General features: G+C 71.8%; 53 protein-coding genes and 1 riboswitch (2 of these 54 cut by a window edge). Of the genes, 27 read left to right on the top strand and 26 right to left on the bottom strand.

What is annotated here, in order from left to right:
* A protein-coding gene (locus AC3ETA_RS08455) for an NAD(P)/FAD-dependent oxidoreductase (protein WP_432192180.1) crosses the window boundary here: on the bottom strand, window positions 1–1,122 show its 5' portion. It extends 774 nt beyond the left edge of the window; 1,122 of the gene's 1,896 nt are visible here — the first part of the coding sequence; the start codon lies at window positions 1,120–1,122; its stop codon lies off the left edge, out of view.
* A gap of 244 nt (window positions 1,123–1,366) precedes the next feature.
* Between AC3ETA_RS08455 and AC3ETA_RS08460 the strand changes: the two genes are divergently transcribed.
* Window positions 1,367–2,458, top strand: coding sequence for an enolase C-terminal domain-like protein (locus tag AC3ETA_RS08460; RefSeq protein ID WP_432192181.1), 1,092 nt, complete (start codon window positions 1,367–1,369; stop codon window positions 2,456–2,458).
* 66 nt (window positions 2,459–2,524) lie between these two features.
* Here the strand turns inward: AC3ETA_RS08460 and AC3ETA_RS08465 are convergent, their stop codons facing one another.
* The gene (locus tag AC3ETA_RS08465) at window positions 2,525–3,025 is read right to left on the bottom strand and encodes a phage holin family protein (protein ID WP_432192182.1); all 501 of its coding nucleotides are present in this window, start codon (window positions 3,023–3,025) and stop codon (window positions 2,525–2,527) included.
* Window positions 3,026–3,122: 97 nt separating this feature from the next.
* Between AC3ETA_RS08465 and AC3ETA_RS08470 the strand changes: the two genes are divergently transcribed.
* Window positions 3,123–3,470, top strand: a complete 348-nt coding sequence (locus tag AC3ETA_RS08470; protein ID WP_030963221.1) for a VOC family protein — start codon at window positions 3,123–3,125, stop codon at window positions 3,468–3,470.
* 225 nt (window positions 3,471–3,695) lie between these two features.
* Here AC3ETA_RS08470 and AC3ETA_RS08475 read toward each other — a convergent pair whose 3' ends face one another.
* From AC3ETA_RS08475 to AC3ETA_RS08505, 7 genes are all read right to left on the bottom strand, one after another.
* Window positions 3,696–4,244 (bottom strand): GNAT family N-acetyltransferase, encoded by a 549-nt coding sequence (locus AC3ETA_RS08475; protein ID WP_432192183.1) that lies wholly within the window; start codon window positions 4,242–4,244, stop codon window positions 3,696–3,698.
* Window positions 4,245–4,263: 19 nt separating this feature from the next.
* Window positions 4,264–4,518 (bottom strand): LapA family protein, encoded by a 255-nt coding sequence (locus AC3ETA_RS08480; protein WP_432192184.1) that lies wholly within the window; start codon window positions 4,516–4,518, stop codon window positions 4,264–4,266.
* Between the two features lie 56 nt (window positions 4,519–4,574).
* The gene (locus AC3ETA_RS08485) at window positions 4,575–6,353 is read right to left on the bottom strand and encodes a CocE/NonD family hydrolase (RefSeq protein WP_432192185.1); all 1,779 of its coding nucleotides are present in this window, start codon (window positions 6,351–6,353) and stop codon (window positions 4,575–4,577) included.
* A 141-nt stretch (window positions 6,354–6,494) separates the two neighbouring features.
* The gene (locus AC3ETA_RS08490) at window positions 6,495–7,430 is read right to left on the bottom strand and encodes a S66 peptidase family protein (RefSeq protein WP_432192186.1); all 936 of its coding nucleotides are present in this window, start codon (window positions 7,428–7,430) and stop codon (window positions 6,495–6,497) included.
* Window positions 7,427–9,391, bottom strand: a complete 1,965-nt coding sequence (locus AC3ETA_RS08495; RefSeq protein WP_432192187.1) for a prolyl oligopeptidase family serine peptidase — start codon at window positions 9,389–9,391, stop codon at window positions 7,427–7,429. The genes AC3ETA_RS08490 and AC3ETA_RS08495 overlap by 4 nt, the downstream gene beginning before the upstream one ends.
* 5 nt (window positions 9,392–9,396) lie before the next feature.
* The gene (locus AC3ETA_RS08500) at window positions 9,397–10,701 is read right to left on the bottom strand and encodes a M20/M25/M40 family metallo-hydrolase (RefSeq protein WP_432192188.1); all 1,305 of its coding nucleotides are present in this window, start codon (window positions 10,699–10,701) and stop codon (window positions 9,397–9,399) included.
* Window positions 10,694–11,527: a M55 family metallopeptidase gene (locus AC3ETA_RS08505; RefSeq protein ID WP_432192189.1), complete on the bottom strand. Its 834-nt coding sequence runs from the start codon at window positions 11,525–11,527 to the stop codon at window positions 10,694–10,696. The genes AC3ETA_RS08500 and AC3ETA_RS08505 overlap by 8 nt, the downstream gene beginning before the upstream one ends.
* A gap of 78 nt (window positions 11,528–11,605) precedes the next feature.
* A riboswitch (cobalamin riboswitch) is annotated at window positions 11,606–11,733 on the top strand.
* Window positions 11,734–12,019: 286 nt separating this feature from the next.
* Between AC3ETA_RS08505 and AC3ETA_RS08510 the strand changes: the two genes are divergently transcribed.
* From AC3ETA_RS08510 to AC3ETA_RS08535, 6 genes are all read left to right on the top strand, one after another.
* Window positions 12,020–12,721 carry an energy-coupling factor ABC transporter permease gene (locus AC3ETA_RS08510; RefSeq protein WP_432192190.1) on the top strand — a complete coding sequence of 234 codons (702 nt, stop codon included), beginning with the start codon at window positions 12,020–12,022 and terminating at the stop codon, window positions 12,719–12,721.
* Window positions 12,718–13,086, top strand: a complete 369-nt coding sequence (locus tag AC3ETA_RS08515) for an energy-coupling factor ABC transporter substrate-binding protein (protein ID WP_432192191.1) — start codon at window positions 12,718–12,720, stop codon at window positions 13,084–13,086. The genes AC3ETA_RS08510 and AC3ETA_RS08515 overlap by 4 nt, the downstream gene beginning before the upstream one ends.
* Before the next feature lie 3 nt (window positions 13,087–13,089).
* Window positions 13,090–13,839, top strand: a complete 750-nt coding sequence (gene cbiQ, locus AC3ETA_RS08520) for a cobalt ECF transporter T component CbiQ (RefSeq protein WP_432192192.1) — start codon at window positions 13,090–13,092, stop codon at window positions 13,837–13,839.
* A 136-nt stretch (window positions 13,840–13,975) separates the two neighbouring features.
* On the top strand, window positions 13,976–14,839 hold the full coding sequence (locus AC3ETA_RS08525; protein ID WP_432192193.1) for an energy-coupling factor ABC transporter ATP-binding protein: 864 nt from the start codon (window positions 13,976–13,978) through the stop codon (window positions 14,837–14,839).
* Between the two features lie 113 nt (window positions 14,840–14,952).
* The gene (locus AC3ETA_RS08530) at window positions 14,953–16,449 is read left to right on the top strand and encodes an APC family permease (RefSeq protein WP_432192194.1); all 1,497 of its coding nucleotides are present in this window, start codon (window positions 14,953–14,955) and stop codon (window positions 16,447–16,449) included.
* A 1-nt stretch (window position 16,450) separates the two neighbouring features.
* Window positions 16,451–16,867, top strand: a complete 417-nt coding sequence (locus AC3ETA_RS08535; protein ID WP_432192195.1) for a universal stress protein — start codon at window positions 16,451–16,453, stop codon at window positions 16,865–16,867.
* Between the two features lie 116 nt (window positions 16,868–16,983).
* Here the strand turns inward: AC3ETA_RS08535 and AC3ETA_RS08540 are convergent, their stop codons facing one another.
* From AC3ETA_RS08540 to AC3ETA_RS08555, 4 genes are all read right to left on the bottom strand, one after another.
* Window positions 16,984–17,709, bottom strand: coding sequence for a class I SAM-dependent methyltransferase (locus AC3ETA_RS08540; RefSeq protein ID WP_432192196.1), 726 nt, complete (start codon window positions 17,707–17,709; stop codon window positions 16,984–16,986).
* A 183-nt stretch (window positions 17,710–17,892) separates the two neighbouring features.
* Window positions 17,893–20,376 carry an ATP-binding SpoIIE family protein phosphatase gene (locus AC3ETA_RS08545; protein WP_432192197.1) on the bottom strand — a complete coding sequence of 828 codons (2,484 nt, stop codon included), beginning with the start codon at window positions 20,374–20,376 and terminating at the stop codon, window positions 17,893–17,895.
* 187 nt (window positions 20,377–20,563) lie between these two features.
* Window positions 20,564–22,960, bottom strand: a complete 2,397-nt coding sequence (locus AC3ETA_RS08550; protein WP_432192198.1) for an MFS transporter — start codon at window positions 22,958–22,960, stop codon at window positions 20,564–20,566.
* Between the two features lie 145 nt (window positions 22,961–23,105).
* A complete protein-coding gene (locus tag AC3ETA_RS08555; RefSeq protein ID WP_432192199.1) occupies window positions 23,106–23,549 on the bottom strand; it encodes an SRPBCC family protein in 444 nt (147 codons plus the stop codon).
* Between the two features lie 192 nt (window positions 23,550–23,741).
* On the opposite strand from AC3ETA_RS08555, the gene AC3ETA_RS08560 reads away from it, so the two are divergent.
* The 4 genes from AC3ETA_RS08560 (at window position 23,742) to AC3ETA_RS08575 (ending at window position 27,531) form a co-directional block, all read left to right on the top strand.
* Window positions 23,742–24,782: an Rv2578c family radical SAM protein gene (locus AC3ETA_RS08560; protein ID WP_432192200.1), complete on the top strand. Its 1,041-nt coding sequence runs from the start codon at window positions 23,742–23,744 to the stop codon at window positions 24,780–24,782.
* 136 nt (window positions 24,783–24,918) lie between these two features.
* Window positions 24,919–26,469, top strand: coding sequence for an alpha/beta hydrolase (locus AC3ETA_RS08565; RefSeq protein ID WP_432192201.1), 1,551 nt, complete (start codon window positions 24,919–24,921; stop codon window positions 26,467–26,469).
* Window positions 26,470–26,522: 53 nt separating this feature from the next.
* A complete protein-coding gene (locus AC3ETA_RS08570; protein ID WP_432192202.1) occupies window positions 26,523–26,921 on the top strand; it encodes a RidA family protein in 399 nt (132 codons plus the stop codon).
* A 40-nt stretch (window positions 26,922–26,961) separates the two neighbouring features.
* Window positions 26,962–27,531, top strand: coding sequence for a GNAT family N-acetyltransferase (locus AC3ETA_RS08575; RefSeq protein WP_432192203.1), 570 nt, complete (start codon window positions 26,962–26,964; stop codon window positions 27,529–27,531).
* Here AC3ETA_RS08575 and AC3ETA_RS08580 read toward each other — a convergent pair.
* Complete coding sequence (locus tag AC3ETA_RS08580) at window positions 27,522–28,097, bottom strand: adenylosuccinate lyase (RefSeq protein WP_432192204.1); 576 nt, start codon at window positions 28,095–28,097, stop codon at window positions 27,522–27,524. The genes AC3ETA_RS08575 and AC3ETA_RS08580 overlap by 10 nt on opposite strands.
* 377 nt (window positions 28,098–28,474) lie before the next feature.
* Here AC3ETA_RS08580 and AC3ETA_RS08585 point away from each other — a divergent pair, with 377 nt between their 5' ends.
* From AC3ETA_RS08585 to pssA, 10 genes are all read left to right on the top strand, one after another.
* Window positions 28,475–30,280: a 3-hydroxyacyl-CoA dehydrogenase family protein gene (locus AC3ETA_RS08585; RefSeq protein ID WP_432192205.1), complete on the top strand. Its 1,806-nt coding sequence runs from the start codon at window positions 28,475–28,477 to the stop codon at window positions 30,278–30,280.
* 187 nt (window positions 30,281–30,467) lie between these two features.
* Entirely contained in the window at window positions 30,468–31,280 is an 813-nt protein-coding gene (locus AC3ETA_RS08590; RefSeq protein WP_432192206.1) for a TetR family transcriptional regulator, read from the top strand.
* Between the two features lie 131 nt (window positions 31,281–31,411).
* The gene (locus AC3ETA_RS08595; RefSeq protein ID WP_359091724.1) at window positions 31,412–31,630 is read left to right on the top strand and encodes a hypothetical protein; all 219 of its coding nucleotides are present in this window, start codon (window positions 31,412–31,414) and stop codon (window positions 31,628–31,630) included.
* A 457-nt stretch (window positions 31,631–32,087) separates the two neighbouring features.
* Window positions 32,088–33,431: a crotonyl-CoA carboxylase/reductase gene (gene ccrA, locus AC3ETA_RS08600; protein ID WP_432192207.1), complete on the top strand. Its 1,344-nt coding sequence runs from the start codon at window positions 32,088–32,090 to the stop codon at window positions 33,429–33,431.
* A gap of 17 nt (window positions 33,432–33,448) precedes the next feature.
* Window positions 33,449–35,497, top strand: coding sequence for a protein meaA (locus tag AC3ETA_RS08605; RefSeq protein WP_432192208.1), 2,049 nt, complete (start codon window positions 33,449–33,451; stop codon window positions 35,495–35,497).
* Window positions 35,494–36,510, top strand: a complete 1,017-nt coding sequence (locus AC3ETA_RS08610) for an HpcH/HpaI aldolase/citrate lyase family protein (protein ID WP_432192209.1) — start codon at window positions 35,494–35,496, stop codon at window positions 36,508–36,510. Before AC3ETA_RS08605 ends, AC3ETA_RS08610 begins: the two co-directional genes overlap by 4 nt.
* 5 nt (window positions 36,511–36,515) lie before the next feature.
* Entirely contained in the window at window positions 36,516–37,043 is a 528-nt protein-coding gene (locus AC3ETA_RS08615; protein WP_301995590.1) for a MaoC family dehydratase, read from the top strand.
* Between the two features lie 3 nt (window positions 37,044–37,046).
* Window positions 37,047–38,252: an acyl-CoA dehydrogenase family protein gene (locus tag AC3ETA_RS08620; RefSeq protein ID WP_107907975.1), complete on the top strand. Its 1,206-nt coding sequence runs from the start codon at window positions 37,047–37,049 to the stop codon at window positions 38,250–38,252.
* A gap of 170 nt (window positions 38,253–38,422) precedes the next feature.
* Window positions 38,423–39,082 carry a phosphatidylserine decarboxylase gene (locus tag AC3ETA_RS08625; protein ID WP_030948297.1) on the top strand — a complete coding sequence of 220 codons (660 nt, stop codon included), beginning with the start codon at window positions 38,423–38,425 and terminating at the stop codon, window positions 39,080–39,082.
* Window positions 39,083–39,104: 22 nt separating this feature from the next.
* Window positions 39,105–39,923, top strand: coding sequence for a CDP-diacylglycerol--serine O-phosphatidyltransferase (gene pssA / locus AC3ETA_RS08630; RefSeq protein WP_030948294.1), 819 nt, complete (start codon window positions 39,105–39,107; stop codon window positions 39,921–39,923).
* Between the two features lie 246 nt (window positions 39,924–40,169).
* Here the strand turns inward: pssA and AC3ETA_RS08635 are convergent, their stop codons facing one another.
* Window positions 40,170–41,288, bottom strand: a complete 1,119-nt coding sequence (locus AC3ETA_RS08635) for a glycerate kinase (protein WP_432192332.1) — start codon at window positions 41,286–41,288, stop codon at window positions 40,170–40,172.
* A gap of 192 nt (window positions 41,289–41,480) precedes the next feature.
* Here AC3ETA_RS08635 and AC3ETA_RS08640 point away from each other — a divergent pair, with 192 nt between their 5' ends.
* The 3 genes from AC3ETA_RS08640 (at window position 41,481) to AC3ETA_RS08650 (ending at window position 44,083) form a co-directional block, all read left to right on the top strand.
* Window positions 41,481–42,557, top strand: coding sequence for an ADP-ribosylglycohydrolase family protein (locus AC3ETA_RS08640; RefSeq protein ID WP_432192210.1), 1,077 nt, complete (start codon window positions 41,481–41,483; stop codon window positions 42,555–42,557).
* Window positions 42,558–42,713: 156 nt separating this feature from the next.
* A complete protein-coding gene (locus AC3ETA_RS08645; RefSeq protein ID WP_432192211.1) occupies window positions 42,714–43,220 on the top strand; it encodes an NUDIX domain-containing protein in 507 nt (168 codons plus the stop codon).
* A gap of 116 nt (window positions 43,221–43,336) precedes the next feature.
* Entirely contained in the window at window positions 43,337–44,083 is a 747-nt protein-coding gene (locus tag AC3ETA_RS08650) for an SIR2 family NAD-dependent protein deacylase (RefSeq protein WP_432192212.1), read from the top strand.
* 11 nt (window positions 44,084–44,094) lie between these two features.
* On the opposite strand, the gene AC3ETA_RS08655 is transcribed toward AC3ETA_RS08650, so the two are convergent.
* The 4 genes from AC3ETA_RS08655 to AC3ETA_RS08670 all read right to left on the bottom strand — a co-directional run bounded on the left by AC3ETA_RS08655 (window position 44,095) and on the right by AC3ETA_RS08670 (window position 47,712).
* Window positions 44,095–45,333 (bottom strand): cytochrome P450, encoded by a 1,239-nt coding sequence (locus AC3ETA_RS08655; RefSeq protein ID WP_432192213.1) that lies wholly within the window; start codon window positions 45,331–45,333, stop codon window positions 44,095–44,097.
* Between the two features lie 23 nt (window positions 45,334–45,356).
* Window positions 45,357–46,748 carry an NAD(P)/FAD-dependent oxidoreductase gene (locus AC3ETA_RS08660; protein ID WP_432192214.1) on the bottom strand — a complete coding sequence of 464 codons (1,392 nt, stop codon included), beginning with the start codon at window positions 46,746–46,748 and terminating at the stop codon, window positions 45,357–45,359.
* Entirely contained in the window at window positions 46,738–46,965 is a 228-nt protein-coding gene (locus tag AC3ETA_RS08665) for a ferredoxin (protein ID WP_432192215.1), read from the bottom strand. Before AC3ETA_RS08665 ends, AC3ETA_RS08660 begins: the two co-directional genes overlap by 11 nt.
* 105 nt (window positions 46,966–47,070) lie before the next feature.
* Window positions 47,071–47,712: a hypothetical protein gene (locus AC3ETA_RS08670; RefSeq protein ID WP_432192216.1), complete on the bottom strand. Its 642-nt coding sequence runs from the start codon at window positions 47,710–47,712 to the stop codon at window positions 47,071–47,073.
* A 151-nt stretch (window positions 47,713–47,863) separates the two neighbouring features.
* Between AC3ETA_RS08670 and AC3ETA_RS08675 the strand changes: the two genes are divergently transcribed.
* Complete coding sequence (locus tag AC3ETA_RS08675) at window positions 47,864–48,235, top strand: VOC family protein (RefSeq protein ID WP_432192333.1); 372 nt, start codon at window positions 47,864–47,866, stop codon at window positions 48,233–48,235.
* Window positions 48,236–48,245: 10 nt separating this feature from the next.
* On the opposite strand, the gene AC3ETA_RS08680 is transcribed toward AC3ETA_RS08675, so the two are convergent.
* Window positions 48,246–48,728, bottom strand: coding sequence for a methylated-DNA--[protein]-cysteine S-methyltransferase (locus tag AC3ETA_RS08680; RefSeq protein ID WP_432192217.1), 483 nt, complete (start codon window positions 48,726–48,728; stop codon window positions 48,246–48,248).
* A gap of 10 nt (window positions 48,729–48,738) precedes the next feature.
* Window positions 48,739–50,220: an AlkA N-terminal domain-containing protein gene (locus tag AC3ETA_RS08685; RefSeq protein ID WP_432192218.1), complete on the bottom strand. Its 1,482-nt coding sequence runs from the start codon at window positions 50,218–50,220 to the stop codon at window positions 48,739–48,741.
* A gap of 154 nt (window positions 50,221–50,374) precedes the next feature.
* Between AC3ETA_RS08685 and AC3ETA_RS08690 the strand changes: the two genes are divergently transcribed.
* A complete protein-coding gene (locus AC3ETA_RS08690) occupies window positions 50,375–50,737 on the top strand; it encodes an ArsR/SmtB family transcription factor (RefSeq protein WP_432192219.1) in 363 nt (120 codons plus the stop codon).
* Window positions 50,738–50,761: 24 nt separating this feature from the next.
* Here the strand turns inward: AC3ETA_RS08690 and AC3ETA_RS08695 are convergent, their stop codons facing one another.
* The 5 genes in view from AC3ETA_RS08695 to AC3ETA_RS08715 are tightly spaced (at most 44 nt apart) and all read right to left on the bottom strand, a layout consistent with a single transcriptional unit that may run on beyond the window.
* Window positions 50,762–51,253 carry a hypothetical protein gene (locus AC3ETA_RS08695; RefSeq protein ID WP_432192220.1) on the bottom strand — a complete coding sequence of 164 codons (492 nt, stop codon included), beginning with the start codon at window positions 51,251–51,253 and terminating at the stop codon, window positions 50,762–50,764.
* Between the two features lie 44 nt (window positions 51,254–51,297).
* Window positions 51,298–52,827: an FAD-dependent monooxygenase gene (locus tag AC3ETA_RS08700; RefSeq protein WP_432192221.1), complete on the bottom strand. Its 1,530-nt coding sequence runs from the start codon at window positions 52,825–52,827 to the stop codon at window positions 51,298–51,300.
* 36 nt (window positions 52,828–52,863) lie between these two features.
* Window positions 52,864–53,370, bottom strand: a complete 507-nt coding sequence (locus tag AC3ETA_RS08705; protein ID WP_432192222.1) for an O-acetyl-ADP-ribose deacetylase — start codon at window positions 53,368–53,370, stop codon at window positions 52,864–52,866.
* 38 nt (window positions 53,371–53,408) lie between these two features.
* On the bottom strand, window positions 53,409–54,596 hold the full coding sequence (locus AC3ETA_RS08710; RefSeq protein ID WP_432192223.1) for a cytochrome P450: 1,188 nt from the start codon (window positions 54,594–54,596) through the stop codon (window positions 53,409–53,411).
* A protein-coding gene (locus AC3ETA_RS08715) for an alkaline phosphatase family protein (RefSeq protein ID WP_432192224.1) crosses the window boundary here: on the bottom strand, window positions 54,596–55,499 show its 3' portion. 482 nt of this gene lie beyond the right edge of the window; only the last 904 of its 1,386 coding nucleotides appear in the window; its start codon lies beyond the right edge, outside the window — the gene reads right to left on this strand; the stop codon is at window positions 54,596–54,598. Before AC3ETA_RS08715 ends, AC3ETA_RS08710 begins: the two co-directional genes overlap by 1 nt.

A 55,499-nucleotide genomic window follows, 5' to 3' on the forward strand; every position in this document is an offset into this window, starting at 1 on the left:
CACTCCGGACAGGGGGATGCCCAGCGGGTTGGCGGCTGCCTTGACGCCGCCGAGGTCGACGACGAAGCCCAGGTCGCGGTGGCGGTAGGCGCGCCGCTCCCCCAGGCCCAGTGACGCGGCGACGTTGTGCGCCACGGCCTTGCCCTGCCGCCAGGCGTGCTGGGCGGTCATCGGGGTGTAGGCGCCGGGATTCTCCAGGTCGGGCACGGCGGCGGCGTCCCCGGCGGCGAACAGTGCGGGCCGGCCCGGCACCTGAAGGTAGGGGTCGACGAGCAAGCGGCCCTTCTCCAAGGGCAGTTCGAGCGACTCGGCGAGCGGGTCGGGCCGTACGCCGACGCACCACACGAGGGTGCGGGTGTCGACGGACTCGCCGTCGGTCAGCAGCACCCCGCGATGGGTGGCCTCCTTCACGGAGGTGCCCATCCGCACCTCGACACCCCGCTGCCGCAGCACCCGGTCGGCGGTGCGCGACAGGCTCTCGTCGAGCTCGGGCAGGACCCGCCCGGCGATGTCCAGCAGCAGCCAGCGTGGCCGTATGCCCGCCCGCAGGGGGCGCCTGCGGAGCTGGGAGTCGGTGAAGAGTTTGCCCTGCGCGGCGACCTCGGTGCCGGTGTATCCGGCGCCGACGACGACGAACGTGCAGCGTTCCGCGCAGCTCGCGGGGTCGTCGGCGGCTGCCGCCAGCTCCATCTGCCGGGTCACGTGGTCCCGCAGGTACAGCGCCTCGGGCAGGCCGCGGAAGCCGTGCGCGTGCTCGGCGACGCCGGGGATGGGCAGCAGCTTGTTGACGCTGCCCGCGGCGAGGATCAGCCGGTCGAAGGGCAGGGTGCCGCCGTCGCCCTCGGGGCCGGTGTAGCGCACGGTGTGCCCGTCGAGATCGACGGCGTCGGCCTCGCCCAGCACGAGCCGGACGTCCGGCAGCGTGCCGGTGAGCGAGACGGTCACCCTGCGTGGCTCCAGGATGCCGGCGGCGACCTGGGGCAGCAGGGGCAGATACAGGAAGTAGTCGGTCGGGTTCAGCAGGGTGACTTCGGCTTTGTGCCGGGTGAGCCGGGACAGGGCGCGGGCCGCCCGGTACCCGGCGAATCCGGCGCCGACGATCACGATGCGGGGTCGACTCACGGTGCGCCTCCGACGCTGTCGCGTACCTCGGAGCCTTCCGCGTCCCCCGGGCCAGGACCGCCAAACGTCGGCCCGGGAGCCACGGGCCTCCGCCGCGCCGACCTGCCCGGGCCGGTTTCCGGCGGCGCCCGCGGGTACTCGGAGGACGATCCGTCCGCCCCGCCGAGGCGGCACTCCCGGAGGTGTCCCGCATGTTCGCGTACGGCCAGGTCACGGCGAGCGTGGAGTGGGACGGGCCGGCGCGATGAAACTCCGTCGCCCCGTCGTCTCCGTGTACACGGTGCCCACCGACGCCCCCGAGGCGGACGGCACCCTGAGCTGGAACTCCACGACCGTGGTGATCGCCGAGGTGACCTCGGGCGACACCACCGGCACCGGGTGGACGTACGGTCCGGCGGCGGTCGGCGACTTCCTGCGCGACCATCTCGCTCCGCTGGTCGAGGGCCGCGGCGCCCTGGACGTCCCGGCGGCGCACGACGCGATGTGCCGCGCGATCCGCAACGCGGGCCGCGCGGGCGTCGCCGCGTGCGCGGTCTCGGCGCTGGACATCGCCCTGTGGGACCTCAAGGCCCGGCTCCTGGAGCTGCCGCTGGCGCGGCTGCTGGGAGTGTGCCGGGAGCGGGTCCCCGTGTACGGCAGCGGCGGTTTCACGACGTACCACGACAAGCATCTGGCGGCGCAGCTGAACGGCTGGGTGCACGGCCAGCGCATTCCGCGCGTGAAGATCAGGATCGGCGAGGACCGGGGCCGCGCGGCCCTGCGTGACCTGGACCGGGTGCGGACGGCACGCCAAGTGATCGGCCCCGCAGCCGAGTTGTACGTCGACGCGGGCGGCGCCTACACCCGCAAACAGGCGGTCCGGGTCGGCCACGGGCTCGCCGGGCACGACGTCGGCTGGTTCGAGGAGCCGGTGTCCTCGGACGATCTGACAGGTCTGCGGCTGGTCCGCGACAGCCTGATGTGCGACGTCACGGCCGGTGAGTACGGCTACGACCTGCCGTACTTCGCCCGCATGATCTCGGCCGGGGCGGTCGACTGCCTCCAGATCGACGCCACGCGCTGCGGCGGTCTGACGGAGTTCGTACGTGCCGCCGCCCTCGCCCAGGCCCACGGCCTGGAGGTCTCGGCCCACTGCGCGCCGCATGCCCACGCCGCAGTGGCCGCCGCGATCCCCAATCTGCGGCACATCGAGTGGTTCCACGACCATGTGCGTCTGGAGGACATGTTCTTCGCCGGCGCCCTGGACCCGACGGGCGGCACGGTCACCCCGACCCACGGCCTCGGACACGGGCTGACCCTGCGGACGGACGAGATGGAGCAGTACCGGGTGGCCTGACAGCCCCGGTGACGAACGAAGGCCCTGCCGTCCCGGCAGGGCCTTCGTTCGTCACCGCGCCCGGATTCACGCCCGGTGGTGCGGCGGCTCGGGACCGATGTCGTCGGGACGCGGTGTCCGCGTCCCGCCCGTGCCCGGTGCTCCCGCCTCCGGCGGTCCGGGCGGCATCGGCGGATACGGCATGCCGAGCCCGCCGGGCGGAGTGCCCGGCGCCGTGCCGCCGAGGGTGCGCCCGTGTGCGGCTCCGGTCGCCGTGTCCGGCGCCGGCCGGGACGCGGACGGCCGTGCCGCGCCGCGCAGCAGGTAGGCCAGCACACCGAGGATCACCGCGGTGATCAGTGCGGCCGCCCAGTCGGGCAGCGCGGCGGCGAGGCCGAGCCCCATCGCGAGCGCGAGGGCCGCGCCCGCGTACAGGGCGACGGCGCCGGACCCGGCGTACAGCACGGCCCGGCGGCGCTGCCGGCGCGTCTGCTCGCGCAGTTCGTCGCGCACGGTCTCCCGCGCCACCTGCGCCAGCTCGTCGACCAGTTCCTTGTCCAGATGCTCAAGATGATCCAAGCGATCCATGGGCGCCGGGTACCCCCGCCGGCATCGGCATAACGGGGAGTGCGGGGATCGCGTGAAACGATCTCCGTATCGGTCCGCGCCCAACTAGGCTTCCCGCATGGACATTCTGGGAGCCACGCTGCGCGTATGCGTCGACGACCTGGAGACCGCGGTCCCCTTCTACGAACGCCTCGCCGGCGGCAGAGCGCTCCGCTTCGAACGCGGCGGTGTCCAGGTGGCCGCGGTCGGCTGCTTCCTGCTGATGAGCGGCCCCGCGGCCGAGCTGGAGGTGCTGCGCAAGGTCGCCGCGACGATCGCCGTCAAGGACGTCGAGGAGGCCCGGCAGGTGCTCAGCGAGCTGGGGGCGCACATCGTCGCCGGGCCGATGGCGACCCCCGCCGGGCGCAATCTGATCGCGATGCACCCGGACGGGGCGATCTACGAGTACGTGGACCGCCAGGCGTAGCCCAGGGCCGTCACCACCACGTCGGTGAGCAGCGCCCCGGCCGGGCCCTCCGGGTCCAGGTCGGGCTCGTAGACGGTCACCACGGCCCGCAGACAGGGCCGCAGCCGGTCGGAGCTGAGGGGGCGTCGCGCGCCACGATGTTCCGCATGCGCCCCGTCCTCTCTCCGAATCCTCCGCGACGCGAAATCGGCACTCGATGCCATGGCATCGCGATGACGACCGGCTTCAGGGCCGCATCTCGGCGGTGATCGCCCACCGTTCGTGATCGCGCCAGGCCCCGTCGACGAAGAGCATGTTCGGCGAGAAGCCCTCCAGGCGGAAGCCGCAGGCGCGGGCGAGGGCGGTGGAGCCGGTGTTGGCCGGCTGGACGTTGATCTCCAGCCGGTGCAGCCGCATCGGGCCGAAGGCATGACCGACCACCAGGTCGAGGCCCTGCCGCATCAGGCCGCGGCCGGCCGCGTGGGAGAAGGCGCCGTAACCGAGGGCACCGCTCTGGAAGGCGCCCTCGACGATGTTGTTGATGTTGACGAACCCGGCGATCCCCCCGCCGTCCTCCTTCGCGCACACCAGGAACCCCGCCTTGGTCGGATCCTCGATCAGCCGCCCGGCATAGGCGGCGTACGCGGCGTCGCCGTCCGGCGGGAAGAGCCACGGACGGTGCAGCTCCTTGCTCTCCCGGGCACGCGCGGTGAACTCGGCGGCGTCCTCGTGGGTGAAGTGGCGTATGCCCACGCGGGGGCCTTCGGCGAGGTAGCGGGACGAGGGCTGCGGCATTGCGCCAGCCTACGACCCGCTAGCGGCGACGTCGCATGAAGTAACCGCCGAACAGTGCGCCGACGATGCCCATGGCCAGCAGCGCCAGCCACAGCGGCATCGTCACCAGGGGGATCAGCAGCCGGATCTCGGTCTCGCGGGTGTTCTCGAAGATGAAGATCAGCGCGAGGGCGGCGAGCACCAGCACGGCGATCCTGCCGGGGGTCATCGCCCCGGACAGGCCACCCCGCTTCCCGCCGGCCTTCGAGCCGCTCTCCGACGTCTTCGCGGTCATACCACCAAGGATGCTCCCGAAGTGGCGATCACGCACGGTGAGCGGCCCGCCGGGCGCTAACCGATCACCGGCAGCCGGAGCACCCCGGTGTCGTGGGGCGCGCTGACCACGGTGACCGGCTTGATCCCCCGGTTGCCGAAGTACGCGTCGTCACTCGCCGCGATCACGAACCGCAGCCGGTGCCCCTTCTCGTACCGGTGCACGATCCCCGGCAGCGTGACGGTGAAGCTCCGCCGCACGTCGGGCACGCGCACCGGTGCGACGAGCCGGTGCACCAGCGTCCGGGTGCCGTCGGGGGCGATGTCGTACAGCTTGGCGAAGAGCACGAGCTTGTCGGCCGCGTCCCCGGAGTGCTGGGTCCGCTCGGCCCGCGGGGAGCTGACCCGGAGCGTGGCCCGGGGCGCGCCGACGACGTCGGTGGTGCGTGCGAACGGCTCGCCGGTCCAGGCGAGGTGGGTGCCCGGGGTGTCGTACGGCGCCGGGTCCGGGAGGCCGATGAGTCCGGCGAGCGAGCTCTCCGAGTGGCTGGTGGGCACGAGCCAGTTGGTGTACGTACGGCTGCCGCGCTTCACCTCGTGGCGGTTGTCGACGAGCTTGCCGTCGCCGGAGAGGTAGAGCGTGCGGCTGAGCGCGGGGACGCGGTCGGCGGTGGCGTAGGTGTGCTCGGGGTCGGTGATCCAGTCGCGGTAGTAGGCGAAGGCGGGTCCGGTGTCGACGGCGTGCCCGCGCAGGTAGCGGTCGAACCAGGCGAGGACGCGGCGGCCGACGTAGCTGGTCTCCAGGTTGCCCTGGCCGAGGTTGAGTTCGCCGGAGGCGGGGTCGGTCATGCCGCCGCTGTGGCCCCAGGACTGCCAGATCATCTTGGTCGGGGTGCCCTGGTCCTTGAGGGTCCGGTACGTCGCGGTCGCCTCGTTGAGGTTGAAGAGGCTGTCGGCCTGGCCCTGGACGAGGAGGGTGGGCGCCTTGACGCGGTTCAGGTACGACACCGGCGAGACGCTGCGGGCGTAGGCGAGCAGGTCGGCGGTCTGTTTCGGCGGGTAGCGGCCGGAGTTGAGGGTGCGGATGGTGTCGCAGGCCTTGGTGACGAAGTGCAGGCAGGCCATGGAGTTGATGCGGGAGGGGTCGAGGTTGGGCTCCAGCAGCGGCTGTCCCTCGCCGATCAGGTAGAAGCCGTTGGCCCACTGCCACTTGAAGGAGCCGGGGACGCTGCCGCCGCCGACGGCGTTGTTCGGGTCGAGGGAGTACGCCAGGTCGTTCCAGGTGATCATCGGCACCAGTGCGTCCAGGCGCCGGTCGACGGCGGCCGTGGCGAGCTGGACGGCCCCGCCGTAGGAGCCGCCGACCATGCCGACGCGCGGGTCGCCCGGGGCGTCAAGGATGACGTAGTCGGCCTTCGTGCCGTCGTCGGCGGCGCGCCGGCCGCCCAGGAAGTCGACCAGGCCGGAGGCGGCGACGCCGTCGAGGGCGGGGTCGTCGAGGGAGATCAGGCAGCCGGACCTGCCGAAGCCGAGGCCGGAGTAGACGAGGGAGACGTAGCCGCGCTCGGCGAAGGACTTGCCGATGATGTCGGTCGAGCCGTCGGACTTGCTGCCGCCGAAGCCGTTGGTGGCGACGACCGCGGGTGCGGGGTGGGCGCGTTCCACGCCGGCGGGGCGGTACAGGTCGGCGTCGACGGTGCAGCTGCGGTCGCCCGCGCGGACGGTGAACTTCAGGGCGGTGACGGTGTACTGGCCGGTCGCGGCCGCGGCCGGTGCGGTGAGCGCGAGGGGTGCGGTGAGCGTGGCGCCGAGGACGAGAGCGAGTGGGGCTCGGGATCTGGGCACACGACGGGACACGGAGACCTCCACACTGAGGCACGTCGGGACAGCCCTGCATACCGACCGGTAAGTACTGGCCGGTTGCCATGGTGTGACACGTGTCAGGCGAGGTCAATCGCCGTGACGGAGGTTTCTTGACGGAGGTTCAGTGAATCGAGTTCAGCGCAGAGCGGGCTCGTCGAGCGTCAACGTCCCCGCCTCGGCGTCGAGTTCCGCCCTCGCCCCGAACGGAATCGTCAGCGCGCCTTCACCGTGCCCGAACCCGAACTCCTCCACCACGGGCACACCGAGGCCACCCAGTCGGTCCAGGAGCAGCGCACGCACCCGCTCGTACGGCCCGCACTCCTGCCACGACCCGAGCAGCACACCGCGCACGCCGTCGAACAGGCCGGCGCGCAGGAGCTGGGTCAGGCAGCGGTCGAGCCGGTACGTCCGCTCGCCGACGTCCTCCAGGCACAGCAGGCCGCCGCGTGCGGAGGCACGGGCGTGCGGGGTGCCGGTGTCGGCGGCGAGCAGGCTGAGGCAGCCGCCGAGCGTGACGCCCCGCGCCCGGCCCGGGACCAGCGCGGAGCCGGTGGAGGTGATCGTGCGCACCGACTCCGGATCGAAGAGCGTGGCCCTCAGGTGCTCCTGCGCCCGCGCGTTCTTGATGAAGTCGACGCCCGCCGCCGCCGGCCCGTACAGCGTGCCGATGCCCAGCCGGGTCGCGAACGCCTCGTGCAGCACGGTGATGTCGCTGAAGCCGACGAAGACCTTCGGCCCGGCCGCGGCCATCGCGTCCCAGTCGAGCAGGTCGACCATCCGCTGCGCGCCGTAGCCGCCCCGGGCGCACAGCACGGCGTGCACGGACGGATCGCACCAGGCCCGCTGGAGGTCGGCGGCACGGTCGGCGTCCGTGCCCGCGAGGTAGCCCAACCCACCGTGCCGGTCGAGCGCATGGGGCGCCACGACCGGGTCGAGGTCCCAGCCGCGCAGCACGTCGAGCCCGGACTCCAGCCGTTCCTCGGCCACCGGTCCGCTGGGGGCGACGACGGCCACGCGGGCGCCGGGGGCGAGTCGGGACGGCCGCTGCAACGGCCGTACGGAGTCGGTCACTTGGCGAGCTCCAGCTTCGGGATGTCGGGCGGGTCGATCCCGAAGACCTGAGCGTACAGGGAGAGCTCGGACTCCAGGACGCGGACCATCGTCTCCGCCCTGCGGAACCCGTGTCCCTCCCCCTCGAAGGCGATGTAGGCGTGCGGCACGCGTCTGCCCTCCATCCGGGCGAGGAACCGCTCGCACTGGGCGGGCGGGCAGATCACGTCGTCCAGGCCCTGGAGCAGCAGGAACGGCACCGTGAGGTGCTCGGCGTGCTCCGCGGGCGAGCGCTCCAGGTACCGTGCGGGCACCTCGGCGAGCGGTCCCACCAGGGACTCCAGGTACTGGGACTCGAAGTCGTGGGTCTCGCCCGTGCCCCAGCCGGCCAGGTCGAGGATCGGGTAGAGGATGGTGCCGCACGCGAAGACGTCGGTCGTGGTGAGCGAGGCGGCCGTGGTCCAGCCGCCCGCGCTGCCGCCCCGGACGGCGAGCCGCCGCCGGTCGGCGGTGCCCTCGTCGGCGAGGGCCAGCGCGACGGCCGCGCAGTCCTCGACGTCGACCACACCCCACTGCTCGCGCAGCCGGTTGCGGTACTCCCTGCCGTAGCCGCTGGAGCCGCCGTAGTCGACCTCCGCGACGCCGATGCCGCGGGAGGTGAAGTAGGCGATGGCCAGGTCCAGCACGAGGGGCGCGCGCGAGGTGGGGCCGCCGTGCGCCCAGACGACATAGGGCGGCGGGGTGTCGCCGGGGGCCACGCAGCCGGGGTTGTGGGGCGGGTAGATGTGCGCGTGGATGTCCTGGCCGCCGGGTCCGGTGAAGGTGCGGATCTGCGGCTCGGGGTAGTAGGCGGGGTCCACGGCGTCGTCGTGCGCGGCCCCGATCACCCGGGTGCGGCCGGTGCCGGCGTCCAGCTCGACCACCTCGTAGGCGCTGCGCGGGCTCGCTCCGACGGCGACGACCCGCTCGCCGTACGCCGCGAGCGTGGGCGCGAACTCGGTCCAGGGGCCGGCCGCGTCGACGATCTCGCCGGTCTCCGGGTCGAGCACCCCGAGGGCCGTCGCGCCACGGCCGTGCACGACCGCGACGAGCCCGCTCGACAGGGGCGCGAACCAGCTCAGGCCGAGCTGCCACAGCGGCCCGCCGAACTCCTCCTCGCGGGGGCACAGCGGCACGCCGTCGCGGTAGAGGTTCCACCAGCCGCTGCGGTCGCTGACGTACAGCAGCCGGCCGTCGGGCGACCAGTCGGCCTGGGCGATCGACTCCTCCAGGCCGCCGGCGACGGTCCGCGGGCTGCCGAGGGTGCCGTCCGTCGCGACGTCGGCGACGAGCAGTTCGGTGCCGTCCCACGGCATGTGCGGATGGTCCCAGGTGAGCCACGCGGCCTGCCGCCCGTCGGGCGAGATCCGCGCGCCGGTGAGGAAGCGGCGTCCGTCGTCGGTCAGTTCGCGTACGGCGCCGCGGTCCCCGGCCGCCGAGCCGTCCAGCGGTACGGCGGCCAGGACGCGCCGCACGTCGGTGGGTCCGGAGCCGGTGAACTCCTCCAGCACGCACCACACCTCGCCGAGGTCGAGCCGCAGCCGCGGCTCCACCCAGCGCAGTCCGCCGCCCACCTCGGAGACGGGGGTGAGCGGACGCGGCTCGCCGCCCTCCTCGTAGCGGTAGAGCCGCTGGTCGGCGAAGTCGACGAAGACGACGAGCGGCCGGCCGTCGGCGACGGCACCGGCCCACGGCTGCCCGCCGTACTCGATGACCCGGCTGCGCACGTTCCACGGGGCGGGCAGCACCGACTCCTCGCCGCCGTCGGCGCGGCGCCGTACCAGGGTGTACCGGCCGCCCTCGGTGGGCCGGGCCTCGGTCCACCAGGCCTCGTCCCCCACGAAGCCCACGAAGTCGGGCCGCCCCTCGTGCGCCGCGGCGACGGCCGCGTCGATGGGCGAGGGCCAGGAACCGTACGCCAGCGTCCGCACTGTCTCCCCCAACTCCACTAGGCCGTACGCAGAAAACGGTCGAGCACGCGGACGCCGAAGTGCAGTGCCTCGATGGGCACCCGCTCGTCGACGCCGTGGAACATGGCCCCGTAGTCGTAGCCCTCCGGCAGCTTCAGCGGTGAGAAGCCGTAGCCGGTGATGCCGAGCCGTGAGAACTGCTTGGCGTCGGTCCCGCCGGGCATGCAGTACGGCACGACGTGCCCCTCGGGTGCGAACTCCTCGACGGCCGCGCGCATCCGGGCGTACGTCGGGGAGTCCACGGGTGACTGGAGGGCCACCTCGTGATGGTGGAACTCCCAGTTCACGTCAGGTCCGGTGAGCTGGTCAAGGGTGGCGCGGAACTCGTCCTCGTGACCCGGGAGATATCGGCCGTCGACATGGGCGACGGCCTCCCCGGGGATGACGTTGACCTTGTAACCGGCCTCCAGCATGGTCGGGTTGGCGCTGTTGCGGACGGTCGCCTCGACCAGCCGGGCGGCCGGTCCGAGCTTGTGGAGCAGGCCGTCCACGTCGTCCAGGTCGGCGTCGAGGCCGTAGAGCGCGGCGAGTTCGGTGAGGGCGGCGCGCACGGTCGGGGTGAGCCTGAGCGGCCACTCGTGGGCGCCGATGCGGGTGACGGCCGCGGCGAGGCGGGTGACCGCGTTCTCCCGGTTGGGGCGCGAGCCGTGCGCGGCGCGCCCGTGGGCGGTGAGCTTGACCCAGCCGGTGCCGCGCTCGCCGGCGGCGAGGGGGTAGAGCTGCCGGCCGCTGCCGTCGTGGAAGGTGAAGGCGCCGGACTCGCCGATGCCTTCGGTGCAGCCCTCGAACAGCGCGGCGTGCCGGTCGGCGAGGAACCCGGAGCCGTCCTCGGCGCTGGCCTCCTCGTCGGCGGTGAACGCGATCACGACGTCCCGGCGGGGCCGTACGCCCTCGCGGGCCCAGGACCGCACGACGGCGAGGATCATCGCGTCCATGTTCTTCATGTCGACCGCGCCCCGGCCCCACACGACGCCGTCGCGGATCTCCCCGGAGAAGGGGTGCACGCTCCATTCGCCGGCCTGCGCGGGCACCACGTCCAGGTGACCGTGCACGAGGAGCGCGTCCGCCGACGGATCGGTGCCCTCGATGCGGGCGACCACGTTCGTCCGGCCCTTCGTGCGCTCCAGCAGGGCGGGGTCCAGGCCTGCCTCGGCCAGCCGGGCGGCCGCGTACTCGGCGGCGGGGCGCTCCCGGCAGTCGCCGCCGCCGCGGTTGGTCGTGTCGATGCGGATGAGGTCCGAGGTGAACGTGACGACTTCGTCCAGTGCCTGCCCGTCAGCCATACTGCTCCTCCACCGAGGCCGAGGCGATCGTGGTGACCGCCTTGAAGGTACGGATTCCCTCGTACATTCGCTCGCTGGTGTACGCCACCTTGCGCTCGCCGATACGTTCGACGCCGGGAACGACGGTGACGGCCATCGCGAGGTGTTCTGCGTCGAACTCGACGGCGACGGTGAACGGCCCGCCGCGCACCGGCTCGTGACGGACCGCCAGCCCGGCCGCCTCCTTGGCCGCGGCACGGATGTCGGCGGCCGTCCTGGCCGGCGTACGGCACACCGCCGCGTACCGCGAGACGTGGTCCTTGACGGCGACCTTCAGCGCCCCGGGCGCGTAGCCGAGCGCGTCCTCGCAGGCCAGGTCGTCGCCGGTGACGAGCACCACGGGGACGCCGTACTCGGCGACGACGTGCGCGTTCAGCAGGCCCTCGCTGGCCCGGACGTCGTTGAGCCAGACGCCTGTGATCTGGTTCGCGAGGTAGGTGTGGGCCAGAACACCCTCCATGCCGGCGCCGGCGTGGTAGCCGACGAAGGCGATGCCGTCCACGTCGCCGTGCTGCACACCCTCGACCATGGACAGCGTCTTGTGCCGGCCGGTGAGCATCTCGGCCCGCTCGTCGAGCCGTTCGAGCAGCAGATTGCGCATGGACCAGTGCGCCTCGTTGATGAGGACGGCGTCGGCGCCGCCGTCCAGGAATCCCAGCACGGCGGCGTCCACGTCGGAGGTGAACATCGCCCGGCAGCGCTCCCACTGGGGAGTCCCCGGGAGCACGTCGGCCGGCCAGGTCACACCGGTGGCGCCCTCCATGTCGGCGCTGATGAGGATCTTCATGCTCGATCACGTTACGCGCCCGGAAGGGAACCCGCCACGAAGCGGACGAACGCCGCTTTCACACCTTTGGGGTGTGCTTGTCAGCCACCCGCCACGGGCACTACTGTCACCACGCCTTGGTGAACGGGAAATCCGGTGTGATGCCGGTGCGGCCCTCGCCACTGTGAATCGGGAAGTCCGGCTCCTGCCCTCGCGGGCAAGCCACTGGGTCCTAGGGCCCTGGCGCCACATTCCCGTCTGCCGCGCGACGCCTGGCACGCACGCTCGCCGCGTTGCCGAAGCGCCCACGTGGCTCCGCCACGAGGGCGCTCCGGCGCCTTGCGATCGCACGCGCCAGACGCCGCGCGGCCCGCCCTTCGGGCGGACGACGGGAATGTGACGCCAGGGCCCTAGACCCGGGAAGGCGGAGCACGGGCGGTGTCACCCGTCAGCCAGGAGACCGGCCAAGGCACGTCAACCATCCACGAGGTGCTGGAGAGGGTCTGCTGAGCCATGCACATAGCCGAGGGTTTTCTGCCCCCGGCGCACGCGGTCGCCTGGGGCGTCGCGTCCGCGCCGTTCGTCGTACACGGAGTACGGTCACTCACCCGTGAGGTCCGGGAGCATCCGGAGAGCACGCTGCTGCTCGGCGCCTCCGGGGCCTTCACCTTCGTCCTGTCCGCGCTGAAGCTGCCGTCGGTGACCGGCAGCTGCTCCCATCCCACCGGCACGGGCCTGGGCGCCATCCTGTTCCGGCCGCCGATCATGGCGGTCCTGGGCACCATCACGCTGCTCTTCCAGGCGCTGCTGCTCGCGCACGGCGGCCTGACCACGCTCGGCGCCAACGTCTTCTCGATGGCGATCGTCGGGCCCTGGGCCGGCTACGCGATCTACAGGCTGCTGCGGCGCTACGATGTGCCGCTGATGGTCGCCGTGTTCTCCGGCGCGTTCGTCGCGGACCTGTCCACCTACTGCGTGACCAGCGTCCAGCTGGCGCTCGCGTTCCCCGACCCGGGCAGCGGATTCCTGGGCGCGCTCGGCAAGTTCGGCTCCATCTTCGCCGTCACCCAGATCCCGCTGGCGGTGAGCGAGGGCCTGCTGACGGTGCTCGTGATGCGGCTGCTGGTGCAGTCCAGCAAGGGCGAACTGACCCGGCTGGGCGTGCTCCTGGCCAAGAAGCAGTCCCGCAGCGAGACCGAGGCGGTGGCCCGATGAGCAGGAACACCAAGATCAACGTCCTGCTGCTGCTCGTGGTGGCCGCGCTCGCCGTGCTGCCGCTGACGCTCGGCCTGGGCGACCACAAGGAGGAGCCGTTCACCGGCGCCGACGGCGAGGCGGAGACGGCGATCACCGAGATCGAGCCGGACTACGAGCCGTGGTTCTCGCCGCTGTACGAGCCTCCGTCCGGCGAGATCGAATCGGCCCTGTTCTCCCTCCAGGCGGCGCTGGGTGCCGGTGTCCTCGCCTACTACTTCGGACTGCACCGCGGACGCAGGCAGGGTGAGCAGCGGGCCCTGCAGCGGGTCACCGAGGACGCCGCGGCCCGTGGCGCCGAGGAGCCGAAGGCCGACAGGGTCTGACGGATGCTGCCGATCGACGCGGCGGCGCACGGCAGTCGCTGGCGCCGCCGTCATCCCGTGGACAAGGCCGTGCTCGGGCTCGGTCTCACCGTGCTCGCGATCTCCCTGCCGCCCTGGCCGGGTGCCGCGCTGGTCCTGGTCACCGCGCTGACCGTGCTGCTGGGCCCGGCGGGCGTGCCCGGACGGCGGCTGTGGCGGGCGTACCGCGTGCCGCTCGGTTTCTGTGTGACCGGCGCGGCCACGCTGCTGGTCCAGGTCGGCGGGGGGCAGGGCTTCGTGTCCCTCGCCGCCGACGGGCCGCTGCGCGCCGGTGAACTGCTGCTGCGCACCTCGGCGGCCTCGCTCGGGGTGCTGCTGTTCGCGTTCACCACGCCGATGTCGGACCTGCTGCCCCGGCTGGTGCAGGCCGGCGTGCCCGCGCCCGTCGTGGACGTCGCGCTGGTGACGTACCGCATGAGCTTCCTGCTGCTCGACTCGGTGCGCCGGGTGCGGGACGCGCAGGCCGCCCGGCTCGGGCACACCACCCGCGCCGCGACCTGGCGTTCGCTGGCCGGGCTCGGCGCGACCGCCTTCGTGCGCTCCTTCGAGCGGGCCACCCGGCTCCAGGCCGGGCTCGCCGGGCGCGGCTACGACGGCACCTTGCGCGTCCTGGTCCCCGAGGCGAAGGTCTCCGTCCGTTTCACGGCCGCGAGTTGCGTCCTGCTCGCAGCGCTGGCCGTCGTCACCCTCGTACTGGAAAGGGCCCTGCCATGAGCGAGCCCACCGCCCTCGTCACCGCCCGGGACACGACCGACCCCCACCAGAGCGGCCCCATCGCACGCACGGCCACAAGCCACTCCCCACTCACGACACCCGCCACCCCCACCCCCGCACCGAAAAAGGCCCAGCCATGAGCGAGCCCACCGCCCTCGTCACCCTGCGGGGCGCCTCCTACGCCTACGAGGACGGCCCCGTCGTGCTCAGCGGCCTCGACTTCGACGTCCGCGAGGGGCGGGCGCTGGCGCTGCTGGGGCGCAACGGCAGCGGCAAGACCACGCTGATGCGGCTGCTCAGCGGTGGACTGAAGCCGCACGACGGCCGGTTGGCGGTCGAGGGGACGCCGGTCACGTACGACCGCAAGGGACTGACCCGGCTGCGGACGACCGTGCAGCTGGTGGTGCAGGACCCCGACGACCAGCTGTTCGCCGCGTCCGTCGCGCAGGACGTCTCCTTCGGCCCGCTCAACCTCGGTCTGCCGGACGCCGAGGTGCGGGCGCGGGTCGACGAGGCGCTGGCCGCCCTCGACATCACCCGGCTGGCCGACCGCCCCACGCATCTGCTGTCGTACGGGCAGCGCAAGCGCACGGCCATCGCCGGGGCCGTCGCGATGCGGCCGCGTGTGCTGATCCTCGACGAGCCGACCGCCGGGCTCGACCCCGACGGCCAGGAGCGGCTGCTCACCACCCTCGACGGGCTGCGTGCGAGCGGCACCACGGTCCTCATGGCCACCCATGACGTCGACCTCGCGCTGCGCTGGGCCGACGACGCGGCGCTGCTGACCCCGTCCGGTGTCCGCACCGGTCCCGCGGACACGATGCTGGCCCGCACCGAACTCCTGCGGGAGGCCGGCCTGCGGCTGCCCTGGGGCATCGCGGCGGCCGGGCTGCTGAGGGCGCACGGCCTGCTGGCCGACTCGGCACCGGGTCCGCGCGACGCGGACGAACTGGCCGCCCTGGCGGCGCCCGCCACCCCCACGATCACGGCCGACGGCTGAGGTTCCCGGGCGTTGGGCACACGGGTGATACATCCCGCGACCGGCCGCCAGAGCCCCGGCTGACGCCGCGGTTGCCTGTTTCATGAGGTCACGCACGACCGAAGTGAGGCAGCATGGCCGAGGCCACCGAGGACACCAGCCCGCCCGAAGGACTGAAAGCCGACGCGATCGGGTTCGTCGACGCCCTCGTCATCGGGCTCAACGCCACCTCGCCCGCGTACTCGCTGGCCGCGGCGATCGGCCCGGTCGTGGCCCTCGTGGGTGTGTACGCCCCCGGCGTCATGCTCGCGTCGTTCGTCCCGATGCTGATGATCGCTTCGGCGTTCTACTACCTCAACCGGGTGGACCAAGACTGCGGGACGACCTTCTCCTGGGTCACCCGGGCGATGGGCCCGTGGGCCGGCTGGCTCGGCGGCTGGGCCATCACGATGACCGGCGTCCTGGTGATCGGCTCGCTGGCGGACGTCGCGGTGACGTTCGCGCTGATGGCCTTCGGCCTCGACAGCTGGGTCGGCAACGAGTTCGTGCGCCAGACGCTGACGGTGCTGGTCATCCTCGGCATGACGGCCCTGTGCGTGATCGGCACGGAGGTGTCGGCCAGGGTACAGAACGCGCTCATCCTCGCGCAGGTGGCCTGTCTCCTGGCGTTCGCGGTGGTGGCGATCTACCGGGTCTACGCCGACACGGGTTCGCTCGACGCCGTCGATCCGGCGTTCAGCTGGCTCAATCCCTTCGGGGCCGGCGGTGCCGAGCTGACGGCGGGTCTGCTGCTGGGCGTGTTCATCTACTGGGGCTGGGAGTCGGCGGTGAACCTCACCGAGGAGGTCGAGAACTCCGCCACCGCCCCCGGCAGGGCGGGCGTGTGGTCGACGGTCATCCTGCTGGTGACGTACGTGTCGGTCGCCTACGCGGTGGTGGCCTACGCCGGACCGGCGTATCTGGCCGAGAACGCCTCGGAGGAGGAGTTCATCTTCGCCCTGCTCGCCGACGAGGCGATGGGCACCTGGGACTGGGTCGTGCTGCTGGCGGTCTCGACGTCCGGGCTGGCGTCGACACAGACGACGATCATCCCCGCCTCGCGCACCGCGCTGTCCATGGCACGCCGGCATGCGCTGCCCGCGCACTTCGGGCACATCCACCACCGGTTCCGCACTCCCGACGTGAGCACGTGGTGGGTGGCCGCCATCGCCATCGCCTGGTATCTCGTCGTGCGCCAGATCAGCGAGAACGCCTTGTTCGACTCGCTGACCGCGCTGTCGCTGCTGATCGCGTTCTACTACGCGCTGACCGGCCTCGCCTGCGCGGTCTACTACCGCCGCCATCTCACCGAGAGCCTGCACAACTTCCTGCTCATCGGCCTCGGCCCGCTGGTCGGCGCCGGACTGCTGACATGGCTGCTGGTCGAATCGGTCAGTGACATGTCCGACCCCGCCAACTCCTACAGCGGCGTCTCGTGGTTCGGTGTCGGCCCGCCCCTGGTCATCGGCATCGGGATCGCTCTCGCCGGGGTGATCCTCATGGTCGTGTGGCGGTTCGTGTCCCCCGTGTTCTGGTCGGAGCGCCCGGAGGTGGCCGACCCCGCACTCGTGCCCGGCCACAAGGAGCCCTGAGATGACGGTCGTTCTCGGATACGACGAGTCCCCGGGCGCGGTGCGCGCGCTGCACGTCGCCGTCGAGGTGTCGGGCGCCTTCGACGAACCGCTCGTGCTGGTCCACGGCGCGGCGGCGCCCGGCTCCCTCGGCGAGGAGTACGCGGCGCACCGCGACGCCCTCCGGGAGGCCGGGCGCACCGCGCTCTCGCACGCGGTCCAGGTCGCCGACGAGGCAGGGGTGCGCACCACCGTCGAGGTCATCGACCAGAAGCCGGCGGAGGCCCTGATCGACGCCGCGACACGTCATGCGGCGCGGGTCATCGTGGTCGGCAGCTGGGGTGAGAGCCCACTGCGCGGAGCCCTGCTGGGCGCCACACCCCACAAGCTGCTGCATCTGGCGCGCATCCCGGTGCTGTGCGTGCCCACCGAACCGTGAGACCGCGGCGTACGGTTCAGCTCGCGGCAACGCCAACTGATCGCCGGCAGGCATGAGTTCGCCCTCCGGCGGGCAGCAGGCACGGCGGAGGGCGTTGGCCGTCGGGCGCGAGTCCGTCAGGCCGTGCGGCCCGCCACCACCCACTTCGACGGCAGCTCGATCCGGGTGCCGTCGGGCCCGTACTCCGCGGTGATCAGGGACAGTTCGCCGCTCGCGAGGACGCCGAGGCCCGCCGCGCGCAGGAGCTCGGGCACCGCGTCGTCGGCCACCTCGCCCGGGGCTATGCCGTGCCGGAAGATCGGCGCGAGTTTGGGCGGCGGCCCCGACGGGCTCTGCGCCAGGCCCATGAGGACGGGTTTGGCCTCCTGGGAGAGCTCCACGAGGAAGGCCCGGCCGCGCTCGCCGACCAGCGTGGCGATGCCGTTCACCAGCTGCTGACGGTCCTCGGGCTCGGCCTGGTGCAGCACGCCCCGCATATAGACGTTGACGTCCCCGAGCTCGGCGTGCAGCGTCTCCGCGTCGGTCTTCTCCACGGCGTCGAACAGCCGGTACGTCGCCTGCCCGGCGGGGTCGGCGTGGCGGGCGTGGTCGAGGGCCGCGGCGGACAGGTCGACGCCGACGACGCGCGGGAAGCGGTCGGCGAGGAACCGGGTCTGGGTGCCGTTGCCGCAGCCGAGGTCCACCATGGCCAGCCCGGGATCGGTCAGATGCGCCTCGAACAGGGCCAGATGGCGTCCGGCGGTCAGGGCCGGCTCGGCGTCCCAGAACACCGCCCCCTGTTCCTCGGGGGCTTCACGCCAGAAGCCCTCCCAGGCCTCCCGGTACCGACTCGTCACGCTCATGACCGACTCCCCAGGTAGCGCTGCCGACCCGTCGTCGTATGACGGGCGACTACGGTCTATCGCGGCGGGGTTGTCGCTACAAGCGCATGGCGCATTCCTTCACTCCGTATTCGACACTCGTGCGCCGTCGTACGCCCTGCGGGTCACAAGTCACGGGTGCTTCGAGGCGTCGAAGGCCGGGAATCAGCGTCGCGGGAGCGTGAGTTCGAACCAGACGGTCTTGCCGGCCGTCGTCCGGCTCGTGCCCCACTCGCGCGCGAGCATGCTCACCACACGCAGTCCGCGCCCGGCATCGTCGAAGGGGCCGGCGCTGAGCAGGGTCGGCAGCTCGTGATCGTCGTCGTCCACCTCGCACAGCAGCGTGTCGCCGCGGACGAGGCGCAGCTCGACCGGGCGGCCGTGGGAGTGCCGTACGGCATTGGTGACGAGCTCGCTGACGAGCAGCTCGGCGGTGTCCGCGAGGCGGGCGAGGTCCCAGTCGTGCAACTGCTCACGGACGACCGCGCGCGCCCGGCCGACCTCCTCGGGGCCGAGGCCGATGCGGCGGACGGCGACGTCCTCGGGTTCGATGCCGTTGAGGCGGGCCATCAGCAGGGCGACGTCGTCCTTGCGGCCGCCGCGGGTGTTGAGGGCACGGATGATGGTGTCGCAGGCGTCGTCCATGGACGCGGCCGGGTGGGCGGCGGACTCGCAGAGGGTCGCGAGTCCGACACCGATGTCTTCGCCGCGCATCTCGACCAGCCCGTCGGTGCACATCACCAGGCGGTCGCCGGGCCGCACGCGCACGCGTACCGCCTCGAAGGGCACCCCGCCGACGCCGATCGGCGCTCCCGTGGGCAGGTCGAGCAGCTCGCTGCGCCCGTCGCCGGCGCGGACCAGGACGGGCGGAATGTGACCGGCGTTGGCGATCTGCAGTTCGCTCGCGATGGGGTCGTAGACGGCGTACAGGCAGGTCGCGAGGTAGGTGTCGCCGAGGCGCTGGGCGAGGTCGTCGAGGTTGCGCAGGAGCTGGGCGGGCGGCAGGTCGAGAGCGGCCATGGTCTGTACGGCCGTGCGCAACTGGCCCATCATCGCGGCCGAGTTGAGGCCGTGGCCCATGACGTCGCCGACGACGAGCGCGGTGCGGGCGCCGGGCAGTTTGACGGAGTCGAACCAGTCGCCGCCGACCCGGCCGAGGAGGGTGCCCGGCAGATAGCGGGTGGCGATGTCGCAGCCCGCCATGCGCGGCGGGATGTGCGGCAGCATGCTGTCCTGGAGGGTCTCGGCGACGCTCTCCTGGTAGGTGTACATGCGTGCGTTGTCGAGCACGAGGCCCTCGCGGGCGGCGAGTTCGGCGCCGGTGACGCGGTCCATGTCGTTGAACTCGACGCGCTCCGGGTGACGCAGCAGGATCATGAAGCCCAGCACCACGTTGCGGGCCTTCAGCGGCACGACCAGCATGGAACGGCCGGTGATGAGCGGCCGGATGTCCCGCTTCTCGAACTGCGAGGCGATGGCGTGGCCCATCTGCTCGCTGATCCGCGGCACGAGAACGGGCTCACCGCTGGTCATGCACTGGAAGAAAGGGGTGTGGGCCGGAAAGGGCATGGCCTCGCCGACCGGGACGACGTCGTCCCAGCGGCCGGGTTCGTCGGTGTGCTCGACGGCGACCCGGTGCCACAGGGTGGTGGTGTCCGGTGCCCCGTCGGGGAATCCCTCGCCGGCGACGACCTGTTCGCGCAGATAGGTGCCGGCGACGTCGGTGAACCGGGGCACCACGGCTCTGCTGACCTCGACGATGGTCTGCGACAGGTCGAGGGAGGTGCCGATGCGGCCGCTCACCTCGTTGAGGAACTCCAGGCGTTCACGGACCGCGGCGTATTCGAGGTCCTCGGCATCGTCGGAGTACTCCCCCGGTATGGGCAGGCCCTGGGCGGCCGCCTGGGCGGCGCGCTCACGGCGGGCCCTGCGCTCCACGCGCCGGGGCACACCCCAGTCGGGGGTGACGGGCACCCGGTCGCTCTGGCTGAACTCCAGTACCGGATAGCCCAGTTCGAGGATCTGGCCGACGATGCGGGCACTGTCGTCGACGCTCATGCTGGGCAGGATCTCGGGGAGCTTGCCCGCGAGATCCTCGGCGCCCGGGAAGTCGGTGTGCAGGGCGAAGCCGGGTGCGACGCGGTCGAAGCCGGGGTCGTCCTCGCCGTCCTCGCCGTCCTCCTGCCGGAGGCACCCCACGTCCGCGCCGAGCACGAGCAGCCGCTCCGGTCCGGGGCCGATCAGCGGGTAGGCCCACCACAGCACGTCGACGCGGTCCCTCCCGCACCCTGTGGGCGGGGTGACCCCCATCTCGCTCCGCTCGGGGACCGTGAGCCGGGCGCGGCCGGCGGCGGGGTAGTACAACCGCCCGTCCAGGGAGGTCTCGAGGTCGTGGCCGAGTCCGTCGTACGCCCCGTAGGCGCCGTACGGCGAGGGGTCGTCGTCCTCGGGCAGTGCGCCGGAGACGGGCAGCAGATCGACGGCCGGACGGCCGAGCGCCTCTTCCTTGGTGGCGCCGAACAGACGGCGTGCGCCGGAGCTCCAGTGGGAGACCATGCCTTCGCGGTCCACCACGACCACGGCCAGCGGGATGCGTCCGGACGCGGCGTGTTCCGTCACCGCGCCGTCCCTCTCGGTGCCACGGTTCATGGCCCAGGCCCTCTCTCCCCAAGGCTCCGCAAGATCTGCGCGCCTCCACCACCGTACGGCTCCCTGCCTCGATGATGTGACTCAATACGGGAATTGATATGACGGGATCATCGGCGGGCGACGGCGTGCTACGGTGCCCGCCCTCCTCGCGTCCGCGCAGGACAGCCCGGGTGCGAGTGGTTCCGGTTCAGTCCTCGTGACCCAGCTGAAGATCGCGTTCCGTTCGGCCTCCTCCGGCGACCTGGAGCACGGTGGCGACCGGCGGGTAACCGGCGGCGATGACGGTGTACTCGCCGGACGACAGGCCGACGAAGCGGAAGGTGCCGTCGGGGCCCGTGGTGAGGGTGTCCATGACGTTGCCGGCCGCGTCGAGCAGCGTCACGCGCGCGTCCTCGACGGGACGTCCGCCGCCCGCCCGCACGGTGCCCCGCAGCAGGGCGCCGCCGGCGAGTTCGATGTCCTGGCGGGTCTCGCGGGCCGCCTTCACGGTCACCGGGACGGCGGCCGGCCGGAAGGCGGGCGCGCTCGCGGCGAGGGTGTACTCGCCGGCGACCAGCTCGGTGATGACGTAGCCGCCCTCGCGTCCGCTGCGGGTGGTGGCGACGACCTCGCCGTGGACGTCGGTGAGCGTGACGGTGGCGTCCACGGGGGTGCCGTCCGGGGTGAGCACGGTTCCGGCGAGGCGTCCGGCGCCGCCGAGGACGATGTCCAGTTCGACGGGGCGCTCGCCGACGGTCACGGTGACGGCCTGCGGCTGGTGCCCGCCCGCCGCGGCGATCATGACGTACGCCCCCGCGCCCGGTGCCGCCAGCGCGTACCGCCCGTCCTGGCCGCTCGCGCCGCGGCCGACCTGCTGCCCGGCGACATCGATGAGCGTGAGCGCCGCTCGCGCCACGAAGGTCCCGTCGGGGTGCTGCACGGTGCCGTGGACGGGGAGCGAGGGGGCGTGCGCGGAACGGGCCTGCGGGACCCGGGGGTTCACCGGGGCGGATGCCCTCTCGGGGGCGGGGGCGTCGTGGGACGCTGCGCTGTTCACGAGGGGGATCTCCTTGAGGAAGCAGGCGATGAGCAGGCCGAGCACCAGCACCGGCACGAGGTAGAGGAAGATCCTCGGCATGGCGTCGGCGTAGGCCTGGATGTAGGCGTCGCGCAGCGCCGGGGGCAGCGAGTGGACGAGCTGCGGGGTGAGGGACTCGGGCTCGGGCAGGTTCGCTCCGGCGTGCGCGGGGAGCCGTTCGGCCAGGGCGTCGGTGAGCCGGGCCGCGAACAGGGTGCCGAAGACCGCCGCGCCGACGCTCCCGCCGATCTGCCGGAAGTAGTTGTTGGCGCTGGTGGCGGTACCGAGGTCGGTGGGGCGCACGGAGTTCTGCACGGCGAGGATCAGCACGGGCATCACCATGCCGATACCGGCGCCGAGCACGGCCATCCAGATGCTGTAGTGCAGCCGCGGGGTGTCGATCTCCAGGCGGGACAGCAACCACATGCCGAGGACCGACAGGGCGCTGCCGAGCACGGGATAGATCCGGTACTTCCCGGTGTGGCTGATGAGCTGGCCGCAGACGATCGAGGCGCCGACGATGCCGCCCATCATCGGCAGCATCAGCAGACCCGACTCGGTGGCGGTGGCGCCGTCGACCATCTGGAGGAAGGTCGGCAGATAGCTGGCGGCACCGAACAGGGCCACGCCGATCACGAGGCCGACCAGGCCGGTGACGTTGAAGACGGAGTCCCTGAACAGCCGCAGCGGGATGAGGGGTTCGGCGGCGAAGCGCTCGGCGACGAGGAACAGGACGGCGGCGACGGCGGCGCCCGCGCCGAGGCCGAGGACGACGCGGGAGTCCCAGGCGTACTCGGTGCCGCCCCAACTGGTCAGCAGGACCAGGCAGGTGGAGGCGGCGGCCAGCAGCAGCGCGCCGAGGATGTCGAGCCGGGCCCGGCCGGCGGGCTTCGGCAGCTTCAGCACGACCGTGACGACGGCGAGGGTGACCAGACCGAAGGGGACGTTGATGTAGAAGCACCAGCGCCAGGAGAGATGGTCGGTGAAGTAGCCGCCGAGGAGGGGTCCGGCGACCGAGGCGAGGCCGAACGCGGCGCCGATCAGGCCCATGAAGCGGCCGCGTTCGCGGGGCGGCACGATGTCCGCGATGATCGCCTGGACGCCGATCATCAGCCCGCCCGCGCCGACGCCCTGTACCGCGCGGTAGGCGATCAGCTGGTCCATGGTCCCGGCCCGCCCGGCGAGCGCGGAGCCGACGACGAAGACGACGATCGCGAACTGGAAGACGCCCTTGCGGCCGAGGAGGTCGCCGAGCTTGCCGTAGACGGGCAGGCCGACAGTGGCGGTCAGCAGGTAGGCGGTGATCGCCCAGGACATCCTGTCCAGGCCGTGCAGCTCGCCGACGATCTTCGGCAGCGCGGTGGCGACGATCATCTGCTCCAGCGCGGCCAGCAGCAGCGCGAGCATCAGGCCGAAGAAGACCAACCGCACCCGGCGCGGGCCCAGTTGGACCTCGGCACCTTGGGGCGGAGCCTGTGGAGGGGGCGCAGTGACGGTTTCGTCCTGCACCAGAGTCGTGCCGCCCACGTACCGCTCCCCTCGCCGCACCTGCTCACATTTCCCGCATTAAGCGACAACTACGAGCAAGCACGGCGAGTTACGGCGCAGTCCCGGACTCGATGGAGATCCACTCGATCCAGTGAGGGGCCAAGGGCCCCCGAACGCCCGGGACTTACTTCTCGACCTCGGTGGCGAGCTTGACCAGCAGCGCGTCGTAGATCCGGCCGAGGCCCCTGGGCGCGAAGGTCTTCTCGAAGAAGCCGCCGACGCCGCCGGCGCCCTGCCAGGTGCTGGTCACGACGACCCGGGACTTGCCCTCGCCGGCCGGGGTGACCCGCCAGGTGGTGACCATGGAGGAGTTGCGGTCCTTCTCGACGAGCTCGCCGTCGGTGGGCTCGCTGACCTCCAGGAGGCAGTCGCGCACCCGCTTGCTGGTGGCCTGGAGCTTCCAGTGGACGAGGGTGCCCTCGCCGTCGCCGCCCTCGCGCACCTCGTACTCGCTGAAGTGCTCGGGCAGCAGCTTCCGCCGGGTGCCGCTGTAGTCGGCGAGGGCGTCGAACACCTTCTCCGCGTCCGCCGCGACGACCCGCTCCGTAGTGGCCTCGACCTGCGCCATTGACTTCCTCCAGGACCAGAATTCTCGGGGGCTGGAGCAAGCCAACCACCCCGCTCCCGGCCCGCCCAAATCGGGGTCCCGAACTCTTCCCCGAAGCGGTCGCACAGTGATCGAAAACGAAGCACGGGAAGAGGGCGCACAATCAAGGGAACATGTGTTCTATTCTGTGGGCAGTGCTACCGAGGAGGCCTCATGCGCTGGGAGAACCTCACCCTGGAGTCCGACCACAGCCGTGCCGGCTCCGCGCTGTTCGGCGCGGACGCGGTGGTCACCCGTACCTTCGGCACGCCCGAGTTCGCCGGGATCACGTTCCACGAGATCCGGGCCCGTTCGATCCTCAACCGGGTGCCGGGCGCCTCGCGCATGCCCTTCGAGTGGACGGTCAACCCCTATCGGGGCTGCTCGCACGCGTGCGTGTACTGCTTCGCGCGCAAGACGCACAGCTATCTGGACCTCGACACGGGCCTCGGCTTCGACTCCCAGATCGTGGTCAAGGTGAACGCCCCCGACGTGCTGCGCCGCCAGTTGTCCTCGCGCCGCTGGCAGGGCGACCACATAGCGATGGGCACGAACGTCGACTGCTACCAGCGCGCGGAGGGCCGCTACCGCCTGATGCCGGGGATCCTCGCCGCCCTGCGGGACCACGCCAACCCGTACTCGATCCTCACCAAGGGCACGCTGATCCTGCGCGACCTCGACCTGCTGAAGCAGTCGAGCGAGGTGACCGACGTCGGCATCTCGGTCTCGGTCGGCTTCGTCGACCCCGAGCTGTGGCGCACCGTGGAGCCGGGCACGCCCGCCCCGGAGCGGCGCCTGGACGTCGTACGGACCCTGACCGAGCACGGGCTCGGGTGCGGGGTGCTGATGGCGCCGGTGATCCCGTTCCTGAGCGATGGCCCGGCGCAACTGCGGGCCACCGTGCGGGCGATCGCCGCCTCGGGGGCCACCTCGGTCACCCCGCTGGTGCTGCACCTGCGGCCCGGGGCCCGCGAGTGGTTCATGGCGTGGCTGGGCCGTGAGCACCCGCATCTGGTGCGCCGCTACGAGCGGCTGTACGCGGACGGCGCCTACGCGCCGAAGTGGTACCAGCGCCGGATCACCCGTCAGGTCCACGACCTGGCGCAGGAGTACGGCATCGGCCCCTCGCGGGCGGGGATGCCCCGGCGGATCCGCGAGCCGGAGCCGGCGGAGGCCGTGCCGACGAGCGAGCCGACCCAGCTCTCGCTCATCTGAGAGCATTGGAGGGCATCCCTCGACCCAATCGGGTCAAGTGTGATCATAAGAAGTTCTTCCGGGCGTCCACGCCGGGACGATGCGGCCAGGACCGTGACCCTCGCGGCCCGAGACCCTCCGTCCTGGGGAGGACCCCATGGGAAGACGCGCAGCCGTACTGTGCGGCGCCGCCGTCCTCGTCGCCGGGACCGTGACGGCCGTCCCCGCGCAGGCGCAGACAGCGCCCCTCGCCTGGAAGAAGTGCGGCACCGCGAAGTACCCGAGGCTCCAGTGCGCGTCCCTCGAAGTGCCGCTCGACCACAGGGCGCCGCAGGGTCGCCGGATCACCCTCGCGCTGTCCCGTGTCCCGCACACCGCGAAGAAGTACCAGGGCCCGCTGCTGGTCAACCCCGGCGGCCCGGGCGGGAGCGGCCTCACGCTCGCCGGTTTCGTCGCCACGGCGCTGCCCAAGGCCGTGGCCGCCCAGTACGACGTCATCGGCTTCGACCCGCGCGGGGTCGGCAGGAGCAAGCCCGCCCTCGACTGCAGGCCGCGCCACTTCGCCCCGGTGCGCCCCGACTCCGTGCCGGGCGCACCGCGCACCGAGCGGGCCAACCTGTCGCGCGCCCGGGCCTTCGCACGGGCCTGCGCCGAGAAGTACGCGAGCGTGCTGCCGTACATCGACACCATCAGCTCCGTGCGCGACATGGACCGCATCCGTGCGGCTCTGGGCGCGCAGCGGATCAACTACTTCGGCTACTCGTACGGCACCTACCTGGGCGCCGTCTACGCCAAGCTCTACCCGCAGCGGGTGCGCCGGGCGGTCCTGGACTCCGTCGTCGACCCGACCGGTGTCTGGTACGGCGCCAACCTCGCGCAGGACTTCGCCTTCGACGACCGGCACCGCGCCCTCATGGCCTGGATCGCCGGGCACGACACGACCTACCGGCTCGGCACCGACCCGGCGCGGGTCGAGGCCAAGTGGTACGCGATGCGGGCGGCCCTGGCCAGGAAGCCGGCCGGCGGCAAGGTGGGCGCCTCGGAACTCGAGGACACCTTCCTCCCCGGCGGCTACTACAACGGCTACTGGCCCTACCTCGCCGAGGCGTTCGCGGCGTACGTGAACAAGAAGGACACCGCCCCGCTGACCGAGGCGTACGGCAACTTCGGTGCCGCCGACGCCTCCGACGACAACAGCTACAGCGTCTATGCGGCGGTGCAGTGCCGGGACGCCTCCTGGCCGCGCGACTGGCGGAAGTGGCGGACGGACAACCGGGCCGTGCACGCCAAGGCGCCCTTCATGACCTGGAACAACGCCTGGTACAACGCGCCCTGCGCGTTCTGGCCGGCCAACTCGCTGCGCCCGGTGGACATCGCCAACACGAAGGTGCCGCCGATGCTGCTGTTCCAGGCGACCGACGACGCCGCCACCCCGTACCAGGGCGCCGTCACGGCCCACCGGCGGCTGGCCCGGTCCAGCCTGGTCGTCGAGCGCGGCGGCGGCAACCACGCCGTCACGCTGGGCGGGAACGCCTGCCTGGACAAGCACCTCGCGGCCTACCTGGCCGACGGCACGGTGCCGCGCGGCACGGGCACGGTCGACGCGGTGTGCGACGCGCGGCCCGACCCGAAGCCGCTGAGCGCCAAGGCCAAGGTCACGGCGTCACGTGGCGCCGAACTGCACGGACTGCTCGGTTTCCGGCACTGAGCGGCCGATGACCCGTCGGGGGCGTTGTCAGTGCCGTGGTCCACGATGGACGCATGAGTGAGCTGACCAGGATTCCCGCCCCCGACGGCGTCGCCCCCGCCGCCCAGTACTCGCATGTCGTGCTGGGCACCGGCCGTTTCGTCGCCGTCTCCGGCCAGCTCGCCCTGGACGAGGACGGCGAACTCGTCGGCGAGGGCGACGCGGCGGCCCAGGCCCGCCAGGTCTTCGAGAACCTGCGGCGCTGTCTGGCCGCGGCCGGGGCGACCTTCGACGACGTCGTCAAACTCACCTGCTTCGTCACGGACATGGCCCATCTGCCCGCCGTCCGCGCGGCCCGCGCCGAGCACATACCCGACGACCGGCTGCCGGCCGCGTCGGCGGTCCGGGTCGCCGGTCTGGTGCGCCCGGAGTTCCTCATGGAGGTGGAGGCGTACGCGGTGCTGCCGGGTTAATGGGACGCGGCGCCCCGGCCGGCACGCCTAGGGTCCCTTCATGGACGACGACCGCATACGGATCCGCCCCATGATCCCGGCCGACTGCGACCGGGTCGCCGAGATCCGCATCGGCGGCTGGCGCAGCGCCTACCGGGGTCTGATACCGCAGTCCTACCTGGACGCCCTGGACGTGGCGCAGGACGCCGAGCGCCGGCGCGGCTATCTCTCGCAGGGTGACACAAGTGTGGTGGACCTGGTCGCCGTGGGGGCACCTCCCAGGCCGTCCGGGCACTGGGGGAGTGACGGCGAGGTCGTCGGCTGGGCCTGTCACGGCCCGTACCGCGACGGCGAAGTGCGCACCGAGGACGCCGAGTTGTACGCGATCTACGTCGACCCCGGGCGGTACGGCGCGGGCATCGGGCATGCCCTGCTCCAGGAGTCGGTGCGCCGCTGCACGGCGGCCGGCCATCCCCGGATGCTGCTGTGGGTGCTCAAGGACAACGCCCGCGCCCGCCGCTTCTACGAGCGGGCGGGCTTTTGCGCGGACGGCGCCGAGGAGCCCTTCGAGGTGGAGGGGGTCGAGGTGCCGGAGGTGCGATATGCGCGGGAGTTGACGCCTCACCGTTGACGGGGGATCAGCGCCAGCGCCCGTACCGCAGCCTCCGCGAGGGCCGGATGGGCCAGGGCCTCGTTCAGGACCTGGCGGGCCCGTGCGTCGCCCAGCGTGCCGAGCCCGTCCACACAGGCGAGGGCCACCCGGCGGTAGGGGTCGTGCGGGCGCAGCCGCCGCTCCAGGGTGGCGATCAGGGCGGGGACGGCTTCGGGGGCACGGAGTTCGACCAGGAGCCGGACGGGGTGCAGGGCGTAGGCGACGCGGAGTTCGTTGGTGGCGAGGGCGGCGGCCGCGCGGGCCGTGCGCGGGTCGCCGAGGCGGGCAAGGGCGTGGGCGGCGGAGACGCAGCGCTCCGGGTCACGATGGTTGAGCAGCAGGACGAGCGACTCGAAGGCCCGCCGGTCCCGGGCGAGGCCCAGCCGGAACGCGGCCAGCTCCCTCGCCCACAGCGGCTGCCCGGGCGCGATGAGCACGTCCGCCAGTTCGTCGAGGTCCTCGGTCGCCACGAGGCGGTCGTACGCGGCCGACGCTCCCGACTCCTGCCGTAAGCGTTCCGTGAGTGATCGCAACTCTTCGTCCATGATGCCGAGCGTATGCAAGCGGCCCGCCGTACGGGACCTACATCACAAAGACGAGGGCTGGCGCGCTCGTTACCCACCGGTTAAGCTCATACGAGCGAGTTACCCACTCGCACACTTGCTTGCAGCGGCCTGGTGACGCAGCCGCCGCGAGTGCTGGTCGGTTCGGTACTTCAGGTACCTCAGTACGACTCGGCTCCGGGACAGGGCCGGTCGGATCGCTGTTCCCCGAGGCGTGTGCACGCTCTCGGCGACGGCACCGGGCGTGTGCGCCTGCAGCCCGGCAACACCCGCACTCCGTCTCCTTTCCGCATCCGGTGCGCGCTCTGCGCGTACCCGGACGCGCTCCCAGTCGTCACCCTCATTCCTGGAGTCCCGCGATGGCCACTCCCCTGTCCGACACCCCTCAGTCCCCGCTCAAGACCGTCGCCGTGGTCGGCCTCGGCACCATGGGCACCGGCATCGCCGAGATCCTGGCGAAGGCCGGTCGCGAGGTCATCGGCATCGACATCAGCGAGGCCGCGGCCGCCAAGGCCGTCGCCGCTCTGGAGTCCTCGACCGCCCGTGCCGTGGAGCGCGGCCGGCTCACCGAGGACGAGCGCGCGGACGCCCTCGCCCGCGTCCGTACCTTCACCGACCTGCGCGCCGCGGCCGACGCCGACCTGGTCATCGAGGTGGCTCCGGAGTCGTACGAGATCAAGCAGCAGATCTTCCGCGAGCTGGACGGGATCGTGCGCCCCGAGACGATCCTGGCGACCGGCACCAACGCCCTGTCGGTCACCCGGCTCGCCGCGGACTCCTCCCGTCCCGAGCGGGTGCTGGGCCTGCACTTCTTCAACCCGGCACCGGCGATGCGGCTGGTCGAGGTGGTCTCCTCGGTGCTGACCGCGCCGACGGCGGTCTCCGCGGTCACCAACCTCGCCCTGGACCTCGGCAAGGAGCCCGTCGCGGTCGGCGACCGGCCCGGTTTCGTCGCCGACGGCCTGCTGTTCGGCTACCTCAACCAGGCGGCCGCGATGTACGAGGCGAAGTACGCCTCCCGCGAGGACATCGACGCCGCGATGCGGCTGGGCTGCGGCCTGCCGATGGGTCCGCTGGCGCTGCTCGACCTGATCGGCGTCGACACCGCCCGTACGGTCCTGGACGCCATGTACGCCGAGTCCCGCGACCGGCTGCACGCCCCCGCGCCGATCCTCAAGCAGCTCAGCGAGGCGGGCCTGACGGGCCGTAAGTCGGGGCGTGGCTTCTACACCTACGAGGCCCCCGGCAGCGCCACCGTCGTGCGGGACGCGCTGACGCCGCTGGAGGGCGCCGCCCTGGCCCCGGGCCGGACCGTCACTTCTGTCGGTGTCGCCGGCTCCGGCACCATGGCGTCCGGGATCGCGGAGGTCGTCGCCAAGGCCGGGTACCAGGTCGTGCTGGCCGCCCGCAGCGAGGAGAAGGCGCAGACCGCGAAGGCCCGGATCGGCAAGTCCCTGGCGCGTTCCGTGGACAAGGGGCGGATGACCGCCGAGGCCGCCGCGCGGACCCTGGACCTGATCACCGCGGCGGGCAGCTACGAAGCGTTCGCCGACGTCGATCTGGCCGTGGAGGCCGTCGCCGAGGACCTGGAGATCAAGCGTCAGCTGTTCGCGACGCTGGACAAGGTCTGCAAGCCGGGTGCGGTGCTGGCCACCACCACCTCCTCGCTGCCCGTCGTCGCCTGCGCCCGTGCCACCTCGCGTCCCCAGGACGTGATCGGCATGCACTTCTTCAACCCGGCGCCGGCGATGAAGCTGGTCGAGGTCGTCCGCACGGTCCTGACGGCCGACGACGTCCACGCGACGGTCCGCGAGGTCTGCGGCAGGATCAGGAAGCACGCCGTGGACTGCGGTGACCGGGCCGGATTCATCGTGAACGCGCTGCTGTTCCCGTACCTGAACAACGCGATCAAGATGGTGCAGGAGCACTACGCCAGCCTCGACGACATCGACGCGGCGATGAAGCTGGGCGGCGGCTACCCGATGGGCCCGTTCGAGCTGCTGGACGTCGTCGGACTCGATGTCTCCCTCGCGATCGAGAAGGTCCTGCACCGCGAGTTCCGCGACCCGGGCCTGGCTCCGGCGCCGCTCCTGGAGCACCTGGTGGCCGCGGGCTGCCTCGGCCGCAAGACGGGCCGCGGCTTCCGCGAATATGCCCGCCGCTAAGGGACGTCCCGGCGACTGGTTCAGAGGCGGTCAGGAGTGGGGCGGGCTGCTGGACCCCGGCAGCTCTCCCCCGGTCGCCCGGCGCGACCCGGCCCCGACCGCCGGACCCGGTACTCCCCCGCCCGCCAAGGGCGGGGGAAATCCCGCGCATGCGCATCAAGCTGCGCACATGCAGTACGTTCGGGTCATGTCCCAGCCCGCCAAGTCCTCACGTACACCCGCCACGCCCGACGCGCCGGAAAGTGCCGCCGGCAGTCGCGCGGCCGCTCAACGGCTCAAGATGCGCCGCGAACTGGCGGCCGCGGCGATGGAGCTGTTCGCGACCAAGGGGTACGAGGCGACCACCGTCGACGAGATCGCGGCCGCGGCCGGGGTCGCCCGCCGTACGTTCTTCCGCCACTTCCGTTCCAAGGAAGAGGCGATCTTCCCGGACCACGACGACACCCTGATCCGCGCCGAGGCGGTCCTGAACGCCGCCCCGGCCCATGAGCACCCGCTCGACACGGTGTGCCGCGGCATCAAGGAAGTCATGCGGATGTACGCGGCCCGGCCGGAGATCTCGGTCGCCCGCTACAAGCTCACGCGCGAGGTGCCCACCCTGCGCGAGGCGGAGATCGCGTCGGTCGCCCGCTACGAGCGCCTCTTCACCCGCTATCTCCTCGGCCACTTCGACGAGCACGCCCACGACGACGACGCCAACGACGACCCGCTGCTGGCGGAGGTCGCCGCGTCGGCCGTGGTCACCGCGCACAACCACGTCCTGCGGCGCTGGCTGCGGGCCGGCGGCCAGGGCGACGTGGAGGCACAGCTGGACCACGCCTTCGCGATCGTCCGCAGGACCTTCGGGTCGGGCATCGGGGCGGGCCGGGACACCACGCCGCGTACGGCGCCGGCCTCGGTGGCCGCGCAGGGCGAGGTACTGGTGACGGTGGCCAGGACCGACGCCCCGCTGGACGAGGTGATGCGGACGATCGAGCAGGCGCTGAAAGAGCGGGCGTAGGCGGTCCGGTCCGGCCCCGGACCCGACGCGGTACGCACGCGATGGAACCCCCGGCGGGAACCATCGCGCGCATTCATCCGTCGTCCATGTCGAGACACGATCTTCGTGGTGTGCGACGGAAGCGAGTTGCCATGCAGGCGGACGACCCGACCAAGCTCGAAGCCACCCTCACCGACGGACGGCGTATGACCCTGTCTCTCCCGCGGAGCGACGCGAAGTGGGCCGCGGACGGCATAAAGGGCCTGCGCGTGGTCCCGCCCACCCACACGGGCCGCGGCGAGGAGCCGCCCGCCCTCCCCGACGAGCCGATGCTTCCGCTGAAGGTGGCACTGCTGGGCCTCGACGGCTAGCCCCGACGCCCGACACCGAACCGCTCCGACACCAAGCCGCCCCGTGACCGGGGCGGCTTTTTCGCGCCCCGAATGAGCGGCGCACGACGACCGATAGCGCCCGATTGATACCTACTCACGAGTAGCTTTGATCGATCATCGCTCATTTGTTACGTAAAGATTTCATCTGAGAGCAAGTTCTGGCACTCGGTGCCTTGCCAGGTGACACGCCGTGCCATACGTTGAAAGTGTCCGGGCGGCCGGCGTGCAGAGACCTTTCGTACGTCGGCTGTCCCCGCAAGTCCCTCCCGGGACCTGCGCGCCCGGGCGCCTGCGTCACAGGCAACCTCCCGCGCCACAAAGCGCTGCCGAACAGCAAGATCCGCCGAACCGACGGCAACCACCAGAAATCCCTCAGCAGCACCGACGTAACCCTCAGCACCCCTCCCTCAGGGTGCGCATCGCCGGAGGCAACACCGTGACCACTCAGGCCATTCTGGACGCGATCCAGTCGCCGGACTCGACGCCGGCCGACTTCGCCGCCCTCCCGCTCCCCGAGTCGTACCGCGCGATCACCGTGCACAAGGACGAGACGGAGATGTTCGCGGGCCTTCAGACCCGTGACAAGGACCCGCGCAAGTCGATCCACCTCGACGAGGTCCCCCTGCCCGAGCTCGGCCCGGGCGAGGCCCTGGTGGCCGTCATGGCCTCCTCGGTCAACTACAACTCGGTGTGGACCTCGATCTTCGAGCCGCTGTCCACCTTCGGCTTCCTCGAGCGCTACGGCCGCACCAGCGACCTGGCCAAGCGCCACGACCTGCCGTACCACATCATCGGCTCCGACCTCGCGGGCGTCGTCCTGCGCACCGGCCCGGGCGTCAACTCCTGGAAGCCCGGTGACGAGGTCGTCGCGCACTGCCTGTCCGTCGAGCTGGAGTCCTCGGACGGCCACAACGACACGATGCTCGACCCCGAGCAGCGCATCTGGGGCTTCGAGACCAACTTCGGCGGCCTCGCCGAGGTCGCGCTCGTCAAGTCCAACCAGCTGATGCCGAAGCCCGGCCACCTCAGCTGGGAGGAGGCCGCCGCTCCCGGTCTGGTCAACTCCACCGCCTACCGCCAGCTGGTCTCCCGCAACGGCGCCGGGATGAAGCAGGGCGACAACGTCCTGATCTGGGGCGCGAGCGGCGGACTCGGCTCGTACGCCACGCAGTTCGCGCTGGCCGGCGGCGCCAACCCGATCTGCGTCGTCTCCAGCGACCAGAAGGCGGACATCTGCCGCGCGATGGGCGCCGAGGCGATCATCGACCGCAACGCCGAGGGCTACAAGTTCTGGAAGGACGAGCAGACCCAGGACCCCAAGGAGTGGAAGCGCTTCGGCAAGCGCATCCGCGAACTCACCGGCGGCGAGGACATCGACATCGTCTTCGAGCACCCCGGCCGCGAGACCTTCGGCGCGAGCGTCTTCGTCACCCGCAAGGGCGGCACCATCACCACCTGCGCCTCGACCTCGGGCTACATGCACGAGTACGACAACCGCTACCTGTGGATGTCCCTGAAGCGGATCATCGGTTCGCACTTCGCCAACTACCGCGAGGCCTGGGAGGCCAACCGGCTCATCGCGAAGGGCAGGATCCACCCCACCCTGTCGAAGGTCTACTCCATGGAGGAGACCGGCCAGGCCGCGTTCGACGTGCACCGCAACCTCCACCAGGGCAAGGTCGGCGTGCTGTGCCTCGCCCCCGAGGAAGGTCTCGGCGTGCGCGACGAGGAGATGCGCGCCCAGCACATCGACGCCATCAACCGCTTCCGCAACGTCTGAGACACCCGAGGTCATAGATGACTGAGCGTCAGCCCGCCGAAGGCAAGCGGGAGAAGGACCGGCCGTGGCTCATGCGGACCTATGCCGGTCACTCCACGGCCGAGGCGTCCAACGAGCTGTACCGGCGCAACCTCGCCAAGGGCCAGACAGGTCTGTCGGTCGCGTTCGACCTGCCGACCCAGACCGGCTACGACTCCGACCACATCCTCGCCCGCGGCGAGGTCGGCCGGGTCGGCGTGCCGGTGGCCCATCTCGGTGACATGCGCCGACTGTTCCAGGACATACCCCTGGAGCAGATGAACACCTCGATGACGATCAACGCCACCGCCATGTGGCTGCTGGCGCTCTATCAGGTCGTCGCCGAGGAGCAGGGCGCGGACATCACCAAGCTCCAGGGCACGACCCAGAACGACATCGTCAAGGAGTACCTGTCGCGGGGGACCCATGTCTTCCCGCCGGGGCCCTCACTCCGGCTGACGACGGACATGATCGCGTACACGGTCTCCCACATCCCGAAGTGGAACCCGATCAACATCTGCAGCTACCACCTGCAGGAGGCGGGCGCCACGCCGGTCCAGGAGATCGCGTACGCGATGTCCACCGCGATAGCGGTTCTCGATGCCGTGCGCGACTCAGGGCAGGTCCCCGCCGAGAAGTTCGGGGACGTCGTGGCCCGTATCTCCTTCTTCGTGAACGCGGGCGTCCGCTTCATCGAGGAGATGTGCAAGATGCGGGCGTTCGGGCGGATCTGGGATCAGGTCACGCGCGAGCGCTACGGCATCGAGAACCCCAAGCAGCGCCGCTTCCGGTACGGCGTCCAGGTCAACTCCCTCGGTCTGACCGAGGCACAGCCGGAGAACAACGTCCAGCGGATCGTCCTGGAGATGCTGGCCGTGACGCTGTCGAAGGACGCACGCGCGCGTGCCGTGCAGCTGCCCGCCTGGAACGAGGCGCTGGGTCTGCCCCGGCCCTGGGACCAGCAGTGGTCGCTGCGCATCCAGCAGGTCCTGGCGCACGAGAGCGACCTGCTGGAGTACGCGGACATCTTCGAGGGCTCGCACGTCATCGAGGCGAAGGTCGCGAAGCTCGTCGAGGAGTCGCTCGCCGAGATCGAGCGGATCCAGGAGATGGGCGGCGCGATGGCCGCCGTCGAGTCCGGCTACCTCAAGTCGCAGCTCGTCTCCTCGCACGCCGAACGCCGCGCTCGTATCGAGTCCGGCCAGGAGAAGATCATCGGCGTCAACATCTTCGAGACGACCGAGCCCAACCCGCTGACCGCCGACCTGGACACCGCGATCCAGACGGTCGACCCGGCGGTCGAGGCCAGGGTCATCGCGGGCCTGGAGCACTGGCGCGACACCCGCTACCAGCCGCCCTTCAACCACCCGCGCCCGTGCAAGGCGCTGGACAGGCTGAAGGAGGCCGCCAAGGGCACCGACAACCTCATGGAGGCCACCCTGGAGTGCGCCCGCGCCGGTGTCACCACCGGCGAGTGGGCCGGGGCCCTGCGCGAGGTGTTCGGCGAGTTCCGGGCGCCCACGGGTGTCTCGTCGGCTCCGGTGGCCGTCCCGGCCGAGGAGGGCAGCGCGCTGTCCCTGGTCCGCCGCAAGGTCCAGCTGACCGCGCAGGACCTCGGTGTCGGCAAGCTGCGCTTCCTGGTCGGCAAGCCGGGCCTGGACGGGCACTCCAACGGTGCCGAGCAGATCGCCGTGCGGGCGCGTGACGCCGGCTTCGAGGTGGTCTACCAGGGCATCCGGCTGACGCCGGAACAGATCGTGGACGCGGCCCTCGCCGAGGACGTGCACGCGGTCGGCCTGTCGATCCTGTCGGGTTCGCACGCCCAGCTGGTCCCGGACGTGCTGGAGCGGCTCCGTGTGGCCGGTGCCACAGATATACCCGTGATCGCCGGTGGCATCATCCCGAATGGTGACGCCGACCAGCTCCGGGCCGCCGGAGTGGCCGCCGTCTTCACCCCGAAGGACTTCGACATCACCGGAATCATCGGCCGCATCGCCGACGAGATCCGGAAAGCGAACAAGCTCGACCCCCTGGAGGTCCCCGCATGACGACCGCCCACCCGTCTCCCGCCACCACCCTTGCAACGAGCGGCTCCGCCACGCACCCTTTCGACCGCCTTCGCCCGCGGCGCTCCTGCCTGGCCGTACCGGGCTCGAACCCCCGCTTCCTCGAGAAGGCCCAGGGTCTGCCGGCTGACCAGGTCTTCCTCGACCTCGAGGACGCGTGCGCCCCGCTCGCCAAGCCCGAGGCCCGGCACACCATCGTCAAGTTCCTCAACGAGGGCGACTGGACCGGCAAGACGAGGGTCGTGCGCGTCAACGACTGGACGACCGAGTGGACGTACCGCGACGTCGTCACGGTCGTCGAGGGCGCCGGCCAGAACCTCGACTGCATCATGCTGCCGAAGGTGCAGACCGCCGAGCAGATCGTCGCCCTGGACCTGCTGCTGACGCAGATCGAGAAGACGATGGGCTTCGAGGTCGGCAAGATCGGCATCGAGGCGCAGATCGAGAACGCCCAGGGCCTGAACAACGTCAACGAGATCGCGACGGCGTCCCAGCGCGTCGAGACCATCATCTTCGGCCCGGCCGACTTCATGGCGTCCATCAACATGAAGTCGCTGGTCGTGGGCGAGCAGCCGCCCGGCTACCCGGCGGACGCCTACCACTACATCCTGATGAAGATCCTGATGGCCGCCCGTGCCAACAACCTCCAGGCGATCGACGGCCCCTACCTCCAGATCCGCAACATCGACGGCTACCGCGAGGTCGCCCGGCGCGCCGCCGCGCTCGGCTTCGACGGCAAGTGGGTGCTGCACCCGGGCCAGGTCGAGGCGTCCAACGAGATCTTCTCGCCGTCGCAGGAGGACTACGACCACGCCGAGCTGATCCTGGACGCGTACGACTACTACACGTCCGAGGCGGGCGGCAAGAAGGGCTCGGCGATGCTCGGCGACGAGATGATCGACGAGGCAAGCCGCAAGATGGCGCTGGTCATCTCCGGCAAGGGCCGGGCCGCCGGCATGCAGCGCACGTCGAAGTTCGAGATCCCGGAGGCCTGAGCGCGATGCAGTTCGGACGCACCTACGAGGAGTTCGAGGTCGGGGCGACGTACAAGCACTGGCCGGGCAAGACGGTCACGGAGTACGACGACCACCTGTTCTGCCTCCTCACGATGAACCACCACCCCCTCCACATGGACACGAACTATGCGGAGAAGACGACGGACTTCGGCAAGAACGTCGTCGTCGGGAACTACATCTACTCGCTGCTGCTGGGCATGAGCGTGCCGGACATCTCCGGCAAGGCCATCGCCAACCTGGAGATCGAGTCGCTCAAGCACGTGGCGCCGACCTTCCACGGCGACACGATCTACGGCCAGACGACCGTGCTCGACAAGTGGCCGTCGAAGTCGAAGAACGACCGCGGCATCGTCTATGTCGAGACCAAGGGCTACAAGCAGGACGGCACGCTGGTCTGCGTGTTCCGCCGCAAGGTGATGGTGCCGACCGAGACGTACATCAAGGAGCGCGGCGGCGAGCAGCCCGGCCGTCCCGAACTGCTGGACATTTCAAAGCGAGAGCAGGAGAAGTAAGTCATGGCGCGACTCGCCCAGACCGCCGGTCTGACCGACATCCAGCAGGAGATCCTGTCCACCGTCCGCGACTTCGTGGACAAGGAGATCATCCCGGTCGCGACCGAGCTGGAGCACCGCGACGAGTACCCGCAGCAGATCGTGGACGGCCTCAAGGAACTGGGCCTGTTCGGCCTGATGATTCCCGAGGAGTACGGCGGTCTGGGCGAGTCCCTGCTGACGTACGCCCTGTGCGTCGAGGAGATCGCCCGCGGCTGGATGTCGGTGTCCGGCATCATCAACACCCACTTCATCGTGGCGTACATGCTCAAGCAGCACGGCACGCAGGAGCAGAAGGACCACTTCCTGCCGAGGATGGCGGCCGGCGACATCCGCGGTGCCTTCTCGATGTCGGAGCCGGGCCTGGGCTCGGATGTGTCGGCGATCACGTCGAAGGCGGTGAAGGACGGCGAGGAGTACGTCCTGAACGGCCAGAAGATGTGGCTGACGAACGGCGGCACGTCAAGCCTGGTGGCCGTTCTCGTGCGAAGTGACGAAGGACACCCCGAGGGCACGGCGCCCCACAAGTCGATGACGACCTTCCTGGTCGAGAAGGAGCCCGGCTTCGGAGAGGTCCGCCCCGGCCTCACCATCCCCGGCAAGATCGACAAGATGGGCTACAAGGGCGTCGACACGACCGAGCTCATCATGGACGGCCTGCGCATTCCGGCCAATCGGGTGCTCGGCGGCGTCACCGGGCGCGGCTTCTACCAGATGATGGACGGCGTCGAGGTCGGCCGTGTCAACGTGGCGGCGCGTGGCTGCGGCGTCGCTCAGCGTGCGTTCGAGCTGGGTGTCCAGTACGCGCAGCAGCGACACACCTTCGGCAAGGCGATCGCCCAGCACCAGGCCATTCAGTTCAAGCTGGCCGAGATGGCTACCAAGGTCGAGGCCGCGCATGCCATGATGGTGAACGCGGCACGCAAAAAGGACTCCGGGGAACGAAACGACCTTGAGGCTGGGATGGCGAAGTACCTCGCCTCCGAGTACTGCAAGGAGGTCGTGGAGGACGCCTTCCGGATCCACGGCGGCTACGGCTTCTCCAAGGAGTACGAGATCGAGCGCCTCTACCGCGAGGCTCCGATGCTGCTGATCGGTGAAGGAACTGCCGAGATCCAAAAAATGATCATCGGTCGCCGGTTGCTCGAAGAGTATCGCTTCCAGGGCTGATTGTCCGGGTACGGGGTGTTTTCTTGGAGAAGAAGATCACACCCCGTCAACACTCTTCGGCCGCCGACTCGGCTTCCTGGCTTGCCCAGTTGTGGCCCACGACCGGTACCATCCCGGGAAAGCCGCCGTCCCCTGTTACCGCGCGGCATCATCCGCTACGAAGGTCATCCATGCCCCACAGCCAAACCTCTGCACCACGCGACAGCCAGGTCGGCGGCGTACGCCTCGCGCGCGGAGCATCGCCGTGGCTTCTCCCGACCGTCGCCACCGCAGCCGTCAGCCTGCTGCGCGCACGCCGTTCCGGCGTCGCGAAGGCCGTCGCCGTGCCCGCCACCGCTCTCGCGGCGGGCATGCTGTGGTTCTTCCGCGACCCCGAGCGCGAGATCGCCCAGGGCCGGGTCATCTCGCCCGCCGACGGTGTGGTGCAGAGCATCATGCCGTGGAAGGACGGCCGCACCCGCGTCGCGATCTTCATGAGCCCGCTGAACGTCCACGTCAACCGTGCGCCGCTCTCCGGCACGGTGACCTCCGTGGAGCACATCCCCGGCGGGTTCGTTCCGGCGTTCAACAAGGAGAGCGAGAACAACGAGCGCGTGGTCTGGCATTTCGACACCGAGCTCGGTGACATCGAGATGATCCAGATCGCCGGCGCGGTGGCCCGCCGTATCGTCCCGTACGTCCCGCAGGGGACGAAGGTCGAGCAGGGCGACCGGATCGGTCTGATCCGCTTCGGCTCGCGAGTCGACATCTACCTGCCCGAGGGCGTGGAGGTCGCGGTCGAGGTCGGGCAGAAGACCGTGGCTGGGGTGACTCGCATTGACCGTGATTGATCCTGAGACCCAGCCGGGCTGGGTGCCCGAGGCCGACGAGGTGGACGAAGAAGAGGAGATGCCCCTCTCTCTTCGCCTGTCGATAGCGGACACCCTCACTCTCGGCAACGCGACGTGCGGCTTCATGGCGGTGTACTTCACCACCACCGGCATCCTGATCCCGCACCTCACCGGGGACCAGGAGACCGGCATGGCCCGCCACAGCGCGGCCACGGCGGTCATCCTGATGCTGTGCGCGGCGGTCTTCGACCTGTTCGACGGCCTGGTCGCGCGCAAGCTGCGGTCGTCGCCCATGGGCGCGGAGCTGGACAACCTGAGCGACCTGATCAGCTTCGGTCTGGCGCCCGCGTACTTCGTCCTGGTCTACGGCATGGTCGCCGACGACGCGCACCAGCGGGTGGCGGCGGTCGGCGCGATCGTGGTTCTGCTGGCGGTGGTGCTGAGACTGGCGCGCTTCTCGTGCGTGACACCGCCCAACGGCATGTTCCAGGGCATGCCCTCGCCGTTCGGCGCGCTGACGGTGGTGTCGATCGTCCTGCTGGAGCTGCCCTTCGTGGCGACTTTGCTGGCGATTCTCGGTACGGCCTGGCTGATGGTGAGCCGCGTCGAGTACCCGAAGCCGCGCGGGCGCCTCGCGGTGGCGATGCTCGCCTGGATCGTGGTCAGCATGGGTCTGCTCGCCGCCTGGGCCTTCGACGCCCCGAGCGGTCAGCTGCTGCTGCAGACCGGGTGCGCGTTGCAGCTTGTGATGGGTGCGGTGATCCCGCTGTTCGCCACGGCTCGCCGGGTGAACAACTTCCGTGACAACCGGCGTGAGGCGCGGGCTGCGCAGCTGCCGTAGCGCTCCGCTGGGTGGGGCCCCGGACCGGGCTGGTTCGGGGCCCTTCGCTTTGTCGCCCCCGCCGCCCATCCCCGTCCCGTCCCCGAGGGCTGTGCCGCCCCCGGACCCCCGCTTCGGCCCTGAAGGGGCCTCGTCCTCAAACGCCGGACGGAACGCCGGACGGGCCGGATGATGCCGACCGGCGTGAGAATGCAGCCCCTCCGGCGTTTGAGGCAGGGGCGGCGGGGGGCGAGGAAAAGTCCGGGCTCAGGCCAGGAAGTCCTCGGCGATCCGCTCCGCCACCCGCTCCAGAATGGGCCCGGCATCCGCGATGCACTGCGCCACGTCCGGCTCGACCTCCGTCAGCGGGTACGCCCGACGGATACCCGCCCGCCCCAGCGCCTCCGGCGCCAGCGCCAGACGGCCGCAGACCGCGACGACCTCCTTGCCCTCCGCGCGGGCCGCCGCCGCGACACCCGCGGGGGCCTTCCCGTGCAGGGTCTGCTCGTCGAGGGAGCCCTCACCGGTGATCACGAGCGTCGCCCGCTCCAGCGCGGGCGCGAAACCGAGGACGTCGAGCATGACCTCGATGCCGGGGCGGAACCGGGCGCCGAGGAGAAGGGCGCCGTAACCGATGCCGCCTGCCGCCCCGGCGCCGGGTGCGGCCGCGTGCTCGGCCGCCCGGGGGCCGGTCGGCTCCTCCAGCACCTTCGCGAAGTGCGCGAGCGCGGCGTCCAGCGTCGCCACGTCGTCCGGCGAGGCGCCCTTCTGCGGGCCGTAGACCGCGGGCGCGCCCTTCGGCCCGGTCAGCGGATTGTCGACGTCGCTGGCGAGCACCAGGTCCACGGAGGCCAGCCTCGGGTCGAGGCCCGAGAGGTCGGCCGTGGCCAGGTCACCGAGGCCGCCGCCGCCCGGTGTCACCGGCTCGCCGTCCGCGTCCAGGAAGCGGGCGCCGAGCGCGGTCAGCATGCCCGCCCCGCCGTCCGTCGTGGCGCTGCCGCCCACGCCGAACACGATCGTGCGGGCACCGGCGTCCAGGGCGGCCCGCAGCAGCTCCCCGGAGCCGTAGGTGGACGCCGTGAGCGGTGCGAAGACGCCCGCGGGCAGCCGCTGCAGGCCGCTCGCCTCGGCCATCTCCACTACCGCCGTGTCGCCGCGCAGCGCGAACGCCGCGCTCACCTCGTCCCCGAGGGGCCCGGCGACCCGGACCTCCCGCCGCTCGAAACCGGCAGCGACCGCCGCGTCCACGGTGCCGTCGCCGCCGTCGGCCACGGGCATGGCCTCGACCCGGACGTCCGGCACGATCCGGCGCAGACCGGCGGTCACTCGCTCGGCGACCTGCACGGCCGTCAGCGACCCCTTGAACTTGTCCGCGGCGATGAGCACGCGCTGTGTCACCTGTTTTCCCCTTGCTCTCCGGGCCTCGCGCACGTCAAGGCCAGTCGCGCCGCTGCGACCTTAACCGGAGGAGGCCCATGCCGTCATGCCCTGCCCGGAGCCTGAGAACGCCCTGCGAACCCGCTGTGCGGACCGGCCGGACCCCGAGCGGACACGCCCGGAATTGGGTAAACCGGTCCTATGACCCCTGTGGGCACTGAGCCAGAGCTCGCCGACCGCGTCCTCGGGGGCTGGCTGGGCCGGATCGCGGGCAACATGCTCGGCAAACCGGTCGAGCAGGGCGACCTGTGGACGCGGGACCGTATCGATCAGTATCTGCGGCAGGCCGCCGCCCTGCCGCTGACCGACTATCTCCCCGAGCCGCCCAGCGAGGCCGCCGGCTTCGAGCTGCGCCCGGAGTGGCGCCAGTGCGTACGCGGCCGTATCCACGGCAGCTGCCGGGACGACGACGTCGACTACGCGATCCTCGGCCTCGACCTGCTGGAGACCCACGGCTTCGGCTTCAGCACCGAGCAGGTCGGGGACCTGTGGCTGCTGCGGCTGCCGTACCTGCAGACCTTCACGGCGGAACGGGCCGCGTACCGCAATCTCGCGAACGGGCTGAAGCCGCCGCTGACCGCGACGTACGACAACCCCTACCAGGAGTGGATCGGCGCTCTCATCCGCGCCGACATCTACGGCTGGACCTGCCCCGGCGCACCGCGGCGCGCGGCCTCGCTGGCCCGCCGGGACGCGGTGCTGTCGCACACCGGCAACGGCGTGTACGGGGCGATGTTTGCGGCGGCGCTGATCTCGGCCGCGTTCACCGCGCCCACCGTCCGGCACGCCGTGGACGAGGCGCTCGCGGTCATCCCGGCGAGCAGCCGCCTCGCGCGCACCGTGCGCCGGGTCGTCTCGCTCCACGACACCCGGATGGCCTGGGAGGACACACTCACCACGGTCGCCGAGGAGACCGCCGGGCTCGGCTGGATCCACACCGTCCCGAACGCGGCCGTGCTCACCGCCGGGCTGCTGTACGGCGACGGCGACTTCACCCGCAGCATCACCCTCACCGTCCGTGGCGGCCTGGACACCGACTCCAACGGGGCGACCGCCGGTTCGGTGGCCGGCGTACTGACCGGGGCGCAGGCCATCCCGGGGCAGTGGACCGAGCCGCTGGAGGACACGGTACGCAGTGCGGTGTTCGGGTTCGACGGGGCACGGATCAGCGAGCTGGCGGAGCGTACGGTGCGGCTGGCGGAGGCGGAGGAGCAATAGGGCGGCGGGACGGGAAGGGCCCGGGTTCTCTTCAGGCGGGGGCGCCGGGTCCTCTCAAGGCAAGGGCGCCGGGTCCTCTCCACGACCCGCGGTCCGCTCCGCGGGGTGCGGCTCTGGGCCGAGGGTGTGGTCGCGCGGGCTGGTTACGCTTCCCCCATGACCACCACGCAAGACTTCGCCACGTACATCGCGGGTCTCCCCCGCGTTCTGGCCGGTGCCGCCGCCCTGTTCCGGGACGCGCAGGGCCGGGTGCTGCTCGTGGAGCCCAACTACCGTGAGGGCTGGGCGCTCCCGGGCGGCACGGTCGAGTCCGACGACGGCGAGACACCCCGGCAGGGCGCGCGCCGGGAGACGGCCGAGGAGATCGGTCTGGACCGGCAGTTGGGCGCGCTGCTCGCGGTGGACTGGGTGCACGGGACGGGGCGGCCGCCGCTGGTGGCCTATCTGTACGACGGCGGGGTCCTCGGCGAGGACGACCTCAAGGCGATCCGGTTGCAGGAGGAGGAGCTGCTGTCCTGGCGACTGATCGCGCGCGAGGAGCTCACGGCGCATCTGCCGGGCGCACTGGGCCGACGCGTCCTGGCCGCCCTGGACGTCCTGGCGGACGGCGGCGGGCCGGTGGAGCTGGAGAACGGGCACCGGGTGAACTCCGGCGCCGTGTGAGACGGGCCGGGCGGAGCCGGACGGCGGCGAGGAGTGCCGGGGAAGCCGTGGAAGAGCGTTCGCGGCCGCTCGGAAATCCGTTCGCCGCCGTCATCGCCCCGTCCTACCCTCGGGGCATGACCAAGCCGCCCCTCGTCGCCCTCCTCAGCGGCGCCGGTATCAGCACGGACTCCGGGATCCCCGACTACCGCGGGCCGAACGGACTGTGGCGCCGGGACCCGGAGGCCGAGAAACTCGTGACGTACGAGTACTACATGGGCGATCCGGAGATCCGGCGCCGTTCATGGCAGATGCGGCGCAAGAACCGCACGCTCAAGGCGGAGCCGAACGCCGCGCACCGGGCGGTGGCCGAGCTGGAGCGGTCCGGGGTGCCGGTGCGGGTGATCACGCAGAACGTCGACGGGCTGCACCAGCTCGCCGGAATGCCCGCCCGCAAGGTCCTCGAACTGCACGGCAGCGCACGGAGCGTGGTGTGCACGAAGTGCCATGCGCGCGGGTCGATGCAGGACACCCTGGCCCGGGTCGAGGCCGGCGAGGCGGATCCGCCCTGCCTGGAGTGCGGCGGGATCCTGAAGTCGGCGACGGTCATGTTCGGCGAGCGGCTGGACCCCTCCGTCCTCGGCCAGGCCGTCGCGATCACCAAGGCCTGCCAGCTGTTCATCGCCGTCGGCAGCAGCCTGCAGGTGCAGCCTGCGGCGGGCCTCGCGGGCGTCGCCGCCGACCACGGCGCCCGGCTCGTCATCGTCAACGCCGAGCAGACACCGTACGACGACCGCGCCGACGAGGTGATCCGCGAGCCGATCGGCACCGTGCTGCCGGAGCTGCTGCGAGGGCTCGGCGTGAAGAGCGGCCGGGTGGACTGACCGGCGGCAGGCTAGGGACGGATGCCGTCGCAGGCGATGTGCAGGTGGCGCGGGCCGCGCAGCACGGCGTTCCGCCGGTAGGGCGGCGGGTCCTGGAGCAGCCGGGGGTTCTCCAGCCTTCGGGCCAGCTCCGACAGGGCGAGCTGGGTCTCCAGGCGGGCGAGCGGTGCGCCGAAGCAGCTGTGGATGCCGCTGCCCAGGCCGAGGTGCTGGATGTCCGGGCGGTCCGGGTCGAAGCGGTCGGGGTCGGTGAAGCGCTTCGGGTCGCGGTTGCCGGACGCCAGGACCAGCCACAGGGTGGCGCCCTTGGGGATGGTCACGCCGCGGACCTCGATGTCGGCCAGGGTGGTGCGCTGCGGCACCAGTTGCACCGGCGGTTCGAAGCGCAGCAGTTCCTCGACGAGGGGCACTACCAGCCGCGGTCGGTTGCGCAGCCGCTCAAGGACGTCGGGGTGGCGCAGCAGGGTGAGCATGCCGTTGGTGATGAGGTTGACCGTGGTCTCGTGCCCGGCGATCAGCAGCAGGGCCGCGGTGCTGAGCAGCTCCATCGTGGTCATCGGGCCGTCCTCGCCCTCGGCCGTGGCCAGTTGGGAGAGCATGTCGTCGCCGGGGTTCCTGCGGCGCTCCTCGATCAGGCCGGCCAGATACATGCCCAGCTGCATCCGGGCGTCGTGCGCGCCCTTGCCCCGCTCGGCGGGTTCGGCGTCCGGGTCGGGGTCCAGGCTCGCGGCGAGGGTGTCCGCCCAGACGTGGAAGCGCGCCTCGTCCTCGCGCGGCACCCCGAGCAGCCGGCAGATCACGGTCACCGGGAACGGGTAGGAGAACTGTTCCACCAGGTCGATCCGGCCCGGGTCGGCGATGCCGTCGATGAGGCCGGTGACGATGTCGTGGAGCTCGGGGCGCATGCCGTCGACGCGGCGGGGCGAGTGCGGCGGGCCGAAGGGGCGGTTCGTCATGCGGCGCAGCCGGTCGTGCTCCGGCGGATCGAGCTTCAGGAAGCCCGGTGGCAGGGCGCCCTCGCCCTGGGGCGCCTCGGGCAGCGGGTCGTCGGCGTGCGAGGCCAGGTTGCGGGCGTCGGAGCTGATCCGGGGGTCGTGCAGCAGGCTGCGGATCTCGTAGTAGGTGCTGATCACGTACGGCCCGTCGCCGCCCTCGTGGTGGACCGGCGTCCTGCGCAGCTCTTCGTACAGCGGGTACGGGTCGGCCCGGTTGGCGTAGTCCAGGATCTGGTGCAGCAGGCTCTGTGTCATGGCGGGTCCTCGGGGCCGTGCTGTCAGTGCGCGGGGGCGAATGTCGTCCGGCGGTCGGCCGGCGAGTAGCCGCTGAGGGTCACGGTGGGGCCGTGGGTGGGGACCGAGGGGTCGGGGAAGTCGGCGTCGACGGGGCGCTGTCCGCCGGGGCGCCGGTCGACCGTGGCGAACGGCGGCGGGAACGGCGCGGTGGTCTCGATCAGCTCCTGGTAGAAGGGCAGCCAGCGACCGTGGTCGAACGAGACGGCGCCGATGACGCGACCCTGGTAGCCGTAGACGCCGACGAACCGGCGGCTTTCGAGGGAGCCCTGCGTGACGAGGAATTCCGCCCCCATCGACGGCACTCCGACCGACTTGACGTTGACGCCGAACTGCGCGGACCAGAAGGACGGCACCTCCATGTGGGGCACGCGTTCGGTGCTGTCGCTGAGCATGTTGTGCGCCGCGATCCGGGCCTGGGCGACGGCGTTGCCCCAGTGCTCCAGGGACAGGAACTGGTAGCCGAACAGGGGGTGCGGGCAGCGGGCGACGTCACCGGCCGCGTAGATGTCGTCGGTGACGATCCCGCGGATGTCGAAAGCGCGGCAGCCGGCGTCGCAGGCGATGCCGCGGGGTCCTGCGCCGAGTCCGGACCCGGCGAGCCACTCGGTGTTGCGGGTGGCGCCGAGCGAGACGACCACCACGTCGGTCTCCACGGTGGCGCCGTCGGACAGTCGCGCGGCACGCACCCGACCCGAGGCGTCACCCTCCAGGGCGGTCACCATGACCCCGCACCGCAGGTCCACGCCCTTGTCGCGCTGCATGCCGGCGGCGACCGCCCCGACCACGCCGCCGAGGGCGCCGACCAGGGGCGCCGCGCCGCGTTCGGCGACGGTGACGGCAAGGCCCCGTTCACGGCAGGCGGAGGCGATCTCCGAGCCGGTGAACCCGGCCCCGATGACGAGGACCCGCTCGGGTCCCGCGTCGAGCCGGCGCGCGAGTGCCGCGCTGTCGTCGCTCGTCCGCAGCACGAAGACGCCGTCGAGTTCGGCCTCGGCCTCCTGCGGCCACGGGCGCGCCCGCACGCCCGTGGCGATCAGCAGCCGGTCGTAGGGCACCTCGTCGCCGTCGGCCAGTCGCACCAGACCGGCGGCCATGTCCAGGCCGCTCGCCGCGACGCCGAGCCGCCAGGTCGCCTCCACGGCCCGGAGCCTGGGCAGGGCGGTGCGCCCGGCCGCGGCCCTGCCGAGCAGCACCTGCTTGGACAGCGGGGGCCGGTCGTACGGTTCGTGGGGTTCGTCGCCGATCACGGTCAGCGACCCGGCGAAGCCCTCGTCCCGCAGGGCTTCGGCGGCGCGCAGGCCGGCCAGGGACGCGCCCACCACGACGATGCGGCCCTGGCGCCTGAGCCGTTCCAGGGAGCCGTCACCGCGCACCGGTCACCGCCTCGGCCGGTACGTCCACGGCGTCGACGAGGATCGCCTGGACGGGGCAGGCCGCGACGGCCCGGGCCAGTTGCTCGCGCTGTTCCTCGCCGGCCTCCGGGGCGTACAGCAGGGCCTCCTCGCCGTGCATGGCGAAGACGTCCGGGGCGAGGAACGCGCACTGCGCGTACCCCTGGCACCGATTCAGATCGACGGCAATCCTGACCACGGGATCGGTCCTCTCCAAGGGCCCGTTCAACCCTCCTGCGACCACTCTCGGCGCCCGGACGGGATGCGGCGACGAAGAGCGGACCGATCGGGTGAGCGGGGCGGATCAGCTCGGGGCGGCCGGCCGTGGCCCCGTGCGGCGCCGGCGCTCCCACAGGATGTTGAGGCTGAGCAGCAGCGCCCAGCCCGGGAAGACGAGTTCGGACCAGGGCACGTCGGAGCCCACCACGAGCAGCGTCAGGCCGCCGAGGTAGCCGAGGGCGACGAGCGGGCGCGGCAGGACGCCGAGCCGGCGGCCGATGGTGGAGGTGGTGATGACGAACACCGCCGCCATCCGCATGGCGTACGTGGTGAGCAGGGCGTAGGCGTAGTCGCGGCCGAAGGGCGAGGCCTGCTGTGTGTCGGCGAGGACGGTTCCGGCCGCCGCGGCGGCGCCGAACAGGGTGGCCACGAAGAGCAGGCCGCTGCCCAGGAACACGGTGGAGACGAACCGGTCCTCGGCCCGGCCGGCCTGCTCGCGCAGGGCGCCCATGAACCACAGGAACGCGATCCCGGCGAACGGGAGCAGTTCGAGGGCCGTCCGCACGGCGTTGCGCTGTCCGGCGTCGATGCTCACCTCGCTGCCTTCGGCGCCCTGGGGCAAGGCGACGCGCACCAGGACGATCGCCACGGCCATCAGGACCGCGAAGACCACCCCGGCCAGGCCGGCCGCCCAGGGTGTCGCGAGGTGCCGGCGCTCTGGCTCCATGGTCTCCCGCTCTCTGCCTGCTCCCCCTCCGTACAGACACCAGCGGTCGCGGCACTCCCGCCACCGGGGTCACCCGGGAGGCGGGGCGAGGTGCGCCATACAGGTCACGGCGACCCGGTGCGCGGGCCGCCGGCGGTGGACCAGAATCGCGATCACGACTTCCGACATCCGCCGTACGACGATCGACTGCGCCGACGCCTACGGGCTCGCCGGCTTCTGGTCGCAGGTGCTCGGTCTGCCCGTGCACGAGGACGACAAGCCCGGAGACGAGGACGTCCTGATCGAGGGCGCGGGCCTGCTGTTCGTGACCGTCCCCGAGCCCAAGACCGTCAAGAACCGCGTGCACCTGGACCTGCAGCCCAAGGACCGCACCCGGGACGAGGAGGTCGAGCGGGTCCTGGCCCTCGGTGCCACGCTGGTCGACGACCGCCGCAACCCGGACGGCACGGGCTGGGCGGTCCTCGCCGACCCGGAGGGCAACGAGTTCTGCGTGGAGCGCGGTGCGGCGGAGCGGGCCGGCTGAGGCGCCGCGCTCAGAACAGCGCCGCCGCGCTCTCGAAGTCCAGCAGGCGCTGTTTTCGGGCCAGGCCGCCGCCGTAGCCGGTGAGACTGCCGTTCGCGCCGACGACGCGGTGGCAGGGGACGATGATGCCGATCGGGTTCTTGCCGTTGGCCAGGCCGACCGCACGGGAGGCGCCGGAGTTGCCGAGGGCGTCGGCGAGTTGGCCGTAGGAGCGGGTCTCGCCGTACGGGATCCTCTTCAGCTGTTCCCAGACGCTGCGCTGGAACGGCGTGCCGGGCATGCGCAGTTCGAGGGTGAACTCCTTCAACTCGCCTGCGAAATAGGCCTTCAGCTGGTCCTCGGCCTCCGCGAAGGGTGTCTCGTCGCGAGGGCCGAAGGTCTCCTCGGCCGGGCGGTGACGCTGGTCGGTCATGTAGAGGCCGCACAGGACTCCGTCGTCGGCGACGAGGGTGAGCGGGCCGTAGGGGCTGTCGATGACGGTGTGCTGTTTCACTGCTTTTTCCTTATACGGGGAGGAAGTTGATCGGGTGGCTGTCCGTCGCCCACAGGTACTGGACGGCGTACGCCCGCCAGGGCCGCCAGGCCGCCGCGCGGGCCGTGAGGGCCGCGGGGGTGGACGGCAGGCCGAGCTCCTGGGCGGCTCGGCGGATGCCGAGGTCGGTGGGGAGGAAGGCGTCGGGGTCGCCGAGGGCGCACATCGCGATGACGTCGACCGTCCAGGGGCCGAAGCCTGGGAGGTCCAGCAGGCGGGCCCGGGTCGCCGGCCAGTCGCTGTCGGGGCCCAGGCGCACGTCGCCGTCGGTGAGTTGACGTACCAGGGTGGTGAACGTCGTGCGGCGGGTGCGGGGCATCGCCAGGGTCTCCGGGTCCACCGAGGCGAGCGCCTCGGGTGCCGGGAAGAGGTGGGTGAGGCCGCCCTCGGGGTCGTCGACCGGCTCGCCGTGGGCGGTGACCAGACGCGCCGCGTGGGTGCGGGCGGCCGCGGTGGAGACCTGCTGGCCGAGCACGGCCCGGACGGCGAACTCGGCCTCGTCGGCCGTGCGCGGCACCCGGCGGCCGGGCGCCTTGTCGACCAGGGGCGCGAGCAGCGGGTCGGTGCGCAGTCGGTCGTCGATCGCGACCGGATCGGCGTCCAGGTCGAGCATCCGGCGGCACCGGCTGATCGCCACGGTCAGATCGCGCAGGTCGCCGAGGGTGAGCCGGCAGGCGATGTGGTCGGGCTGCGGGGTCAGGGCCACGATGCCGTGACCGTACGGCAGCCGCAGCGTGCGCCGGTAGGCGCCGTCCCGCCACTCCTCGACGCCGGGTACGGCGGTCGCCGCGAGGTGCCCGAAGAGGTTGTCGGGGTTGAGGGGGGCGCGGAACGGCAGGCGCAGGGTCAGGGCGCCGGTGGTGCTGCCGGGGTTGCCGCGGGGCGCGCGGGCCCGCAGGTCACTGGGTGCGAGGGCGAAGACCTCGCGGACGGTGTCGTTGAAGGTGCGGATGGAGGCGAACCCGGCGGCGAAGGCGACGTCCGCCATGGGCAGCGGCGTCGTCTCGATGAGGAGGCGGGCCGCCTGGGCGCGCTGGGCGCGGGCCAGGGCGAGCGGGCCGGCGCCCAGCTCGGCGAGGAGCTGGCGTTCGACCTGCCGGGTGCTGTAGCCGAGCCGGGCGGCGAGGCCGGGTACGCCCTCTCGGTCCACGACGCCGTCGGCGATGAGCCGCATCGCGCGGGCCACGAGGTCGGCGCGCTGGTTCCACTCCGGGGAGCCGGGGCTGGTGTCGGGGCGGCAGCGCTTGCAGGCCCGGAATCCGGCTTGCTGGCAGGCGGCAGCGCTCGGGAGGAACCGCATGTTCTCGGGCTTGGGCGGGACCGCCGGGCAGCTGGGCCGGCAGTAGATCCCGGTCGTGACGACCGCGGTGAAGAACCATCCGTCGAAGCGGGCGTCCCTGGACTGAACGGCGCGCACACAGCGCTCCGTGTCGATGTGCATCCCCTTCTGCATACGTCCAGCATCGACCACGGCAGCACCCTGGGCTGGCGAGAATCCGACATCGACGTGGCCTGCGCTGGGAGCCGCCGTGTCACCTCCGCGGGGCCGCATCTCAAACCATGAATGATCATTCATGCGTTCAGGTGCGGCGGGTAAGATACCCCGCATGGGTCATGGAGCCGTCACCGCCGCGCAGGACGTCCCCGAGCGCGTGCGTCTGGACGCGGCCAACGTGGCCAAGGTGGCCACCACCCTCCAGGCTCTTTCCACCCCCTCCCGGCTGCTGATCCTGGCGCGCCTGCGCGAGGGGCCGCTGCCGGCCACGGAGTTGGCGGCCGAGGTGGGCATGGAGCAGTCCGCGTGCTCGCACCAGTTGCGGCTGCTGCGCAATCTGGGCCTGGTGGTGGGCGAGCGGCGCGGCCGGTCGGTGGTGTACGCGCTGCACGACCACCATGTCGCCGAACTGCTCGACCAGGCCGTGTACCACGTGGAGCACCTGCGGCTGGGCATCAGCGACGCGACCGGGTGAGCCGGGGCGCGCGAGCCCCGCGCGTCAGGAGGCGTTCGGCCCCGGCGCCGGGCCCACGCCCCGCAACTCCTGGATCTTTCCGCCCAGTTGAGGGCGGAGCTGTTCCAGCAGCTTCGGTTTGGCGCTGACCACCCAGCGGGTTCCGACGAGGTACTTGCCGCCGTAGACCGCGGCCGAGTCCAGCCAGGTGAGCTTGTACTTCTCCTCGGGGAACGTCGTGATGAGGTAGTCGCCGCGCTTCGTGTGGCAGACCCCCTCGCGCAGTTCGTCCGCGTCGGTCCGGATCTTGACCTCGCAGCCGGTCAGGTCGGCGATCACCTCGACCTTCGCCGGTGCCACGACGCCGGCCACGGTGGCGGCGACGTTCGACGGACCGCTCTTCGCGGAGGCCCCCTCGTCCTCACCGCCGCCGCACCCGGTGGCCGTGAGCAGGAGGACCAGGATCCCGGCCGCCGTGAGACGGCCGGTGCTTCCGCTGCCGCCCTTGCCTTCTCTGCTTCCACGCTGTGACTGCACGAGAGGTGGTACGGATCAAGCCCCGCGACCGTTCATCGCGCCGGTCACGCGGGCCCGGCCGGCAGCCAGCGGCCGACGTAGGCGCGCAGCCCGTCCGGCTCGGTGCCGCGCGCGACGTAGCCGAGGTGGCCGTCGGGCCGTACGAGCGCCTGGGCGACGCCCGGCCAGGGGCTCCGGTCGCCGAGGCGGTGCACGGTGACGAGGCCGGCCCGGCCGGCCAGGACCGGGGCGAGCCGCTCGTCCGGCCAGAGGTGGGGCGGGCCCGACAGGAGCAGATGCCAGCCGGGGGCGGCGACCTGGGCCTGGAGCCCGCGGGGCAGGTCGGGCAGCCGGTCCCCGGCGCGTGGCCCGCGGCGGGGCGGGCGCGGGCCCGTGGTCGAGGCGGGGCTGCGGCGGTAATGGATGCCGAGTTCGGAGACGGTACGGAAGACCCGGCGGCGGGGTGCCGTCGCGTGCCCGGCCAGCGGGGCGAGGCGGGGCACGAGCCGGGCGCGGGCGAAGCGCAGGACGGGGTGGGGGCTGGTGCCGATGACGAAGGCACGGTCGGTGAACCGGCGGACGTCACGGCCGACCGGGGCCCGCTCGGCGTCGTAGGTGTCCAGCAGTTCCTCCCGTGCGGCGCCCCGGCACACCAGGGCGAGCTTCCAGCCCAGGTTGAGGGCGTCCTGGATGCCGGTGTTCATGCCCTGGGCGCCGGCCGGGCTGTGGATGTGGGCGGCGTCGCCGGCCAGGAAGAACGGGCCGGAGCGGTACCGGGCGGCGCCGCGGTTGTGGAGGCGGAAGTCGGTCATCCAGACCGGGTCCCGCAGGACCAGCCCCCGCGCGCCGTACCGTTCCGCGATCCCTTGCAGCAGCGGCAGGGTCACCTTGGTGTCGGGGGCGTCGGACGGGCGCATCGCGAGCATGCGCCAGGGGGCGGGCGAGCCGAGCGGGAAGAAGAACAGCATCCCGCGCCCGGTCATGTACGAGTGCACGGCCCCCGGTTCCAGCCCGTCCACCTCCAGGTCGGCGAGCAGGTAGGTCTGCGGATAGGAGTACCCCTCGAACCCGATGCCGGCCTGTGCGCGCACGGTGCTGTGGGCACCGTCGCAGCCGACGACGTAGCGGGCCGTCACGGTCTCCTCGGCCCCGTCCCGGCCGCGCAGCCGTACGACGACGTGCGGCCCCTGCCGCTCCAGTGCGACGACCTCGGTGCCCCGCTCGATCGTCACCTCCCGCGCGGCCAGATGCGCTCCGAGCACACTCTCCGTCTCGGCCTGCGCGAGGAACAGCAGGAAGGGGTACGGCGTGTCGGTGGCCCCGATGTCGAAGAGCGGCACGGACACCGTGCGCCGGCCCAGATGCAGCCGCAGCCCCATCGCGGGGTTGCCCCGCGCCACGAGTTCCTCACTGACCCCGAACCCGGCGAGCGCCTCCAGGGTGCGGGGCTGGATGCCGAGCGCCCGGGACTCCCGTACCCGGTCGAGGGACCGGTCGACGACACGGAACCGGGTTCCGTAGGAACGCAGTTGAGCGGCGAGCGCGAGCCCGGTGGGCCCGGCACCCACAACCAGCACGTCCAGCGGTGGCGTCATGGTCCAACGGTAGACGGGACGCCGCCCCCGGGGGCGTCAGCCCTGCTGGGCGAACGCCTCGTAGGCCCGGTCGTCGAAGAGGACGAACCGTACCTCCTCCACGGAGGTCGGTGTGTCCCGCACGGTCTCCGTCGCGATCCGCGCCGCGTCCTCCATCGGCCACCGGTACACGCCGGTGGAGATCGCCGGGAACGCGACCGTGCGGGCGCCCAGTTCGTCCGCCACGCGCAGGGACTCCCGGTAGCAGGAGGCGAGCAGCGCCGAGCGGTCCTCGGAGGCCGACCAGACCGGGCCGACCGTGTGGATCACCCAGCCGGCGTCCAGGTTCCCCGCGGTCGTGGCGACCGCCTGCCCCGTGGGCAGGCCCTTGCCGTACCGCGAGGCGCGCAGATCCCGGCAGGCGTCGAGGATCGCGGGGCCACCGCGGCGGTGGATGGCGCCGTCGACTCCTCCCCCGCCGAGGAGGGAGGAGTTCGCGGCGTTGACGATCGCGTCGGCCGTCTCGCGTGTGATGTCGCCCTGCACGAGCCTGATGGTGGTCATGACTGCCTCTATAGCAGGGCGGTACCGCCACCGCAGGATCACCGCCAGGCGACCGGCAGCGAGCGCACCCCGTGGACCGTGCTGGTGGACAGGTCGAGCGAGTCGGGCGGGGCCGTCAGGTGCAGCATCGGGAGCCTGCGGAACAGGGTGGCCAGGCCCAGGCGGAGTTCGGTGCGGGCCAGGGACTGGCCGAGGCACTGGTGCAGCCCGTGCCCGAAGGCCAGGTGGCCGGACGCGTCGCGGTGCACGTCGAGGTCGTCGGGGCCGGTGTACCGCGCCGGGTCGCGGTTGGCGGACTGCAACGCCACCACCACGCCGTCCCCCGCCCGGATGCGGACCCCGGACAGCTCCACGTCCCGCGTGGCGATCCGTCGGATCCCGGAGTGGATGACGGTCAGATGGCGCAGGAGTTCCTCCACCGCCCCGGGCCACAGGGACTCGTCGGCGCGCAGCGCGTCCAGTTGGGCCGGGTTGTGCAGCAGGGCGATCACGGCGAGCGGGAACATGTTCGCCGTGGTCTCGTGCCCGGCCAGCAGAAGCAGACAGACCATGCCGGTGGCCTCGTCGAGCGTGGCCTCGCCGGTCGCCACGCGCTCCGTGGCCAGCCGGGAGATCAGGTCGTCGGCGGGGTCCTGCGCCCGCCGTTCGATCAGGGCGCGCAGATAGCCGTAGAGCGCCGTGCGGGCGTTCATCGCCTCGGCCGGATCGCCGGCGACGCTGGTGAGGGCGTTGGACTTCGCGCGGAAGAAGCCGTGGTCCTCGTAGGGCACGCCGAGCAGTTCGCAGATGGCGAGGGTGGGCAGCGGCAGCGCGTACGACGCCACCAGGTCCGCCTCGGTCGTACCGGCCGGCGTCATCGCGTCCAGCAGGTCGTCGCAGATCCGCTGGACGGCGCCCTCCATCTGCTCGATGCGCCGGAAGGTGAAGTCGGGGATCAGCATGCGGCGCAGCCGGGTGTGGTCCGGCGGGTCCATCTGGTGGAAGAGGCCGGGGGCCTGGGGCGGGGCTCCGGGACGGGTGTGGGGGAAGTCGGGGTGGTCGGCGTCCGCGCTGAAGCGGGGGTCCGCGAGGACCGTGCGGGCGTCCTCGTGACGGGTGATCAGCCAGGGGCTGTTGTCGCCCCAGATCGTCACCCGGCGGATCGGCTCCTCGGACCGCCACTTGGCGTACTCGGGGGCCGGGTCGAGCAGGGGTCGGATCGTGGGCAGGGGCGGGTGGCTCGTCATTACTCGGTTCCTTCGGTGTGCAGGTCCGCGAGGGCGAGGAGCAGGGACTTGACCTCCGTGGCCGCATACGCCTCACGCGCCCGGTCCGGCCGCGAGCACAGCAGTACGGGGCCGTCGGCGGGGTCGGCGGGCAGCCGGCCGTGGCTGCCGCGGACGCCGGACGGGTCCAGCGGCACCGTCCTCAGGCGGTAGCGGAAGCCGAGCTTCTTGCGGGCGACCTGGCCGACGGCGCGCAGCTTCACCGCGGGGACCGTCTCGTCGTAGAGCAGCTCGGCGGGGTCGTAGCCGGGCTTGCGGTGGATCTCGACCTGGCGGGCGAAGTCGGGGGCGCGGTCGTCGTCGAGCCAGTAGTAGTACGTGAACCAGGCGTCGGGGTCGGCGAGGGCGACGAGTTCGCCGGAGCGCTCGTGGTCCAGGCCGTGCGCGGCCTTGCCCTCGGCGTCCAGCACCCGCTCCACGCCGTCCAGTTCGGCGACGAGCTTCGCGACCGCATCGGTGTCCGCCGGGTCACGGACGTACACGTGGGCGATCTGGTGGTCGGCGACCGCGAAGGCGCGGGAGGTCCACGGGTCGAGGTACTCCATGCCGTCCTGCGTGTACACCTCCAGCAGGCCGGCCCGGCGCAGGGCGCGGTTGATGTCGACGGGGCGGGAGGCGGGCGTGATGCCGTACTCGCTGAGCGCCACGACGGTCGCACCCTCGCGCAGGAAGTGGTCGAGCAAGGGGCGCAGGGCCTCGTCGAGCCGGCGGGCCGCCTCGATCGTCGCGTCCGAGTCCGGGCCGGAGCGCTGGGGCTCGTAGTCCATCTGCGGGATGTAGACGAGGGTGAGGTCGGGGCGCTTCTCGTCGAAGACCTGGCGGGCGGCGGCGAGGATCCACTGGGTGGACGGCATGCCGGCGCCC

This window comes from Streptomyces sp. bgisy027, from assembly GCF_057710365.1.

What these genes read in the sequence shown, in the direction of transcription:
- AC3ETA_RS08460 (WP_432192181.1), top strand. Translation starts at nt 1,367, where the DNA reads ATGAAACTCCGTCGCCCCGTCGTCTCCGTGTACACGGTGCCCACCGAC.
- AC3ETA_RS08465 (WP_432192182.1), bottom strand. Translation starts at nt 3,025, where the DNA reads ATGGATCGCTTGGATCATCTTGAGCATCTGGACAAGGAACTGGTCGAC.
- AC3ETA_RS08470 (WP_030963221.1), top strand. Translation starts at nt 3,123, where the DNA reads ATGGACATTCTGGGAGCCACGCTGCGCGTATGCGTCGACGACCTGGAG.
- AC3ETA_RS08475 (WP_432192183.1), bottom strand. Translation starts at nt 4,244, where the DNA reads ATGCCGCAGCCCTCGTCCCGCTACCTCGCCGAAGGCCCCCGCGTGGGC.
- AC3ETA_RS08480 (WP_432192184.1), bottom strand. Translation starts at nt 4,518, where the DNA reads ATGACCGCGAAGACGTCGGAGAGCGGCTCGAAGGCCGGCGGGAAGCGG.
- AC3ETA_RS08500 (WP_432192188.1), bottom strand. Translation starts at nt 10,701, where the DNA reads ATGGCTGACGGGCAGGCACTGGACGAAGTCGTCACGTTCACCTCGGAC.
- AC3ETA_RS08505 (WP_432192189.1), bottom strand. Translation starts at nt 11,527, where the DNA reads ATGAAGATCCTCATCAGCGCCGACATGGAGGGCGCCACCGGTGTGACC.
- AC3ETA_RS08510 (WP_432192190.1), top strand. Translation starts at nt 12,020, where the DNA reads ATGCACATAGCCGAGGGTTTTCTGCCCCCGGCGCACGCGGTCGCCTGG.
- AC3ETA_RS08515 (WP_432192191.1), top strand. Translation starts at nt 12,718, where the DNA reads ATGAGCAGGAACACCAAGATCAACGTCCTGCTGCTGCTCGTGGTGGCC.
- cbiQ (WP_432192192.1), top strand. Translation starts at nt 13,090, where the DNA reads ATGCTGCCGATCGACGCGGCGGCGCACGGCAGTCGCTGGCGCCGCCGT.
- AC3ETA_RS08525 (WP_432192193.1), top strand. Translation starts at nt 13,976, where the DNA reads ATGAGCGAGCCCACCGCCCTCGTCACCCTGCGGGGCGCCTCCTACGCC.
- AC3ETA_RS08530 (WP_432192194.1), top strand. Translation starts at nt 14,953, where the DNA reads ATGGCCGAGGCCACCGAGGACACCAGCCCGCCCGAAGGACTGAAAGCC.
- AC3ETA_RS08535 (WP_432192195.1), top strand. Translation starts at nt 16,451, where the DNA reads ATGACGGTCGTTCTCGGATACGACGAGTCCCCGGGCGCGGTGCGCGCG.
- AC3ETA_RS08540 (WP_432192196.1), bottom strand. Translation starts at nt 17,709, where the DNA reads ATGAGCGTGACGAGTCGGTACCGGGAGGCCTGGGAGGGCTTCTGGCGT.
- AC3ETA_RS08545 (WP_432192197.1), bottom strand. Translation starts at nt 20,376, where the DNA reads ATGAACCGTGGCACCGAGAGGGACGGCGCGGTGACGGAACACGCCGCG.
- AC3ETA_RS08555 (WP_432192199.1), bottom strand. Translation starts at nt 23,549, where the DNA reads ATGGCGCAGGTCGAGGCCACTACGGAGCGGGTCGTCGCGGCGGACGCG.
- AC3ETA_RS08560 (WP_432192200.1), top strand. Translation starts at nt 23,742, where the DNA reads ATGCGCTGGGAGAACCTCACCCTGGAGTCCGACCACAGCCGTGCCGGC.
- AC3ETA_RS08565 (WP_432192201.1), top strand. Translation starts at nt 24,919, where the DNA reads ATGGGAAGACGCGCAGCCGTACTGTGCGGCGCCGCCGTCCTCGTCGCC.
- AC3ETA_RS08570 (WP_432192202.1), top strand. Translation starts at nt 26,523, where the DNA reads ATGAGTGAGCTGACCAGGATTCCCGCCCCCGACGGCGTCGCCCCCGCC.
- AC3ETA_RS08575 (WP_432192203.1), top strand. Translation starts at nt 26,962, where the DNA reads ATGGACGACGACCGCATACGGATCCGCCCCATGATCCCGGCCGACTGC.
- AC3ETA_RS08580 (WP_432192204.1), bottom strand. Translation starts at nt 28,097, where the DNA reads ATGGACGAAGAGTTGCGATCACTCACGGAACGCTTACGGCAGGAGTCG.
- AC3ETA_RS08585 (WP_432192205.1), top strand. Translation starts at nt 28,475, where the DNA reads ATGGCCACTCCCCTGTCCGACACCCCTCAGTCCCCGCTCAAGACCGTC.
- AC3ETA_RS08590 (WP_432192206.1), top strand. Translation starts at nt 30,468, where the DNA reads ATGTCCCAGCCCGCCAAGTCCTCACGTACACCCGCCACGCCCGACGCG.
- AC3ETA_RS08595 (WP_359091724.1), top strand. Translation starts at nt 31,412, where the DNA reads ATGCAGGCGGACGACCCGACCAAGCTCGAAGCCACCCTCACCGACGGA.
- AC3ETA_RS08605 (WP_432192208.1), top strand. Translation starts at nt 33,449, where the DNA reads ATGACTGAGCGTCAGCCCGCCGAAGGCAAGCGGGAGAAGGACCGGCCG.
- AC3ETA_RS08610 (WP_432192209.1), top strand. Translation starts at nt 35,494, where the DNA reads ATGACGACCGCCCACCCGTCTCCCGCCACCACCCTTGCAACGAGCGGC.
- AC3ETA_RS08615 (WP_301995590.1), top strand. Translation starts at nt 36,516, where the DNA reads ATGCAGTTCGGACGCACCTACGAGGAGTTCGAGGTCGGGGCGACGTAC.
- AC3ETA_RS08620 (WP_107907975.1), top strand. Translation starts at nt 37,047, where the DNA reads ATGGCGCGACTCGCCCAGACCGCCGGTCTGACCGACATCCAGCAGGAG.
- AC3ETA_RS08625 (WP_030948297.1), top strand. Translation starts at nt 38,423, where the DNA reads ATGCCCCACAGCCAAACCTCTGCACCACGCGACAGCCAGGTCGGCGGC.
- AC3ETA_RS08640 (WP_432192210.1), top strand. Translation starts at nt 41,481, where the DNA reads ATGACCCCTGTGGGCACTGAGCCAGAGCTCGCCGACCGCGTCCTCGGG.
- AC3ETA_RS08645 (WP_432192211.1), top strand. Translation starts at nt 42,714, where the DNA reads ATGACCACCACGCAAGACTTCGCCACGTACATCGCGGGTCTCCCCCGC.
- AC3ETA_RS08650 (WP_432192212.1), top strand. Translation starts at nt 43,337, where the DNA reads ATGACCAAGCCGCCCCTCGTCGCCCTCCTCAGCGGCGCCGGTATCAGC.
- AC3ETA_RS08655 (WP_432192213.1), bottom strand. Translation starts at nt 45,333, where the DNA reads ATGACACAGAGCCTGCTGCACCAGATCCTGGACTACGCCAACCGGGCC.
- AC3ETA_RS08670 (WP_432192216.1), bottom strand. Translation starts at nt 47,712, where the DNA reads ATGGAGCCAGAGCGCCGGCACCTCGCGACACCCTGGGCGGCCGGCCTG.
- AC3ETA_RS08685 (WP_432192218.1), bottom strand. Translation starts at nt 50,220, where the DNA reads ATGCAGAAGGGGATGCACATCGACACGGAGCGCTGTGTGCGCGCCGTT.
- AC3ETA_RS08690 (WP_432192219.1), top strand. Translation starts at nt 50,375, where the DNA reads ATGGGTCATGGAGCCGTCACCGCCGCGCAGGACGTCCCCGAGCGCGTG.
- AC3ETA_RS08700 (WP_432192221.1), bottom strand. Translation starts at nt 52,827, where the DNA reads ATGACGCCACCGCTGGACGTGCTGGTTGTGGGTGCCGGGCCCACCGGG.
- AC3ETA_RS08705 (WP_432192222.1), bottom strand. Translation starts at nt 53,370, where the DNA reads ATGACCACCATCAGGCTCGTGCAGGGCGACATCACACGCGAGACGGCC.
- AC3ETA_RS08710 (WP_432192223.1), bottom strand. Translation starts at nt 54,596, where the DNA reads ATGACGAGCCACCCGCCCCTGCCCACGATCCGACCCCTGCTCGACCCG.